Below are 57671 nucleotides of genomic sequence, written 5' to 3' on the forward strand. Positions count from 1 at the left end.
CCAGCCTTAAAAAGGGTTGAAGGAAATAATAAGGAACCCTACCCTGAACCTGTCCCGGATGTTTAATTATTATCCAGGTTCGTTGTCCGGGCGGCCCTCTCCCTGGCGGCCGATGTTCTAATGATCTTACCCGTCTTTATTCTGGCAGCCCGCTGATGACTACACAGAATAGCTCGTTTATTCAGCAGGGTAATAGGTATGGGAGAGACACCTGGGTATGAGGAAAAAGTCTTTTTAATGGAGTGGTTACATATGGCCTTTCAAACCGCAATTACCGTGATGGAGGCGGTAAAGAGAATAATTGACCGCAGCTACCTTCTGCCGGCTATTCAGAGGGAATTTGTTTGGAGTGAAGAGCAGATCGAGCGCCTTTTTGATTCCATCATGCGGGGTTACCCCATTGGCTCCTTTCTCTTCTGGAAGGTTTCGCGCGAGAACCTCAAAAACTACCAGTTTTACGAGTTCATTAAAGACTACCACCAGCTGAAGTCCCATAACCAAAAGGCCACCCTTATGGGTGATGAAAACATCACCGCTATCCTGGATGGGCAGCAGCGGTTAACCGCTTTGTACATTGGCCTCAAAGGCAGCTATGCCTCCAAAGTCCCTTATATGCATTGGGATAACCCCCAGGCATTTCCCCGGAAAAAACTGTACCTGAACCTGTTGGATGAACTCGGCGCGGAAGAGGAAATGCTCTACCGGTTCAAGTTCCTCACCCAAGAAAAAGCGCAGGAAAGAAGTAAACACAGCTACTGGTTCCCCGTGGGCAAGATCTTAGAATTTAATCCAGACAATCCCTTTGAACTGCACAAATATCTTCTGGAGAACAACCTGACGGCCGAATATGCGGGAAGGTGTTTGTTCCGGCTCAATGAGGTGATTACCAAAAACGCCATTATCAGCTACTACCTGGAGGAAGGCCAGGAGCTCGACCGGGTGCTGAACATCTTTATCCGTGTCAATAGCGGCGGCACCCAGCTCAGCTATTCCGACCTTTTACTGTCAATTGCTACGGCCCAGTGGGAGAACCGCGATGCCCGGGAGGAGATCACCAACCTGGTGGATGAGATTAACCGCCTGGGCAGCGGCTTCACTTTTGATAAAGACTTTGTGCTCAAGACCTGTTTGGTCTTGTGTGACAAGGATATCAAGTTCAAAGTAGATAACTTTAACGCCCGGAACATGCGCGATATCGAGAACCAGTGGGATAAGATCAGGGAAACCATCTTAACCACGGTGGAGCTGGTGGCCGGCTTTGGTTTCAATTACCAGACCCTCACCTCCCACAATGCCATCATCCCCATTTGCTATTATCTTTTTCAAGGGGGCAACGCCCGCGATGTTTTAGTTTCGCCCAGGTATGCCGGCGAACGGGAAACTATGCGCAAGTGGCTGCATCTAGTGCTTTTGAAGCAGACCTTCGGCGGCCAATCCGATGAGGTACTGCGGATCATTCGGGAAGTTATCAAGAACCATCACGTTAGTTTCCCGGCAGACGAGATAAAGGCGCGGCTCAAGGGAACTATAAAAGCCCTGGAGTTGACCGACGAGGAAATCGACAATCTTCTGGAGAACCAATATGGTAAAAAATATACTTTTTCGGTGCTGGCCCTATTGTATCCCAGCCTGAATTACCGCTACAGCTTCCATCAGGACCACATTCATCCCCGCAGTCTCTGTTCCAACCGCGATAAACTGAGAAGGGCCGGGATACCCGATAACGAAATAGATTTCATCCTGCAGAACTACAACAAAATACCCAACCTGCAGCTTTTAGAAGGGGCTGAGAACATTAGTAAAAAAGACCGGCCCTTTGCGGAATGGCTGGAGAAGACTTACCCGGATGCAGTCGCCCGGGAACAGTTTAAAGAGAGGCACTTCCTGACCGGTCTAGACCTTTCCTTGAATAACTTTAGAAGTTTTTACGAAAACCGTAAAAAGGCCCTCAAGAATGCCTTGAAGCAGATGGTGTTATGATGATTGAAATCCTTCCCTTGTTCCTGCGGAAATCTAATTCCAAAGCCTCATGACATCCCCCCACTTTATGGTTACGCTGGAACCAAAGACCGGCTGAGGTTGATTAACCTGGCCGGTCTTTTACATTTTCAGGCGGTGCCGTTCTATCACCGGCTCCAGCCGTACCAGGACGTAGATGACGATGACCATCGGGAAGCCGTAGTTGGCCGCCAGCTTCAGCATTTTCTCAATCGCGATCACCCCCCTCGGTTTAAAAAAGAGGGGCGAGCCCCTCTCTACGCGGCGATAATGTCCGTGACATTCCTGGTAACGATGCGGGCCCCGGCGATGGCCGTCGGTGCGGCGCTACCATCTCTCCCTGGGCTGGCGGGATGTGGGCTACAACTACATAATCGAGGGGGACGGCCGGGTGGTTGCGGGCCGGAGCCTGGACGTACCCGGCGCCCACTGCCGGGACGCCGGGATGAACTTCAAGTCCGCCGGGGTGGCCGTCATCGGCAATCTCATGGACCACCCGCCCACCCTGGAGCAGCGGCGGGCCCTCATCAGGCTGGTGCGGGACCTCTGCCGGCGCTACAACGTCCCGCCGGAGCGGGTTTTGGGCCACCGGGAGGTACCGGGCGCGGCCACAGTCTGCCCGGTGCGGTTTATGGACATGGGGCGGGTGAGGCGGGAAGTTGTAGTACCGGGTGAAACCAGTATTTCCGCTTCCGGTCAGGTAATCGCACACGAGGAAACGGTGGACTGGGGTGGCCCCGCTAATGTCACGGTCGGTGAAGCAGTCGCGCCCGGGGAAGCGATAGCCGGGGGTGTTACCGTTGATGTTGCGACTGAAGATGGGTTCGGAAGTGGGGAAGCATCCCAAGGCGGGCCCGCTGATGTCACGGGTGCCGGCGTCGGTGCCTGGACCAGGGAAGCGGCCCACGGCAGACCCGCTGACGACACGGCAGGCGCAGGGGACGAAAATAGTGATGCAGGTCCCGGCGAAGCAGGAGAAAACGCCGGGATGTAGCGCGGAGAGCAGGCAGGGAAGGAGACGGCGGCCCCGGCCGCTCCCGTAATTGTAGTAGGGCATGACGCCGTTTTTGGGCTGCGGGCGCTTACGGCCTTCCGGCTGTCAGCCGTCGGCCGGTTCCCACCACGTGCCCTGGGGCGAGGCTGAGACCACAACCCTCCAGGCACGTGGTGGGTATGGTTGCAGGTTTAAGCGACGAACGCGGTGGATAATAATTCCAGGATATAATGAAACTGTGGTATACTTAAATCAGTGGAATTGCTGGAAAGAGAATGAGGGACGAAACTGACAGCGCTATTTTAGCAGGGGGGCTAAATATGGGTACCCAACCTGACGATCTGGCTGCTTATTACGCCAGGAAATATCCTTTAACTTATACCGATGATTCTTCGCAAACCGACCCATTCCTAACCGAGCGTTATAAGGAAGCCTGGCAAGTTGCTGCCAGAGCTGCTACTATCTTAAAAGAGAGATATGGTGCCCGAAAAGTGGTAGCCTTCGGCTCCCTTGTTGACCGTTCCTGCTTTACGCGCTGGTCCGATGTTGACCTGGCGGCGTGGGGCATCCCGGACGACCGGTTTTACGCCGCAGTAGGGGCGGTGACGGGTCTAAGTGAAAAGTTTAAAGTTGACCTGGTTGATCCGGAAGCATGCCGGGAATCTTTACGCAGGGCCATCGAAAGCGAAGGGGTCGAATTGTGATTTTTATGCACTTGTTCGCGTTTTTAAAGAGCTATGACAGGTGGCTGTATTAGGAAGGAAACGTGATATATTAAACTAAAGTAACGTATCAGGGGGGAAGTACCAGTGGGCCTCGAGCAAAGGTTTAATGAGCTGGAAACAAGGGTAAATAACCTGGAAAGAAAATTTAATACCGAAATGGAAGTAGATCTCTTAAGAAAAGAATTATCTCAACCTGTAGATAGAAGTGCAGAGGATATAGAGCAGGCCTTAAAAATAATAGGTATGGGTGAAGGCCCGCGGAATATGGCGAAAAACTTGCGCCGTTATCTCTATGAGGGGAAACAATGAATAGGGCCGTTTTTGTTGATGCCTCGGCTTGGATTAGCTCCACCAGAAAAGGAAAGATGCCGCATAAGGAAGCGCATTTTTTTACCACAGGAGAATAGCGGTATAGGTTCCGGGAGGAAGGATTTTATGGTCAAGTTGCCTGAAAATCTGATCAAGGCTCGTTTCCTGATCCGGCCCAACCGCTTTACCGTGATAGCGGAAAAGGCCGGGCAACAGGTAAAGGCTTTCCTGGCCGACCCGGGGCGGCTGGCAGAATTGCTGTTGCCCGGAACCGAGCTTTACCTGGCCCCGGCGCAAGCCGGGGTAAAGCGGAAAACTGTCTACGACGTGGTCTTGTTACACCGGGACGGCACCTTTATTTCCCTGGACAGCCACCTGCCCAACCGCCTTTTTGCCGCTGCCTTCCACACCGGCGGGCTGGAGGCATTTCAGGGCTACCGGCAGCTTACGGCAGAAGTCCGCGCCGGCTCCAGCCGCCTGGATTTTTTATTGACGGTGGGAGGGGAGAAGGAGGCGGGACTACACGTAGAAGGGCTACCACCGTGTTATGTGGAGGTCAAGTCGGTGACCCTGGTAAACAGCGAAAAGGTGGCCCTTTTTCCCGATGCCCCCACCAGCCGCGGCAGCCGCCACCTGCAAGAGCTGATGGCTTTACGGTACAGGGGCTGCCGGGCGGCGGTGGTATTTATAATCCAGCGGGAAGATACCTCGAGCTTTGCCCCCAACGAAGCCACCGATCCCCTTTTTGCCTGGACTTTGCGAGAAACGGTCGCTGCCGGCGTCGAAGTTTATGCCTACCGCTGCCGCATCAGTCCGGTGGCGGCCTGCCTCAGCGACCCCGTACCTGTAAAGCTAACCTGAGCGACCTTTGCTGCAGCCTGCGCCTGGATTAATGTACGACAATGATAAGTATTTACTGGTAAAAATATCCCCGTTGAGGGCAGGAAATTTGCGGTTTACGTCGAATAACTACCACCAGGTGAAGAGAAAATGAAAATTCCTTTTATAGCCTGGCTGTTGCAGGGGTTACCTGAGGCTATTGGCATTGCCGCCGTTATGTATGCAGTGGCAGGCTATGGTCTCCCCTGGCGCTCCATCTTGCCTACCGGTTTGATTTTTGGGGTCTTTTTTTACCTGATACGGTGGCTGCCTATCGCTTTTGGCATTAATACTCTCTTTAACTTCTTGTTTACTATCCTGGTATTTAAAAAAGTTACCTCCTGCAATTTAGCCGTGGCCATAAGAAGTGGAATAACAGCACTAGTAACTGTTGTTGCAGGAGAAATTTTATTCGTGCAGTTTGTTATTTTCGCTTCGGGTTTTAAATTGGAAGACATTTATAGCCATATCTGGATGCGCGTATTGGCGGGGTGGCCGAATGTAGTACTGCTTTTGCTGGTGGCAGTAGTTTCTAACAAGATTTTTAACAGGAGAATGGGTAAAGGGGCTGGACAGGCAGGTGAGTATTAATAAGGCGTCAGGGAGCCTGGCCCGCTATCTGGTTGCTGAGCTAAAAACTACCGGGGTGCAGGAAGAAGTTCTGGCCTACGGGCTGGAGCTGCTCTTTTTAGGAGCGATCGGCTTAATAGCTGTCGCCCTGGGGGGCTTCCTGGTAGGGGCCCCTTCGGAAACCCTGTTTGCTTTGTTGTGTGCCACCCTGTTAAGGCTCCCCGGAGGAGGAATGCATTTAAGCTCGCCAGGTAAATGTTTATCTTTTACAGCGCTAATTTTTAGTATCATGGGCTTCCTGGCTCGCCGGCTGGGCGGATATTTATTTGTGCAGCAGCATATAACCTGGGTAGTTTTGGGCAGCGGCCTTTTAAGTTTGGCCATCAGCGCCTGGCTGGCCCCGGTAACAAGCCCGGCCAAACCGATAAATTCCCCTGTTTTACGGCGCAAGCTCCACCGGGTGGCCGTTGGCATTGCGGTAGTAGTGCCGGTAATTTTGTTTTTCATGCGCGGGCGGTGGCCCTCCCTGGCCCTGGCCGGGGCTGCCGGCCTGGCCTGGCAGGGTGCCATTATTTATCTTGCCAGCGTAAGCCAGAATAAGGAGGTGAAACCGGGATGAAGCGCCTGGCGGTGGTCTTCCTGGCGGCAGTTGCTTTTATGGCTACATTCCTGGCCTATGTAAATGCTGCCTCAGCTTGTTATTTTGGATTTTACGAGCCTGAAGTTCCTCAAAGTTTAAGAAAGTAAACTCGGGATTAAAAACTTAGAGAGGTGGGGTTCACCTCTCTAAAATTTATAGGGAAGGTTTAGCATGAAATGGAAGGAAGCGCGGAGCCGGAAGATAGCTGAATATGTCTTGTTTTTTTACTTGTGCGCTTTGACCGTAATGGGTATAGCTTTATTAAGTGCTATGGGCCTTCCTTTTAGTCCTATGGCGATGTATAACTATTATCAACTCGGTATTGCTTTGGGTGCGTTTGCTTTAGCAGGAATAATTTATCTTACAAAAGATTATGTAACAGTTCTTACTTCAAGCGAACCATCACGCCCCATTAGTTTGCTAATTAGCTTTCTTATCTGGGCCTTTACCATAGCTATCGTCTTTATTGCAGACTTCCATGGTAGTTCCTTTAAAGTCCTTTACTTTGTGCCGGTGATCTATGCAGCTATAAATCACGGGCAAAAATATGGCCTTATATTTTCTTGTTTATGTGTCATCCCTCTCATTATCAATGACTTGTTACATTATTCTCCTGACGGGGTCAATAAAGCTTTAGAAGCCGATCTGGTCCTCGGCCTGATTATCTTTATGGCCGCCTGGCTGATCGGGGGATTCCTGGATATAGAAAGGGATACCATAAAGAAACTGGCAGAACTGGCTAATCGAGACGACCTGACAGGCTTGTGGAATAAACGTTATTTTTATCACGCCTTGGAAGACCTGTTTGCCCGGGCTAAAAAGGAAAATTTAAACCTCTCCCTGGTTCTTGCCGATGTTGACTACTTTAAAACGTACAACGACGCTTTGGGCCATCTTGAGGGAGATAAGGTTTTAAAAAAAATTGGGGAGATTATTGGCCATGCAGTTACATCAGAGGCTGTAGCTGCCCGTTATGGAGGCGAAGAGTTTGCTGTACTGTTACCCGGGTACTCCAGCCAGCAGGCACTTACTGTTGCTGAACAGATTCGTAAAGAGGTCGAGAATTACTCTTTCTTTGGCCAAGAGTACCAACCGGCCCAGAAGATCACCCTGTCGCTGGGTATTGCTACTTACCCCGTTCATGCTAATACATCCATAGAACTTATTCGCCGGGCCGATGATGCCCTCTTCCGGGCCAAATCGGTACGTAAGAACAGGACGGAGATCTATTTTTCCGTTTTAGACGAGCTTTGCACCTCATATAACAGTCCGGGTGAGGACCTGCTCCATACGTTGAAGACCCTGCTCAGTGTCATCCAGGCCAAGGATCGCTATACCCGCGGGCATTCCGAACGGGTTACAGAGTATGCAGTAGTTGTGGGCGAATATCTCAATTTAGCCGGAGAAGAGTTAAATACCCTGAGACTCAGCGCTTTTCTCCATGATATCGGTAAGATAGAGATAGAACGTGAACTTTTAAACAACCCGCTTCCTTTAAACGAGGAAGAGCGTTTGCTTTTTCAGCAACACCCGGTCTGGGGGGCCGAAATAGTTCGTTCCGTACCCCTGCTGGGCAAATGCACTCCCATAATTCTTGCCCATCACGAGAATTTTGACGGCTCGGGTTACCCTTCTGGACTGAAAGGTGAGGCTATACCCCTTGGTGCCAGGATTTTACGAGTGGTGGACAGCTTTGATGCCATGGCAACCAATAGACCCTATCGGCGGGCTTTAACTGTCAGCCGTTGCCTGGAAGAACTCCGGCGAGGGGCCGGAACCCTATATGATCCAGAAATTGTTACGGCCTTTCTCAATGTTTCGGATCGCATTTTCCGCTTGCTGGCAAGTTAGCGGGGAGTTGCTGAGTTAGGTTCAAGGCGCGGGGAGGATTCCATGGCCCTGGGAGCGAAACTTAATTTAAACTGAAATGCGTTATATATAAAAACATTAGGAAGCAGGAACTGGTATGGCTGTTTACCGGCTGGATACATGCGGGGAAATGTGCCCGATACCGATTGTGCGCACAAAGGTCAAGCTCAAGCAGCTGGCCCGCGGCGATGTACTTATCGTTACCAGTGACCACAGTTGCACCAGCCAGTCCCTGGCCGAGACGGTACAAAAAATGGGGTACCGCGTCGAGGTCAGGGGGGTAGCCCACGGCATCTGGGAAGTTGTAATTGAGAAGGGGTAAGGTAGAGAGATAGAGGAGGGCCGCCTGCAGGCTTAACAGAAAGCCTTCTTATTAGTCAACAGGAAACGAAAAAACTTCTTTTGCAAACTTGTGGCCGGTTTGCCGGCCGGGTAAACAATATTAAAGGTGCTGCGAAAGGAAATGCCGTCCACCTGCAGGGCTTTTAAAGTGCCGGCCTGGATTTCCCGCCGGATGGCCAGGCGGGAGAGGAGGGAGACCCCGTGGCCGGCGGTAATGGCCGATTTAATGGCGTCGTTAGAATTTAACTCCAGGACAACATTCAGGTTGGCAATACTTAGACCCTGCCCGGCCAGGGCGCGGGCAATCACCCCGCGGGTACCGGAGCCCTCTTCCCGCAGGATTAAGGGTAGGCGGCAGAATTCTTCTAAAGTCACCCTTTCCTGGCCCTGCCAGCCGGGAGGTACAATTAAAAGGAGTTCATCTTCAGCTACACCCCGGGTGGCCAGGCCAGGCTGGTCGACAGGTCCTTCAATGAGGCCGATATCAATGGTTCTATCCAGCAACTTCTGGATGGTTTCTTCCCGGTTGCCGACCAGCAGCTTGATATTGGCATCGGGGTATCTTTCTTTAAAGCTATAAATGGTGCAGGGCAGGGCATAGCTGCCGATGCTGCTGCTGGCGCCGACAATAAGGCGTTCCTGGCCGCTTTTCCAGTTGTTGAGGTCGCGTTTCAGGTTCTCGGCGAGCTGGATAAAGGTCTGGCCGTATTCGTAAACGATTTCCCCCAGGGCCGTTAACTCCACCCCCCTGGTAGTGCGGGTAAAGAGTTCAACGTCCAGGTCATTTTCTAACAGCTGGATTTGATAGCTCAGGGAAGACGGTGACATGTGCAGGAGGCGGGCTGCTTCAGAAATGGATTTTACCTGAGCTACCGTGCAAAAGGCCTGCAGGTGGTGGAGGTTCATGCACCAGACCTCCCTGATGGATGGTTACGTTTTTATTATAACATATCACAACCATCTGGTGGATAAGGCGGTAAGCACCATGGCAAAGGAGCTGCAAAAGGAGTTACAATTGGCTGAACAGGTTAAGGTTAACCTCAAGTCCCAGGAACCTTATGCCCTTGGTGCAGCCCTGCTTGCTGCCGGCATCTACTGGTGGCTGCAGGGACACGGGCCGGGCCTGGGCGAAGCCTGGCTTTTTGGCCTGGCCTTTGGCTTTGTCCTCCAGCGCAGCCGGTTTTGTTTTGTGGCCGCTTTCCGCGATCCCTTTATTACCGGTAACACCTCCGTGAGCCGGGCCGTGGTCATCGCCCTGGCGGCAGCCACCCCGGGGATGGCCCTGGTGGCCTGGAGGGGGGTTACCCTGGCGGATGTTCACCCGGCAGGCTGGCATACCCTGGCCGGCGGCCTCCTCTTCGGTATGGGGATGGTCCTGGCCGGCGGCTGCGCCAGCGGCAATTTAATGCGGGTTGGCGAGGGGCACCTGCTGCAATGGCTGGTCCTGGGCGCCTTTATCGGCGGCTCCCTCTGGGGGGCCCATGATTTCGGCTGGTGGCACCAAGTAAGCATCTGCCGCTCTCCCACCCTGTTTCTACCTAAAGTGCTGGGGTGGGGGCCGGCCCTTGTTATCCAGCTCCTGGCCCTGGGGCTGATTTACCTGGGCTTAAGGTACCTGGAAAACCGGTCTTTTCCTGGTTCTACCCCCGCCTGGAGGCCGCGGCAGCCCTTTCGCCTGCGTTACCTGTGGTCCCGTCCCTGGCCTTACTGGACCGGGGGACTGGCCCTGGCGGTCCTGGATGTGGCTTTAATCTGGCGCGGCGGCCAGCCCTGGGGTATTACCACCGCCTTTAGCTACTGGGGCGCCTGGCTCTGGAAGGCTTTTACCGGGGCACCGCCGGGCTGGTACTATTATTCCCTGCCGGCCCACAGCCGGGCTTTGAGCCTGGGGTTCCTGGCCGAGCCCCGTACCCTTCTGGACCTGGGGCTCATCGGAGGGGCCTTTTTAGCCGCCCTGGCAGCTTCGGAATTTCGCCTGCACTGGCCGCGGCGCTGGCCCCTGGTACCGGCCGCCTTAACAGGCGGGCTGTTAATGGGCTACGGGGCCAGGATTGCCATGGGGTGCAATATTGGCGCCCTTTTCAACGGCATCGCTTCCTTCTCCCTCCACGGCTGGCTCTTCGGTTTGGGCCTGGCCGGCGGCGCTTACCTGGGGAGCAAGCTCCTGCTCCGTTTCCTGGTATAAATCTGCAACCTATCGAAAGGTCTGGTGGCCGTCGAAGATACCGTTAGACAATTACTGCACCAAAAGGCCGCCAGGCCGCATGATTCCTGGCCAAGGGGAGCTTTTGCAGCTCCCTTTTGGCTTTACCGGGGTATTCCAGGGGGGGCAGGAGAAAGGGAGGTTGACTGGTAAAATATATTGTGAAAGTAACATTGAGGGCAAATGACAGGAGAGGTGAATGTGTTAGCGCCAACAGGAAACATTAATCCATTTTCGGAGGTGAGGGCATGTTGGAACAAAGAATAAGCCGGCGAACCTTCCTGAAAGGCTCCCTGGTAGCCGGGGCCCTGGCCACCTTTGGCGGTAAGCTGGTGCCCCTGGAGCAGGCGGAGGCGGCAGAGGCAACATCCCCGGCAGCTTCCCAGGTCGTTCCCACTATTTGCGAAATGTGCGGGGTCAAATGCGGTATTCTGGCCCATGTCCGGGAGGGCCGGGTATGGCGCCTTACCGGTAACCCCAGGGACCCCCAGAGCAGCGGCCGTTTATGTGCCCGGGGCAATGCCGGAACCAAAACTCTTTATGATCCCGACCGCCTGAAGGGTCCCATGAAAAGGGTGGGCGATGGGAAGTTCCAGCCCATCGGCTGGGAGCAGGCCTTTAAGGAAATTGGAGCCAAGCTCCAGGAATTGAAAGGCCGTTATGGCCCCCAGACCCTGGTCTGGCTGGCGCACCCGGAGCTTATTTCTCCCTTGGAGAAGCATTTCATGGCTGCCTTCGGTTCCCCCAATTATACCGGCCATGGGCCGACCTGTTACAGTAGCCGTAACGTGGCTTTTGAGCAAATGTACGGCGGTGTCCCGGGGGTTGACTACCGCAATGTCAGGTACTACATTGCCTTTGGCCGTAACCTCACAGGAGGTATTAAAAACCCTGATATTCAAAAGATCGTTGCCGCCAGGGCAGAAGGCGCCCACCTGGTGGCCGTAGACCCGCGCCTGAGTGATTTTGCCTTCTTTGCCGATGAGTGGCTCCCCATCAGGCCGGGTACCGATCTGGCCCTGGTCCTGGCCCTGATTAACGTTATCATTAATGAAAACCTCTATGATGCCGCCTTCGTGGCCGAACGCACGGTGGGCTTTGCTGAATTAAAAGCCGGGGTGGCTACTTATACCCCTGAATGGGCGGCTAAAATCACGGGAATTGACGCGGCGACCATCACCCGCCTTGCCCGGGAACTGGCGGCGGCCAAACCGGCGGCAGCCGTCGATCCCGGCTGGCATGCCGTTACCGGTTCCCAGTATTACAACAGCGTCCAGGCGGCCCGGGCCGTAGCCGCCCTCAACGCCCTGCTGGGCAACCTGGGTGCCAGAGGCGGCCTGGCCTTCCCGCCCGGGATTAAACTGGGTGATCCATCCAGTATCATGGGCCCCAAACCGCCGGCGGCAGCAGGGCCACGCTGGGATGGGGCCGGCAGCGAGAAATGGCCCCTCAATAAGGCCCACGGCATGATCCAGGTTTTCCCTGAGAGGGTCAAGGAAGATAAACCCTACCCCCTCAAAGCGGTAGTGATCCAGCACCTGAACCCGGTACGCTCCAGTACGGATTCCGGGGCCTTTATTGAGGCGCTGAAGCAGCTGGAGCTGGTGGTGGCCATTGATATCCAGATGAACGATACGGCCTACTATGCCCATTATGTGTTGCCGGAAGCCACCTACCTGGAAAGGTACGACCCCCTGATGACGGCGGGCAACAAAGTGGTGTTGCGCCAGCCGGCAGTAGAGCCCCTTTTTGATACCAGAGGTGCGGAAGAAATCATCGCCGGCCTGGCTAAAGCCGCGGGCCTAAGCGCGTACTTTAACTTTACCCTGGAGCAATATAACGACGCCCTGCTGGCTCCCCTGGGCCTGACCCAGGCGCAGCTGGCCCGGGTAGGGGTAGCCGAAGTAGAAGCCCAGCAACCCGATTACACCAAACTCAAGACGCCTTCCGGCAAAATTGAGCTGGCCTGCCAGGCCTTTGTCAAGGCCGGCAGCACCCTGACCCCGGCCTGGGAGCCGCCCCTGGTGGAACCGGGGGAAGACGAGTTCCGCTTCATCCAGGGCCATGTACCCATGCACACCCATACCACTACCGACAACAACGCCTACCTGCACGCCATCATGCCGGAAAACGAGCTCTGGGTCCATCCCAGCCGCGCCGGCAAGCTGGGCATCAAGACGGGGGATCTGGTCGAAGTGGCTTCCCGGGTAGGCAAGGTCAAGGTGAAGGCCCGGGTGACGGAGGGCATCCATCCCGAGGCCGTTTTCCTGGCCCATGGCTTTGGCTGCGGTGTTCCTTTAAGAAAGCTGGCCTATAACAAAGGAGCCAATGATAGCGCTTTGATACCAGTTATTACGGCGCCTGTCTCCGGGGCGGCGGCCCAGTGCGAAACTCTGGTGACGGTACGGAAGGCAGGGTGAGTTTAGATGGCCAGGTTTGGTATGCTTGTAGATCTAACGCGTTGTATAGGCTGCTACGGCTGTACCGTGGCCTGCCAGGCCAGGTGGGACTTATTACCCCAGGTGCAGTTTACTAAAGTCCACCGTTATGAGGTGGGTACTTTTCCCAGGGTCAAAGGCGGGGTGGTAACCACCCAGTGCATGCACTGTGACGATCCGCCCTGTGCCCGCGTCTGTCCTACCGGAGCTACCCGGAAACGTGCCGACGGTATTGTTGTAGTTGACGAGCAGGAGTGTATCGGCTGCCGTTACTGCCAGTCGGCCTGCCCCTATGACGCCCGGAGCTTTAACCCGGAGCGGAATATCGTTCAGAAATGTTATTTCTGCTATGACTTTGTAGAGCAAGGGGAAAAACCGGCCTGTGTGGACACCTGTATGGCCGGGGCCAGGATTTTTGGCGACCTGGAAGATAAAGGGAGCGAGTTATCCCGGGCCATAACAGCTAAAAAAGCCGTCCAGATCAAAGGAACTTCTATCTTTTACGTACCGCCGCGGAACCTGGATACCTCCGTCCTGCCCGCGGATTTCCAGGAACCCGGGGCGGTACGCATCTGGCAGGACATTGTCCATCCGGCCGGGAAAACCGTGATGGGCCTGGCCGCCGGCGCCGTAGTTGCCGGTTTAGTAGTTAACACTGTTAATAAAAGCAATAACCATAAATGAAAGATTTTAAGGAGGCGGGTGACAATGCCTGAAGAAAGAGTGGAGCGCTTCAACCTGGCTGAGCGCCTGGGTCACTGGAGCCATGGCATCACTTTTGTCGTCCTGTTGCTGACGGGTTCAGCCCTGGTCTTCCGCGGTTATGCCGGCCTGATAGGGCCTGAGGGATTGCGCCTCTTTCGCAGCCTTCATCACTTGATGGCCTATCCCTTTACCTTCCTGACGGTAATTATCCTGCTGCTTGGCACGCCACGTACGGTCGGGCAATGGTTCAAGGAGTGCCTTACCTGGGGGCGGGACGACTTGCGCTTTATTGCCGCCTTCCCCAGAGAATTTTTCGGGCTGAAGGTGCAGTTACCCGAGCAGGGCAAGTTTAACGCCGGCGAAAAGCTCAATTCCCTCCTGACCATTGCCGGCTCCATCTTAATGGTTGTTACCGGCTGGATCTTGCTCCTGCGGGATAGCGTTGCCCCTGCCCTGGTGGCCTGGGCCCTGCCCCTGCACTCGGCCGGGGCCCTGGTCATGGGCGGCGTCATCCTGGGCCATATTTACCTGGCCCTGGGTCACCCCAATTCCCGGGAGTCCATCAACGGCATGCTTTCAGGTAAGGTATCCGCCAGGTTTGCCCGCGAACATCATGCCCGCTGGTACCGGGAACTACAAGCCGGAGACTTTCAGGGGAAAAAACAACAAAAAATCGCTTAAAGGTCCTGGCCGATGTTGCCCTGGAGCAATTCCAGGGCAATAATATTGTCAGGGGAAGGAAAAGTCTATTCTATGGCGAAATAACTAGCAGCTGTGATCTAGCCAAGGCAGGTACAGGGGAGAAAAATAGTGACAGGTGCAGGATTCTATGCCAGGGGCGTCAGCGCCATTATCCCGGCCTACAACGAGGCAGCTACGGTAGGTAAAGTAATTGATACTTTAAAAGAAGTGGCCAGCATCGTCGAAATCATCGTAGTCAGCGACGGTTCGCAAGATGCTACGGCCAGCGTTGCCCGCCGCCATGGTGCCCGGGTAATTGAGCTGGCTACCAATGGGGGTAAAGGGGCGGCCATGACCGTTGGTGCCCGTGCGGCCCGGGAGGAGATCCTGCTTTTCCTGGATGCCGACCTGGAGGGGTTGACGGCAGCCCATGTCGAAGCCCTGGTTGCTCCTTTACTGGCCGGCAGCGCCGATATGACGGTAGGTATTTTCAGCCGGGGACGATCGCTCACGGACCTGGCCCAGGTAGTGGCTCCCCACCTTTCCGGCCAGCGCGCCATCCGTAAAGAATTGTTCCTGGCGGTGGGAGCAGAAAAAAGCCGTTTTGAGGTCGAAGTATTGCTTACCAGTGAAGCCCGCGCCCGGGGCTGGCGGGTGCAGAAAATACCCCTGGCCAATATGACCCATATCATGAAGGAAGAAAAGCGGGGGTTATACCGGGGCGTAGTCGCCCGGATGGGGATGTATAAAGACATCCTGGGCTACATCTTGCGCTTGACCAGGAAAAAGATCAAGGCGCGGCCGGTAGCCCTGTTGCTTTTACTGCTTATCCTGGCGGGAGCCTTGAATTATGATGTCCTGGCCCTGCGGTCGGCGGCAGCGGCAGCCGGGCGGATGCCTGATCTGGAACTCCCGGCCGGAGGCCACCGGATTCTGGTCATTTCGCCCCACCCTGATGACGAAACCCTGGGAGCCGGAGGCCTCATCGCTGAGGCCAGAGACCGGGGTGATGCCGTGAAGGTAGTTTTTATGACCAACGGCGATGGTTTCCGGCGGGGAGTGGAAAAGTTCAACGGTCCTTTGCCGGCAGGGGCCAGCGACTTTTTGCAATACGGACGGGTACGGCAGCAGGAAGCTATCACTGCCCTGGGGGTCCTGGGAGTTAAATCTAGTGATATCATTTTTCTGGGTTATCCCGACGGCGGCCTGGCCCCCATCTGGCTGGGTTACTGGGGGGAAGACAGGCCCTATACCTCCATTTATACCCGCCAGGCGGCAGTACCCTATAAACTGGCCTTTGCTCCGGGTGAGCCCTATACTGCTCCGGCTTTATTGAATACTCTAGTAGCAATCCTCAAAGACTACCGGCCCACCGATATTTATGTAACTGATACCAATGACAGCCACCCTGATCACTGGGCCACGGGGGCCTTCACCCTGGCGGCTGCAGGTAAAGTCAGGGAAGAAGATCCGTCCTTCAGGCCGAATCTTTATACGTTTGTTATTCACACCGGGACCTGGCAGATATTGCCTGTAATGGAGCGGAAGGCCAAACCCCTGCTGCCCCCCGGCTATTTCCTCAGCCGGGGCACGCCCTGGTATAAATTGCCCCTCTCGCCGGAAGCCATGGACCGGAAAAAGAAGGCCATTGCCGCTTATAAAACCCAGGACCTGGTCATGCCGACTTTCCTGGCCAATTTTGAACGGCCCAACGAAGTTTTCTCTCACCTTGTAGACCAGCAGCTGGTACAGGCTGATAGCAGTGCCGGAGGAGACGGCGAGCCCGCTTACTGGCCGGAGTCAGCCCGGGTAGCTTTAGATCCGGCCGGCGATCAGCTGACCAGGAAACTGGAGAAGGGTGGCGATTTAAAGGCAGCTTACCTCCTGCAGGCTGGCAATACCACCTTTGTACGCCTGGATACCTGGGGCCGGCCCGGCTTTCCAGTAATATATACGGCCAGCATCTACCTGTTACCCGGTAAACCTGCAGGCCAGGTCCAGCGCTTCATCTTGCAGGTAGCCCCCGGTGAAAGGCAAGCCAGGTGGCTGGCCCGGCCGACCGGTTATAACCCGGGGGCTGTGCGGGTAATCTACCGGGAGCACAGTGTTGAAATAGCACTACCCGGCCTGGTGCCGCCAGGAGAGCATCACCTGATGTTTGCCGCCGCCACCTCTATCAGTAAAATACCCCTGGACCGGATACCCTGGCGCCTTTTACAGGTAAACGGGGGCGATATATAAATGGCGCCCCTCCTCTTTGGCCTGGAAGAAGAAGTTTTCATTACCGAACCGGGCCGGCCTACCCTCCAGTCGTTGTATTACCTGGCCCGCCTCCTCTGGCGGGATCCGGCCGATTATTATACCCATACCGCCTGCAACTTTACCCGGGGCAAGGATTTACGTTTTGGCCTGATGAGCGGTATAGAGATTTCTACCGGGGCCTTTGCAGAAATCCCGGACCTGCTGGCCGATCTGGAACGTCGCCGCCGGGAGCTGGCGGCCGTCTGTTCCGGCCTGATCGTCCCGGTGGGACACCTCTTCGACCAGGAGGAGCCTACCAATATCTGCGGCATGCACGTTCATATCAGCGGTTTCCCGGATCGCGACCGGGCCTACCGCAACCTGGTCTACTTTTTACCCCTGCTGGCCTTGCTGGTAATCAACTCTCCCGTTGCCGGCAACCGTTGTTACGGCCAGTCCTACCGCTGGGCCGAGGCCTTTGCCATCGGGCCTTTAAAGGAGGACAGGCGTTACCGTTTCCAGGACCTTATTGAATCCAAACGCCTGGGTACCCTGGAGATCCGGGTTTTTGACCCGGTGTGGGACCTGGCACGCATCCGGATTCTCCTGGAGTGTATCCAGGCCATCCTCCTGGCTGATGCAGATTATCCCGGTGATATAAAGGTTTATAATGGCCTGCGCCTGAAGGTAGCCAGAGAGGGTTACATAGAGGAATTACGCCCGGTTTACCGGGACTTAACCCGGCTCCTGCCGCTGCCGGAAGACCTGTTCCGCCGTACCCCTGCCGACACCGTTAAGGAAATCTGGCTCCGGGAGGGGACCCTGGCCACCTATGCTGCCCTGGATAATGCCTACCGCAATGGGGTTTTAAAGCCCCGGCCCCTGCCACCGGCAAAGGTCAGCTGGCCCTTGATGCTGGCGGGCTTCTGCGGTTATTATTTACCCAGGATGCCCTATAATATCAAGAAAGTGTGGTCGGAATGGTGACCTTTTTTGAAATCCTGGCCGCCCTTGCCGTCATCGGCGGGGGCATCTTCTGGTACCTGAGGAAGGTATGGTTTTATCGCGACCCGGTGCGGGTAGCGCCGCAAGAAGAAGGGGCCATCCTGGCCCCGGCCGACGGCAGGGTGGTCTATATCAAGCCCTTTCGTCATGGCGAAGTGGCAGCGGAAAAACTGGGCCGCTCTATTCCCATTGAAGAAATAATGAAGGCCCCGGGCCTTGGCGAGAGGGGCTGGATCGTGGGTATCTACATGTCGCCCCTGGACGTCCATTTTAACTACGCTCCCATTGATGCCCGGGTGGAGCATATGGTCCATACCCGGGCCAGGGTTAATTTGCCCATGGTCGACCTGTGGGAATATATCCGCCTCACCTATCTCCGGCGGGCGGTAGATCTCTTCAGCCATCGCTATCGCCTGGTAAATGAACGGTTGACCATTTTTTTAAGGGGCCGGGACATGCAGCTGGCCATGGTCGAGATTGCCGACAAGTTTGTCAATAAGATTAACTGTTTTATTTCTCCCGGCCAGGCCGTTACCCGGGGCCAGAAGGTTTCCTTTATCGAACGGGGTTCCCAGGTAGACCTGGTTATCTTCAGGGAGGATGTCGAGTTTGCCGTCCGGGTGGGCCAGCAGGTTTACGGCGCCCGGACGGTGGTGGCCCGTTACCGGCCGGCAGGCGGGGTAGAGCAGTGACAGCCGTTCACGTCTATGTGGTCCTCTTTGGCCTGCTGGTCATCGAAGGCACAGGTGTGCCGGGTATCCCCTTTGAACCGGCCTTCCTGGCCGCCGGTTATTTAATTGAACGCGGGGAGATGAGCTTCTGGGGGGCAGTAGTGGTTGGGACCGCCGGCAATCTCCTGGGCAACTTGCTGGGCTACTGGCTGGGGGCCAGGCCGGGGCGTGGTCTAATCGAGCGTTTTTTCCACCGGGGCCTGGGTCAGGATGGCCTGGCCTCAGCCCGTTACTGGCTGGGCCGCTATGGAGCGGCAGTGATTATTTTCGCCCGCTGGTTCGGTCCCATCAGGACGCCGACCATCCTGGCGGCGGGAGTCCTGGGGATGGAGGCCGGCATTTATACCCTTTATTCAGCCCTGGGGGCCTTTACCTGGACCCTGGCCTGGCAGTATGCCAGCTGGAAGGGGGCCCATTATCTCCTCAGGTGGTGGCACTTTTATCGCCGGTACGCCACCTGGTGGATGGATATCCTGCTGATCCTGGTACTGCTGGCCATTACCGCCGGTTCTATCTATTATTGCTGGCGATGCCGGCGTATGGGAAGAAATGGAAAAAAATAGGTTGACAAATCCCTGCGCCTTATGATAGAATGATTTAGAACAACTTAATAAAGCGGGCGCTGAATCCCTTTGGAAAGGGAACGGGGGAACCAATTTTTGGGGTGAATCCTTGTACAAGGTAGGGTTAGCTTTCGACCCGAACCCGGCAGCTAACTTCGTAAGCGTGGAAAGTGAAAGAGGTAGACTACCCCTTTATTTTGGTGTGCAGAAAACCCCGGTTCAGGCCGGGGTCTTTATATTATTTTATCCATCAGGAAAGGAGGCAGCCTGTTGTGAGTGTTTATCTAAACAAAGGGAGGCTGATGGGTAGAGAAGTCAAGCGGGAAATGGCCCTGCAAAGGGCAGCTGAGTTGAAGGCCAGGATTATTGATTACCTTGATGCTAAGGATGCCATTCCCAGTGGTTTGGAAGCAGCAGCGGAGATTGAAGCCAGCCGGCAGCGGATTATGGCTTATTTTGGTGCCAGGGAGGCCGACTGGGAAGACTGGCGCTGGCAATTGCAGCACCGGATTACCTCGGTTGACGTCCTGGAGGAATTAGTTCCCTTAACTGAAACGGAAAAGAAAGCCATCAAGAAGGTTGAGCGTACCTATCGCTGGGCTGTTTCGCCCTATTACCTTTCCCTCATGGGCAAGGATGCCGCCTGCCCCATCCGGCGCCAGGCCTTCCCCAGTGCCGCCGAGCTGGAGGATAATACCGGGGTACTTGACCCCATGGATGAAGAGTTAACGTCACCGGCACCGGCCATTACCCGCCGTTATCCCGACCGCTTGATTATTAACGTCACCAACCAGTGTGCCATGTACTGCCGGCACTGCCAGCGGCGCCGCAATATTGGGGAAGTTGACCGGGGCCGCAGCCGCCGGGAGTTAGAGCAGGCCCTGGAGTATATCCGCCGCAATGAAGAAATCCGTGATGTCCTGATTACCGGCGGTGATGCCTTGATGCTGAGTGATGCCATGATCGACTGGTTGTTAACGGAACTGGATCATATCCCTCATGTGGAAATCAAACGCCTGGGTACCCGGGTGCCGGTTACTTTACCCCAGCGTGTTACGCCGGCATTGTGCCGGGTACTGGCCAAGCACCCGCCAATTTACCTCAATACCCAGTTTAACCACCCGCGGGAGGTTACGGCGGCAGCGAAAGCGGCCTGCGACCGCCTGGTGCAGGCCGGGGTGGTCCTGGGGAACCAGGCGGTTTTATTAAAGGGCGTCAATAACCATCCCTTTATTATGAGGAAGCTCAACCAGGAACTGTTGAAAATCCGGGTACGGCCCTATTATATCTTCCACGCCAAGCCGGTTAAAGGGACGACCCACTTTATCACTTCCATTGAGGAAGGCGTGGAAATAATGGAGAAGCTGCGCGGCTATACCTCCGGGCTGGCCGTACCTACCTATATAATCAACGCTCCCCACGGCCTGGGCAAGACGCCCATCTTACCCCAGTATGTGCTGGCCCACAATGACAACCAGGTCATCCTGCGCACCTGGGAGAAGCGGACCGTTTTTTACCCCAACACCGCTAACGACGAGCAACCGGCCGGGGCTTGAGTTTTCCGCGGCAGGATTTATGGCTGCCACGGGATAAAGCCTGTACTTAAGGGGTTGGCGTATGCCAATCCCTTCCTCGTTTCCGGCCTCCCACCTCCCACTTCCCATCTCTCATTTGTGCGGCTCGGTGATATTATAGGCTTCCTTGAGGACGACAATATCGACGCGCCGGTTGCGGGCCATATCGCCTTCATTGTCATTGGGGGCCACGGGGCGATATTCACCGTAGCCCGTGGCCGACAGGCGCTCGGGATTGATGCCGGCATCGTTCATTAGAACTTTGACGACATTAATGGCCCGCGCCGTCGACAGCTCCCAGTTGGAAGGGAAGAGGGGAGTATGGATGGGTAAATTATCGGTATGGCCTTCTACCCGCAGGTAATTGGGGAGTCTGGCCAGGGCCTGGCCCACCTGCCGGATGAGGGCGTGAGCCGCTGGAGTTAGCTCGGCGGACCCCTTGGGAAAAAGGATGGCATCGGCCATGCTGACCACCAGGCCCCGCTCCTCGGTTTTTAAAGTTACCTGGTCCTGGAGGCCTTCCTGCTGGATATATTGCTGCAGTTCAACCTTGACCCTGGCCAGTTCTGTTCCTTCGACGCTCTGTCCTTCCGTACCCTGCCCGCCTGGCGCAGGAGCTACACCGGGAACGAGGGAGGGCAGGCCCCCGGCCTCAAACAGGCCCGGGGCCGGTGACCCTATGAAAGCCTGGGCCAGGGAACTGGCCAGGGCAGCCATTTTTTGAGCATTGATGTTACTGATGGAGTACATAACCACGAAAAAGATCATCAGCAAGGTAATCAAGTCAGAATAGGTTAAGAGCCAGCGCTCTTTATTATCATGACTAACCTTTTCGGCCTGGCGCCTGGGCACCGGCGGCCACCCCCTTTGCTGTCGTCTCGCCCAGGATGGCCCGCTGTTTATCCGGAGACAGGAAAGCCATCAGGGTACTGCGGATCAGGGTGGGGTTCCTGCCGGCCTGGAGGGCCAGGACACCCTCTAGGATCATCTCCTGGTAGATGCGCTCCCTGTTAGCTTTATTCTTGAGCTTGGCGGCAATAGGCAGCCACAGGAGGTTGGCGGAAGAGACGCCGTAGAGGGTGGCGATAAAGGCCATGGCTATGGAAGGCCCCAGCTTTTCCGGGGAACTGAGATTGCTGAGGACGTGGACCAGGCCCATGACGGTGCCAATAATGCCCATGGTGGGGGCATAACCGCCGGCGGCTTCAAAAATGCTGATGCCGGTGGCATGGCGCGTTTCGGCGGCGTAAATATGCTGTTCCAGGACATTGCGGGTCTGTTCGGGGTCGGTGCCGTCCACCACCAGCTGCAGGGCGGATCTTAGGAAGGCGTCATGGATGGTGTCCAGTTCCTTCTCCAGCCGGACAAAACCCTCCCTCCGGGCCATAATGGCGTAATTAACGATGGTTTCAATGGTCTGGTTTAAGTCAAAGGGCTTTTCCCGGAAGGCGATTTTCAGTAAACGCGGGACGTTAAGGATTTCTTCCCGGCTGAAGCCAATCATGGTGGCACCGATGGTGCCGCCGAAAACGATCATGGCTGCCGTAACGGCCAGCAGGGCGCCTGGCTCGCCCCCTTCCAGGATAAAGGCGGCAATCAAGGAACCAAAGCCGATAATTAAGCCCAGGATGACATTAAGATCCAAATAAACATACCACCTTTCCTCACACCGGACCATGATTTACCAGAATCTCTAGCAATATTCGGCATGAAACAACAGAATCCTTGTCCATTGACCATTAAATTTTCCTGTGGTAGGATTAAGATTAGGTTAAATATAAACCAATGTAATTATCAGGAAGGAAGAGAAAAAATGAATGATCTGTTAATCAGGCGTGCGCGGCTCATGGATGAGCCGGGGACTGTGGATGTAGCCATTAAGGACGGGTATATTGTTGCCGCCGGGGGAGGGGTGGCCGGTTCGGCCCGGCAAATGGTAGATGCGGCAGGAAGACTCCTGATACCGGCCTTTGTCGATGCCCACACCCACCTGGACAAGGCCCTGACGGCGCCCCAGGAAGGCGCAGGCTCCCTGGCAGAGGCCGTTGAGGATTTCCAGCGGCGCAGCCGGAATATGGATAAAAACGATTTTATCGATCGCGGGCGCCGGGTGCTCTTAATGGCCCTGCGCCACGGCACGACAGTCATGCGCACCCATATTACCGTTAACGAAAGCCTGGGACTGCGGGCTGTAGAAGCTGCTTTGACCCTTAAAGAAGAATTCGCCGGTAAAGTCGACCTCCAGGTATTTGCCATGGGCAGCGGTCTGGAACCGGCACCGACACCCCCTTTGCAGGAGCTTTTCGAAGAGGCCCTGCGCCTGGGGGTGGACGGCCTGGGCGGTGCCCCCCACCTGTCCGAAAGGATGCAGGAATGGGTAGATTATATCTTTGACCTGGCCGCGCGCTATAATGTCTTGATTGATTTCCACGTTGATGAGACTGACGCCCCTTCGGTTGCCTCCCTGGAGTATATAGCGGCTAAAACCATCCAGACCGGCTTCCAGGGCCGGGTAGTGGCCGGTCACTGCTGCGGCTTGGCGGCTGTGGACGAAGAGAAGGCCAGCCGGACCATTGCCGCCGTGAAAGAGGCAGGCATTAGCGTTATTACTTTACCGTCCTGCAATCTCTATCTCATGGGCCGCCGGGATAAGGGCCTGGTCCGGCGGGGGGTCACCAGGGTCCGGGAACTCCAGGCAGCGGGAGTAAATGTAGCCTATGCTTCCGACAACATCCGCGATGCCTTCCGCCCCTTTGGTAACGCCAATATGCTGGAGGAGGCCCTGATAACCGCCCAGGTACTGCAAATGGGAACGCCCCTGGAGCTCAAAAACGTCATAAAAATGGGCACCTATAACGCCGCGGCCGCCATTGGACTTAAAGCTTACGGTGTTAAAGCCGGTAACCGGGCCGACCTGGTTCTCCTGGATGCTACCAGCCCGGCTGAAGCTATCATCGGGCAGGCTGAAAAGGTCTGTGTCATTAAGGGCGGCCGGGTAGCTGTGCGCAACGACAAAAAAAGCGACATCATTATTTAGCGGTTGCGTAAGGGAAAAGCAACGGTTATACTACAAGTAGCAAGCACCATTTTTTTACTGTGGAGGAATGAACTTGTTAGTAGATCTCAACCCAATTGCCTTTCAGCTGGGACCTATAGCGGTGCGCTGGTACGGCATCTTTATGGCCCTCTCTTTCCTGGTAGGTTCCTGGTACCTGTACCGGGAGGGCCTGAGGCGGGGCCTGGAAGAAGACTTCCTCCTCAACCTGGCCATTATTGTCATTATCTCCGGCGTTATCGGGGCACGGTTGATGTTTGTCCTGGCCAATTACCCCACCTGGTTCCTGACGGACCGTATCCAGATTATTAAAATCTATGAAGGTGGCCTTTCCTGGCACGGTGGCCTTCTGGGAGGCTTCCTGGCCGGCTGGCTTTATGCCCGCTGGAAAAGAATTGATGTCAACCAGCTGGCGGACCTGGTGGTGCCGGGCCTGGCCTTCGGCTATTTCCTGGTGCGTATCGCCAACATCTTTAATCAGGAAGTATTGGGCCGGCCCACGGATTTCTGGTTTGGCCGCTGGCCGGCCCAGGTCATCGGTTCGGCCATTGGCCTGCTTCTCCTGGCCCGTTATTTTTACGTCCAGAGCAAAAATCCACCCCATGGCTACCAGTTCTGGTCCTTTATCTTCTATCACCAGGTTTTACGGGCCGTTATCGAGGAAACAGTACGGGATAACCCGCTGGATGTGTGGGGTTATATTGTTCCCCACTGGGGCCTGGGCTTCTTTACCCTGACCCAGCTTACCACCCCTCCCGTCCTGCTCCTGGCTTATTACTTCATGTGGCGCTCGCGCCGGGCCGCCAGGGTCAGGTATCGCAGTTGAAGGCAGCCGGCGGCAGGGGCTATCTTTCTTAAGGAGCAAGGCAATTTCTGGGCGGTCACTGCCGCTATATAAAGCCCCCGGTCTTGCAAACCGGGGGCTTAGTATTTTTAACCGGCAATCAGGTCTACAAAGTCAAAGCGCAGTGTGTCTACCAGGCCGCGGTTGGTGAGGCGCAATTCCGGCAGCACCGGCAGGGAGAGGAGGGCCATGGTCATAAAGGGCGATACCAGCCGGCAGCCCAGCTCCTGCCAGGCCCGCTGGACGGCAGCAACCTGCCCGGCGACTTCTTCCACCGGCCGGTCCGACATGAGGCCGGCTATGGGCAGGGGCAGGAGGGCCAGGACCCTGCCGTCCCGGACGGCTACCATACCACCGCCGCATTGGGCCAGGGTATTACCGGCCAGGGCCATGTCGGCGTCGTTCATGCCGACAATGAGGAGATTGTGACTGTCGTGGGCGACTGTCGAAGCGACGGCTCCGCCCTGAAAGCCGAAGCCCCGGACAAAGCCCAGGCCAATGCGGCCATTGCCGCCGTGACGCTCCACGACGGCTACTTTAGCCAGGTCCCCGGCGGTGGTGGCCTTCAGCTGCCCGTCAACAACCGGCATGGTGGTGATGACGTGGCGGGTAATGACATTAGCCTCAATAATTTCCATCACCCGGACCTGGACCTGGCTCCTGCCTGCCGGGGCTGCCAGGCGGAAGTGGGCAGCCGCCAGGGGTTCCTTTAAGTGGACCGAATGACGCACCCGGTCAGGATAAGTGACGGCAGGGAGGTCAATTAACATCCGGCCGTCGGCAGCGACCACCCGGCCGTCGACCATGACCTTATCCACCTCCACGCCGGCCAGGTCCTTCAGGAAGAGGATATCGGCAAAGCGGCCGGGAGCAATGGCCCCCAGGTCCTGGGCGACACCAAAGCATTCGGCGGTATTAATAGTTACTGCCTGGATGGCCCGGACAGGATCCAGCCCTTCCTCTATGGCCCGTCGCACCACATGGTTTAAGTGCCCGGCCGAAAGCAGGGTTTCCGGGTGGGTATCATCGCTGACCAGGACGGCGCGGCGGCTGTCGATCCTGGTTTCCGTCAGGCTTTTAATCGTAGCCTTAATATCATGCCAGGCCGACCCTTCCCGCATCATGGCGTACATGCCCAGGCGCAGCCGGTTCAGGGCGTCTTCCCTGCAGGTAGATTCGTGGCAGGAGGAGATGCCGGCGGCAGTATAGGCGGCCAGACGCTGGAAATCACCCGGCAGGGCGAAGTGACCGGTAACGGGTTTGCTAGCCTTTAAGGTAGCCTCCAGTTCGCCGTGCACACCGGGATCGCCGGCCAGGACGCCGGGGAAGTTCATCATTTCCCCCAGGCCACAGATCCCGGGCCACCCCATGGCGCTGGCTACTTCCGCCGGGCCGAAGACGGCACCGGCATCCTCGAAGCCCGGGGCAGCGGGGACACAGGAGGGCATGGTGGCGAAAACCTTTAAGGGGAGGTCGCGGCCTTCGTTTACCATTAACTTTACCCCTTCCAGCCCCAGGACATTGGCGATCTCATGGGGGTCCATGAATATCGCCGTTGTGCCGCCGGGAAGGACGGCCCGGGCAAACTGGGTTACCGTCACCATGCTGCTTTCCACATGAACATGGCCGTCCATAAAACCGGGACAGAGGTAGTAACCGGAGGCATCGATTATCTCCGTTGCCGGGCCGATGCTCCGGCTGACCTCACCGACGCTGGCTATCCGGCCATCCTTAATGGCAATATCCCAGGGCAGGATCTCGCCCGTAAAGACATTGACTACTTTACCGTTCTTAATGACGGTATCGGCCGGGATTTTTCCGGTAGCTGCAGCCACCAGTTCCCGGGTGACTTCAGCCAGGGGACGCCTGGAAGGGAACACTGACAGCCATCTCCTTTATTCAGGATTTACTTCCAGTATAAAACTATACTGAAATAATAGCAAGATTTATATGACAACACTTTACCGGGTCCTTTTGACCAGCATATCAATGAGGTCGGGATCATGCAGGAAATTAAGGCGGCTGGCAATCAGGTTGCCGTCACCGTTGACCCGGCCCAGGGTGGTATTACTTTTGGAACGGGCCTGCCAGCCCCGCACGGTATTTTCGCCGTAAAAGACGCCGGCATTATTTTTAACGCTGGCCAGATTAATCTTACCCAGGTATATTTCGTTTTCATACTGGGACTCCTTTCTTACTCCAACAGTTTACGCAGGGAGGGTTCAGCCAGCCATTCATAACAATGATGTCCGGGTGGAACTACAGGGAAACATTTTGCAGCTGGAAGGGGAAATTAAACCTGATCCCCAGTTGTTGCCGTCAATCATGGTGCACCAGCAGGAAAGGCGCCGGGGCAAATTCAGCGGTTCCCTTACCCTGCCGGCAGCAGTAAATATTAAAAGCGCCCGGGCTACCTACCAGCGCGGCATCCTGGAGATTCGCCTGGCTAAACTTCCCGGCCATCAGGGCGAAGCTTTAAGATTGATTTTCTTAAATAAACTTCTGGTAACTTTTTTAAGATATATCGGTTGCAACCAAATTGGTAGCAACCTTTTTGTTTTCTCAAGTACCCAATTTTAACCGTTATTTAAAAAAGATTTTAACTAACTTCAACCTCAAGTTTATCAGCTTTTAATATCTATTTGATAAACTTATTTCCGGGATATCCCGAAAAGGTTTTCGAAAACCCTATTACTTAACCTGAGGAAAGAGAGGGGAGATAATGTTTGTTCGCAAATGGCTTGGTGTTATTTTGGGCCTGACCCTGCTGGCTAGTCTCATTCCAGTTCACCCGGCTCGGGCTATCACCCATGCCGAACTGGCGGCCTATTGGGCGCCTGAGATCTATCAGGATACCAATGCGACCTATGGCTATAAGGCCGATTACATCACCAACTTTGACTTCGACGGCGACTGGCGGGGCAACAACAACTGGGATAACCTCGACGTGTATCCCACCCCTGCATACATCTACTATTCGGTAACGGAAACAGAAACCCATTATTTTATCGGTTACTACTTTTTCCATCCACGTGATGACGGGCCTACGACTCTGGACAAGCACGAGAATGACCTGGAGGGCGTTCTGGTAGCGGTACGCAAAGACGGTAGCCTTTATGGTTCATTTCAGCTCATGGAAACGATGGCCCATGGCAACTGGTACCAATATACCAATGACCCGAACATTACTACGGGCCTGGATAATGTGGACGGCGGAGTACTGTTCAGCAGCTCACATCCGAAAGTATTTGTCCAGGCTAACGGCCAGAGCCCCTGGGGTGGGCACGGCGTCTTTGCCTATGATGGTAGCGAGGCTCCTGGTGGAGATGGGATTGTTTATATCTACGGTGGTACGGCCCAGGTACCGGTCTCGGGAAGTGGCAACTACATCAACGTCTATAACTATGCCTTAAAGAGCATTGATGAGCTTTGGGACCGGCGCAACGACATCGGCGACGGACGTACTTTTGGCAGGTGGGGTGCTTTCGACGGTGATAATTACAATGCCGACGCGGCGAGTGCCCCCTGGGGCTGGGACGATGGGGACGATGGTGCCACCTTCACTGGCGACAACTTTGCCGATCCGGCCCATATGGTGGATACCCACCTGAATGGTCTAGGCAACTTCGCTCACGTCTATGCTTATAATCCGTACTATACCCACAAGGTTTCCGTGGAAAGCGTCACCAGCCGCGCCGACAGGGACCCTTTTGGCGGCAAAAGTGATATCTATGTCAAGGTAACGACCAACGGTGATAAATACACCGATGATCGGCTTTGGAAGTATAACAATACGGCTATTGGTATCAGACGGTATGTTAACTGGGGATATGATGACGCCACGGATGGCTTCCAGTACTCCAGCGCCTACCACACCCGCTTTCTGGCCAAGCCCCCGGGCAGTACCATTACGATCGAGGTCCTGGACAGCGATATTGACGGCGATGACAGCATGGGGAGCCTCAGTGTAACGCCGGCTATTGGCCAGACCCAGACATGGACCGATGCGTACACTTTCAGCGGACAGGCCCAGGTAACCGCAACAGTGAGCGCGATCCGGTAATCCTTGTACCTCACCCTCAAAAGATCCTGATATTTGCCTTATGAAGGCGGACCAACCCGCTTAACGATATAACGAGGAGGGTTTATTAAAACATGAAATGGAAACTGTTGGCAGCAGCGCTGGTTGTGGTGCTGGCTATCGTCCTGCTGGCCGGGTGCGGCGGCAATGCGGATAAGGCCAAAGCAACCCCGGGAAAGGAACAGGGCAGCCAGGCGGTACCGAAGATTACCTTAAATGTTGCTACCGCTGGCGATACCAACATGGCCGACCTGCAGAAGGAGGCCGTCGCTCCAGGCTTCAAGGTAAAGTACCCCGACGTAGAGGTAAACGTTATCGGCACGGGCCCCGGCGATGCCGGCAGTAACGCCATCCTTACCAAGCTAAAGGCCCAGAAAGACGCCGGCAGGGACAAGTGGGATATCGACGTGGCGGTGGTGCATCAGAGCGTGATGGAAAGCCTCATCAAGGAGGGACTGATTGACAAGTACGTCTCTCTTACGGAAAACGGCAAGTATGTAGTCAGCTTCGACAGCAAGAACTCCCTGGGAACCAACGTAGAAGGGTACGTCATCCCCATGTTCCATAGCCAGACGGCCATAGCCTATAATCCGGACCTGGTACCCAATCCACCCGCCACCTTTGACGAACTGGTGTCCTGGATCAAGGCTAATCCCAACAAGTTCGGCTACAACGGCGTCAAAGGCGGTATGAGCGGTGTGGCCTTCGTCACCGGCTATATTTACTGGAAGACCGGCAAATACGATAATTATGCAGTTACTGGCCCTTACGACAAGGCCCGTGAAGCAGATTGGCCGGCCATTATCAAGGAACTGAAATCCCTGCCCGTGACTATGACCCAGGGCAACAACGGCACCCTGGACATGCTCAACCGTGGCGAGATTGCCATGGGTCCGGTATGGGTGGATATGTTCATCCTCTGGAAGAACGAAGGGCGGATGGACCCAAAGATGCGGTTGAAGCTTATCCAGCCCGGCCTGCCGGGCCAGCCCATGTACCTGGTCGTACCGGCCAGGGCGGCGAATAAGGAAATGGCCATCAAGTATATTGACTACCTGGCATCCCCGGAGATACAGGCCAAGGTGATCGTGGAGCGCAACGGCTGGTACCCCGGGATTGATGCCAACAAGGTTTTACCCCTAGTTTCGCAGAAAGCAAAAGACCAGCTATTTAAAGACATTGCTCCCGACGAGCTGAATAAGTACGGACTGACCTTCCCCCTGGCACCTTATCTTAAGGACATCCAGACTGCGTACGAGGAGAACTAGCCGTGGCGGTGAAAGGGATTTCTCACCCGGACAGGGTGGAACGGTGGGCCGGAGTGGCGGTATCCGCTCCGGCCCTGGCCTTAGTTATAGCCTTATTTTGTATTCCTTTTCTCAATTCCTTTTTCATCAGTTTTCGGCGGGAGGCACAGTGGACCCTGGGCAACTATGCCACGGTGGGCAGGCTCTACCTGGGGGATATCCTCTTCACAGCAGGAGTTTCTTTGATCGCGCTGGTGGCGACCCTGCTGGTGGCTGTAGCCATCGGTGGGTATTTGCGCCTGCGGCCGAACCGGGTCGTGGAGTTCCTCTTCAAGATACCGCTTTTTATCCCCTTCGTGGTGGTGGGGCACGCCATGCGCGTTTTCCTGGCGCCCCACGGTCTCTTGAATTCTGCCCTGGCCCAGGTCGGCCTGGTAAACCTCGCCGCTCCACCCTCCATTGCTTTTTCCTGGCTGGGCATTGTTGTGGCCCTAACCTGGAAGAACATGGCCATGGCCTTGCTGCTGGTTTTGGGGGCTTTCCGTGGCGTAAGGGAAGAGTACCTGGAGTCCGCCAGAAACGTAGGGGCAGCAGAGTGGCGCCTGGTGAAGGACGTCCTCCTGCCCATGGCGGCTGGCTCTGTGGCCGTGGCGGCGGTGCTTATCTTCTCCTCCATGCTGGCCTCCTTTTCTATTCCCCTGATGATCGGTAGCGGCAAGGGAGCCCAGATGTTGATGATTGATATCTATTACCGGATTATTTACCAGCAGGACTATGGTGTAGCCAATGCCCTGGGAGTAATTTCCTACCTGGGGGCTACCGGGGCGGCTATTTATTACCTGAGGACGGTGAGAAGCGGTGAACGGTCTTAAAGTTTGGCAATTGACCGGGCGGGTTGCGGGCCTGGCCCTAGCTTTCTTTATCATCTTTGGCCCCCTGTCAGGGCTCATCATCTGGTCAGTGGCCGAGCGATGGTACTGGCCGGCGGCCCTGCCGCAAAAAGCCGGTTGGTTTTACTGGCAGCGGGTCCTGGGCGGGGACGTGTGGCAGAACTTTCTCCTGGGGGTGGAGATTGCTCTGCTGGTAACAGCCCTTGGTCTCCTGTTAACGGTTCCGCTGGCCTATGTCCTGGCCCGGTTCAAGATGCCTATGAAGCCGGTAATACTGATGCTCTTTCTCTTACCGCAGGCCTTTCCGCAACTACCTGTCTTCGCCAACACCGCGGTGCTCCTTTACCGCTGGAACCTGGCCGGAAAGGTGTCAGGGGTCGTGCTGATCCACCTGGTTGGCGCCCTGGTTTACGCCTTGTGGACCCTGGTAGCTGTCTATCAGTCCATTCCCCCGGAGCTGGAGGAAGCTGCCCGGAATCTGGGAGCTTCGCGGATAAAAACCTTTTTCACGGTGAGCCTGCCCCTGGCCCTGCCGGGCATTATCGCCGGCGGTCTCCTCGTTTTTCTCTATTCACTGGATGAGTTTACCGGCACGCTTTTGGTGGGGGCGCCTTTTGTGGTCACCCTGCCGGTACTCATGTACAATACCTCCATGGGTTACGAGTTACAAATTGCTTCTGTTACGGCCCTCCTGCTGATGCTCCCGGGACTCTTAATGCTATTGATGATGGAACGTTTCCTGAAGGCGGAATATCTTTCGGCCTTTGGCCGCATTTGAAAGGAGATAAGGTCCATGACCGCAATTCGGGTAGAAAAGTTGGAGAAATGGTTCGGCAGGGTCCGTGCCCTGGATGGGATTTCCTTGGACATCCAACCGGGGACCTTGGTGGCCATCCTTGGGCCCAGCGGCTGTGGCAAGACGACCTTGCTGCGCTGTCTGGCCGGATTCACTGCAGTGGACGGCGGGCAAGTCCTTTTTGATGGCGAGGATGTCACCCACCTCCCGCCCCACCTGCGCCAGACAGCCCTGGTATTCCAGAACTACGCCCTCTGGCCGCATATGACCATTTTTGACAACATCGCCTACGGGCTGCGGTTAAAGAAATTGCCGCGCCGGGAAGTCCAAAGCCGCGTAGAGGCTGCTTTGGCCCTGACAGAACTGAATGGGGACCCGGACCTACCGCGCCGCCGCCCCGCCGCCCTCTCCGGTGGCCAGCAGCAGCGGGTGGCCTTGGCGCGCGCCCTGGCGGTAGAGCCCAGGGTGCTCTTGCTTGATGAGCCCCTCAGCAACCTGGACGCCAGGGTACGGCAACGCCTGCGGGTGGAAATCCGCTGTCTACAGAAGAAACTGGGTATCACCACCGTGCATGTGACTCATGACCAGGAGGAGGCCTTATCTATGGCCGATACAGTAGTTATCATGAATGGCGGCCGGATAGAGCAGGTAGGCCGCCCGGCTGAAGTTTTCCAGCGTCCGGCCAGCGCCTTCGTGGCGGAGTTCCTGGGTAATAGTAATACTTTGCCCGGTCGAGTATTGCCCGGGGGAGCACTGGAGGTAGCCGGGCAGCGGCTCCCTGGCGGGCTAGCATTGCCGCCGGATGCCGCTACAGTGACGGTAGTCATCCGGGCGGGCGATATAACCCTGCGATCTCCCGGTACTTCCCCTGCCGAGGGACAGGTGGTCCTTGCGGGAGTGGTGGAAGATGTGCTGTTTCAGGGCAACTTGTACCGCCACACTGTAGTTGTGGGTAGACAAACCATCGTTGCCGATGCAACTACCCCTTCAAGGAGAGGGCCGGTCCTGGCCGTGATCCCCGCGGTAAAAGTGTTTGTCTTCCCTGTCCCTTAGCTGGAAGAGCTACACTCCTGCAAGTCGATGAAAAGCTGTTGGAGAGAACGTCCGTGCGGTTAACTTTTTAGCTGCCGGGGTACGAGAAGATAGCGAGTTAGGAGAGGGAGAGGGTATTGGAACCGACCATCAAGGCCATCGCCGCGGAATTAGGTATTTCCGTAGCCACAGTTTCTAAAGCACTGAATGGCTACAACGATGTAAGTGACGAAACCAGGGAGCGGGTGCTGGCCCTGGCCAGGAAGCAAGGGTATGTGCCCAACGCCCTGGCCAGGGGTTTGTTACGCAAGCGCTCGCAGACTATAGGGCTGATCCTTCCCGATATTCGCGACCCCTTTTTCCCGGAGGTGGCCCGTGGCGTGGAGGACGCTGCCAATGAGCGGGGCTACCGCGTCATCTACTGTAATACCGACCGGGATCAGGAAAAGGAACTCGCAGCCGTGCGGAACCTCCTGGAAAAGCGGGTGGACGGGTTCATTTTAAATGGGAATTATCTGCAGAGCGGTTACCTGGAATGGCTGCGGGCACGGGAGGTACCATTTGTCCTCCTGCGCCGGCGGCTGGCGGCAACGGAAATCTCCTTTGTGGACGTAGATAACATATCTGGTGCCTACATGGCCACCACGCACCTTATCCGCCTGGGGCATCGGCAAATTGGATTTATCAACCTGCCCGTCACTTCTTATGCCCATGCCCCGCGGGGGGAGGGGTTCCAGAAGGCTATGGCGGACTACGGCCTGGAGGTAAATGACCGGTGGGTCCGGGAAGGGGATTATACTACCCCGGGAGGCTGTCGCCTGGCGCTGGATATACTCGGCTCTATGGAGCGTCCCACAGCCATTTTCGCCGCAAATGACCGCATGGCCCTGGGGATCCTGGAAGCTGCCGGGCAGTTGGGACTAAAGGTCCCAGGGGACCTGGCAGTGATTGGCTATGACGGGCTGGAAATAGGAGAACTCTCCTTTATCGGCCTTTCAACTGTTTCCCAGCCGCGCTATGAAATGGGTTATCTCTCCCTGGAATTGCTGGCGAATATGATCGAGGGCCAGGAGACCCCAGGGCGACAGGTGATTTTACCGGTGCAAATGACTGTGCGCCGCACTTGTGGAGGCGGGGCGTCATGAATCTCGCCTGTCGCTTGCTGGTAGCCGATCTGGACGGCACTCTAACGGAAGGTGGAGAGCCGGTGGCAGAGCAAGTTGTTGCTGCCGTACGGGAGTTTTGCCGGCGGGGCGGCCTTTTCACCCTGGCTACCGGCCGGGGACCGCTGTCTGCCAGGTGTTACCTGGATCAGTTGGCCGTGACCATCCCGGCCATTTTATTTAATGGTGCCTGGCTCTACGACCCTGTATCCGGCTGCCCCATCCGGGAAAAGGTTTTGCCTCCTGATTTTGTGATCCCTTTTCTCGATTGGCTGACGTCCTTTACGGGTGATGTAGTTGTCTACCGGGGTGAGGAGGTGCTGATACCAGGCTTAAGTTCCCGCCTGGAGCGGCACTTCCAAAAAGACGGCGGCCGTTATCGATCCGTACCGGGGTGGGCGGGATTGACTTCTTTCGGTATTAATAAGATCCTGGTAATCGCCCCCTCCGGGCCATACAGATCCTTTGCGGCGCGCTTTCCGCGGGAAGCAGCTATGGTCAATTGGATCCAGTCCGAGAATGACTACTGGGAAATCATGCCGGCTGATGTTTCTAAAGGGTCGGGTTTACTGGAACTGATAGCCCATCTGGGCATTTCCTGGCAAGAAGTAATAGCTATTGGTAACCACCTCAACGACCTGGAGATGCTGGCAGTGGCTGGCCTGGGGGTAGCTGTCCGGAACGCTCACCCGGTGCTCAGGCGAACAGCGCAGTATGTCACTAGCGGCTGTTCGTGGAAAGGCGTCATGGAGATCTTGAGAAAATTAACTCTACTTTAATTTTATCTTACCTTACCGTGACTAGCTTCAAAATTAATTCCGGCGGCGGTCGCGCACGTAGATGCTGCCCGGCTGAAGTTTGGCATATTGTTTAAGTTCGGCCGCCACCGCCGCCATTTCCAGGTGATTTTTAAAAGTGCGCTGGCGGCTGTCCACAAGGGCCAGGGAGACGGTCATCAGGGGGAAACACTGCTTTTTTCCCTGGCGGTCGAAGGAGCAGATACAGCCCTGGGAGCGGTCGGCAGGGTCATAAAGATAAGGAGTGTGCCGGTCGAAGTTGGCGATTATCTCCTGGCAGACGGCGTCCGCCCGGCCGGGAACGGTAATAATGACAAAGTCATCCCCGCCGATATGGCCCGTAAAATCCCCGGGAGCTCCATGCCGGGTTACAGCCTGGGTAATAATGTCTGCCAGCAGGCGGATTGCTTGATCGCCCTTTTCGAACCCGTATTTATCATTAAAGGCCTTGAAGTTATCGATATCGACGTAGATTAAGGTAAAGTCCTCGCCGTCTTGCAGGCGGGCGTTAATTTCTTCTTCAATGCGCCTGTTTCCCGGCAGGCCGGTGAGGGGGTTGGCACCCCTGGCCAGCTCGATTTGCGTTTGCGTGATGGTATCCAGGAGCCGCTGGATGGAGATGATGCCGGCGTATTTTTTATCCTGGACCACGATGATATCGTCATAAAGGCGTTGCATGGGACGATGCATGGCGAGTTGTGAGACGTTTTCCAGGGGCAGGTCGACATCTACGATAAGAGGATTGGCATCAATGACGGCCGTGAGCGGGCGCCCCAGGTAGAGGGCGACGCCGTAATGGGAACCCAGGTGATAGTAGAGCCTGTCCCGAGTTAAAAGGCCAACAGGCCTGCCGGCGTCGACAACGACTACGCTACGCACGTGTTCATTAGTAAGGCATCAACTTCATGGGTTAAAGTCCCAGAGGTAAAGGTAATGCCGCGCTCCATAATTTGCCTGGCCACGTTTACTCCCCTGGGCAGGCGGCGAAGTTCCTTACGCTCGCGTAAAACGGCCTGGACCTTAATGTTGATTGTTGGGGCCGGATAGGACGGGCGGGCGATAAAGAAACCCTGGCCGTAGGGCACGCCGAGTTCTGCAAGGGTAGCCAGTTCGGCTTCGGTCTCGATACCCTCGGCGATAATACTGGCCCCTATTTTATTGGCAAAAATCAGGAAAGTTTCTACCAGTGCCCTTTTGATGGGGGAAAGGTGGATGTTCTTTACCAGGGAAAGATCGATTTTGATAAAATCCGGTTGTAGCTCGGCCACCGCCTGGAGGCTGGAATATCCCGCCCCGGCGTCGTCGATGGCAATGAGGTAACCCTGGCTGCGGTAATGGTCTAAGGTTTTGGCGAAGCTAGAAAAGTTTTCAATTGAGGTGCGCTCGGTGAGCTCAAAAACGATCTGCTGGGGCGATAAACCCAGGGAGGTTAAAAGTTTTATGGTCTCGCCCCGGCGGAAGAGGGGGTCGTCAATGACACTGGGATTGATATTTAAGAAAAGGCGGCCGTGGGATGGCAATATGGGGGCGTTCTGGATGGCAAGTTGCCGGGCAATCCTTTCCAAAAGGTAGAGGGAGCCATTTTTCACGGCGAAGTTAAATAAATTGAGGGGGGAAGCGAAGTAACTTCCTTCCGGGCCGCGAGTCAAGGCTTCATAGCCGAAAACTTCTCCCGTTGGTAAATAAACGACGGGTTGATATACTGTTGCCAGGCGGCCATGCTGTAAAATGGCTTGAAATTCTTCTAAAAGCTCCAGCCTCTCCAGTTCCGGCGCATCTTTAGCAAATTGCATCGCCTCCTTAATGGCTGCATAAATCCGGCTTTCAACTTCCTGGCCAGGATCTAGGGCGAGTTGAGTAGAGCCGGCGTGAAGTTTAATTTTTACCTCCCGGAATCTCAGGTTCAGTACTTCCTGGGCGTTGTCGCGAAAGGCCCGCGTTATTTGCAAAAGTTCGCGTCCCCGGGGGCTTTTATTTTCAGGTAAAGAGAAATAGAGGATAAAATCGTCGCCGCCTAAAGATTCCATCCCCAGCAGCGGGCCTATAGAGAAATTTCCGGCTGCTTCCTTCAGGACAGCAGGGAGGAGGCGTAAGATGCGGCTACAGGTCTGGGGGCCATAAATAGACTCCACTTCATTGAATTTAACGATGTCTATATAGATTAAGCAGATCCTTTCACCATTTCTCAAACGGCCGGCAATCTGGCGGAATAAAGGGTTGTCCCTTCGCCAGAGAGTTTGGCCGTCAAAATTCTTGCTGGCATGGGGGTATACTTTTTCGCCCAGCCGGTGCAGGCAGTCAGCAAAAGTACAAATTTGAGCAGCTAAATACTGGCGCCAGGACAAAGCCTTCCCTCCCACGGGAGTATTGCAACTCTATTTTAAATAGACAATTTTAGCTAGAAGTTAAGCTCAACTTATTTTAAGGTTAAAATTGGCGGTTCCAGGTTTTGATGTTTTAGCAAGAGAGGTGATATTTCAAAAATTTAACAGTAATTTAACTAGGCCTTAGCTGTAAGTTTATAAAACTATAGTAAAATAAAAGTCAGAGGAAGATAGAATTTATAAGCAACCGGTACTTTAAAAAGGGGAGTGTAGCCGTGGAAGAGGAGAATTATGTTAGCCTTTTCCGGGAAATCGACGGTATTGTTGCCCTCCTGGACATCGGCCACACTTACCTTAACGGTTGGGATATTCCCCGGGTGATATGGCAGCTGGGCGAAAAACTGGCATCTCCGTGATAACCATGGGGGGAAGGATGAGCATTTACCCATTGGTATGGGGGCATCAATTGGCGGCTTGTGCGAGAAGCCTTAGCCTTCTTACCTTCGCCGCCGGCCCTGATCCTCGAGTATAACGAGGAAATTTAAGGTAAGAAATGTGAATGACGAAAGGATGGTTTAGATGAAACACAAAAGATACCTGCTGCTTCTAGTATTGCTGGCAATCTCCCTGGTGGCCGGTCCAGCCCGGGCTGAGGAAGGTGAGAGGGTCACCTTGGGACGCGGGCAGGCGGTAAGGGATGATTTTTACGCCGCTGGCCGAATGGTGGAAGTGCTGGGGAATATAACTGGGGACCTGATGGCTGCCGGTGATAGCGTGACCAGTGAGGGCGATATCGGTGGCGACGTGCTGGTGGCGAGCCGTACCCTTAACATCAGCGGCACCGTGGGTGGTGACGTCCGGGCTGCTGGGCAGAACATTTCCTTAGACGGCCAGGTGGGCCGGGCGGTGACAGTCTTTGGCCAACAACTAGCTGTCAAGCCTGGCGCTAACGTCGGTCGCAATCTGATGTTCGGCGGGGAACGGTTGGAACTGGCGGGAGCAGTAGGCGGTAACGTACGCGCTTGGGTAGATACTGTCACCGTATCAGGACGTGTTGACGGTAACCTGGAGATTGAAGCCGATCACCTAGAGCTGCTGCCAGGGGCGCAGGTAAAAGGCGATATTATGGTGAAAGGAGCTAATCCTCCTCTGATCAGTGAGGGGGCGGAAATCAAAGGCCGGGTAAATTATATACCACTAGCTACCGAAGCAGCTAAGAGGATGTCCTGGTGGCAAATCCTAGGGCGCCAACTATTGTCCCTGGCCAAACTCTTAGGGCTGGCACTGTTAATGGCTCTCCTGGCGGCCCCGTTCCTCCGGGCTGAGGTAGAGGAATTGCGGGCCAAACCCTGGACCGGCTTGGGGGTGGGGCTGGGCTGGCTAGTCCTGGCTCCCCTTGCCATCATCCTTTTAGTGATCCTGGTGGTGGGCCAGGCAGCAGCCTGGGTGCTGGGCATTGTCTATGTAGGGCTGATTTTTGCCGCCGGCTTATTGTTCAAACCAGTCCTGGGGGCCTTCCTCGGCCAGTGGTTGTTGGCCAGGTTTGGCGACCGGGAGTTCTCGCTGGTATGGGAAACGCTGTTAGGGGCAATGCTGCTGTGGCTACTAGGACTCATTCCCGTAGTGGGCGGTATCATCACGGTAGTGGGCGTCATTATTACCCTGGGAAGCTGGCTGGTCCTGCTGGCTCGCTACGGATTGGCCTGGCCTAGGCGGATCAGGAGGGTAGAATAGGTAAGGGGAGGACCCGAGTTGAGGCATAGTTTAAAGCAAAGGTTAATATTTTTATTTTTATTGCTCTCCTTGCTGCCGCTGGGCCTGTTGGGAACCGTAGTTGTTTATATATTCAGCTCCGCCCGCGCCGCCGAAGTGCAGCAGGAGCTGCAGGGCACAGCAGTTGTTCTCCGGCGGCAATTGGAGATGGAAATTCAGTCCTGGGTGGGTGAAATCAGGGAACTCGTCGTTTCACAGAATGTACGCTCTCTGGATCCCCGGGGAGCGAAAGACGTTTTGCTATATAAAAAGTCGGTCACCCCGGTCCAGGAGGCCCTGACCCTGGTAGGGGGCGATGGTTCGATTATAGCGGCCACAGACGCTAATGATGGGGCCAGCCTGGCGGGTAGAGAAGAGGTAGAACAGGCGTTAAATGGGGAAACGGTTATCAAGGAAACGACCGTTGGCGGGACAACTTTCCTCACTATTGCCGTACCCGTTAACCCTGACGGTATGAAGATAAAGGGTGTACTTCTGGGCAACTTTGCCCTCAAGACGCTGGAAGACGTGTTGAAGAGCGCTCATACTGGTATAACTTCGGTCTACCTTTTAAACGGACAAGGGAAGTTATTGATCTCCGGCCAGGAGGAGGCAGATACCAGTTTCCAAACCCTTGCCGCTCGTGAAATTGCCGCCGGTAGAGGTGGGACGGGAAGGTACCGCGATTACAAGGGGCAGGAAGTGTTTGGCGCCTTTTTACCCCTGCAAGAAATCGGCTGGGGTGTGGTGGTAGAAAGAAAGGTAGCGGAAGCTATGGCTGCTGCCAAGGGTATAAGCATTTTTCTGGGGAGTGCGATAGGTTTAATTGCTATTTTTGCCTTCTTGCTGGCCAGGAGCCTGGCCGGCAGGCTAATGCGCCCCCTGGAAAACCTGGTGGAAGTTTCGAGCCGGATAGCCCGGGGAGAACTAAATGTCGAGGTTAAAAGCAGGGGGCAAGACGAGATCGGGAGACTCAGTTCTACTTTTGCCCTGATGGTTGGAGGTTTAAAAGAGATTGTTGGGAAAATTACCGACAGTGTCGCTGAGGTAACCGGTGTGGCACGGACACTGGCCAGCGGCGCAGCGACGGTCCAAAAGGCAAGTGGTGAAGTGAGAGCGGCTCTGTCCGAGGTTGCAGCAGGAGCAGAGAAGCAGGCTGAAGGTGTAAACGTAGTTGTAGAGACTTTAAATCAAATTGCCGCCGGCATGGAGCAGATTGCCGGCCGCGCCCTGGCCATAGCAGGGGAAGGTTCGCGGATGGGTGATATTGCTGCCTGGGGAGCAAGGAGCATGAACCAGGTAACCATCCAGATGGATGCCATCCAGGCGCAGCAGGACAACCTGGAGCAATTTATCACCAGCCTGACGGGCAGGGTGGAAGAGATCAGTCATTTAGTCGGCGTGGTTGGCAGTATTGCCGAACAGACCAATCTCCTGGCCCTGAACGCCGCCATTGAAGCAGCACGGGCAGGAGAACTGGGCCGGGGTTTCGCCGTGGTGGCCGCAGAAGTAAAGAAGCTGGCCGAGGAAGCGGGGCAGGCAGCCCAGGATATTACGCGTAAGGTCCAGGTAATCGAGGAGGAATCTGGTAATACGGTAAATGCCATGGCGGCAGTCAGGCGGCAGGTGGAAATTGGTGGCAAGGTAGTGCGGCAGGCAGAAATTGATTTTACCAACATTCGTTCCGCCCTGGGAGGAATCCTGCAGCAGGTAGAAGATATATCGGCTTCCATCCAGGAGATTTCGGCCGGCAGCCAGGAATTAAAACAGGCAGTGCAAGAAATAGCCGCCATCTCCCGGCGAACAGCCGGGTTAACTGCCGGCGTAATGGGGGCTCTGGAACATCAAGAAGAGGCTGTACGCCATTTACATACTGAAACCAGTACCCTTGAGGAAATGTCCGCCGGACTGCAACAGGCGGTAGCCTCCTTTAAAACCTAAGCTATATTTTTCCCCGGCCTGTCCTATATGAGGGTGTCAGTTTTAACCCGCAAGCTGGCTGCTAGGCTGGCAATTAACAAATATTTTACTTTATTTTAAAAACGGGATAACCGCGGCTTTACTTCATTTTAAACACTCTTTGCTATGATAGAGACATCAAATCTTAACAGGGAGGTTTTTGTCAATGCCCTTTTTCAGCTCACGGGTTACCCATAGTGGTTACCAGAGATTGTTATCCCTGGTCCTGGTAGTTACCTTGCTTGCTGCTGCTTTCCTGCCCCTGGTGCCGGCTGAAGCAGCGGCAACGGCCAAAAACGTTATTATCCTGGTTGGGGACGGCATGGGTGCCAGCCATACGACCCTGGCCCGCTGGTACAAGGGTGGTCCCCTGGCCCTTGATGAGATGGTCAGCGGTGCGGTCCGTACTTATTCAGCGGAATCTCTTATAACCGACTCCGCCCCGGCAGCCACTGCCTTTGCCACCGGCTATAAGTCAAACGACAAATTTATCGGTATTGCCGCCGCGAGTGTTACCGTCCCGGGAGCGGCCTCCTTCAACGCCGGCGACCAGTACAGGCCGCTGGCTACCGTCCTGGAGGGAGCCAAACTCCTGGGCAAAGCGACCGGTCTAATTGCCACCTCCAACCTGCAGCATGCCACACCGGCAGCTTTCTCTTCCCACTGGCACAGCCGCAGTAATTACGAGGAAATTGGGAAACAGCAGGTTTACGAACAGATAGATGTTGCTTTTGGTGGCGGTAAAAAGTACCTTTTACCTAAAGAGCAGGGCGGTACGCGCAAAGATGGTTTAAACTTGTTAGATGAGCTGAAAAATATGGGTTACACCATTGTCATCAATACCCAGGAACTACTACAAACTAAGGCCACTAAGGTGTGGGGCCTCTTTGCCGACGATGCCATGGCCTATGACTTTGACCGCGACCCGGCTAAAGAGCCCAGCCTGGCCCAGATGACCCGCAAGGCAATCGAAATTTTGTCCCAGGATCCCGAAGGTTTCTTCCTCTTTGTCGAAGGTAGTGAAATCGACTGGGCCTCCCATGCCAATGATCCTGTTGGCGTCATCAGCGAAACCCTGGCCTTTGATGCCGCCGTGAAGGAAGCCCTGGACTTTGCCAAAAAAGACGGCCAGACCCTGGTGGTGGCCTTTACCGACCACGGTAACGGCGGGATGAGTATTGGTAATAAAGCCAGCGATAATACCTATTCCAAGCTTAGCTTTGAGCAGGTCATCGAACCCCTGCGTAAAGCCCGCCTGACTGGCCAGGGAGTGGAGGCCAGGGTGAATGCTGATCGGAGCAATATTGTGGAAGTCATGGCCCGGTACTACGGGATAACTGATTTAACAGAGGAAGAGATTGCTGCCATCCGCCAGGCCAAGCCCGGTTCTTTGAACTACGTAATCGGCCCTATGATCAGCAAGAGGGCCTACATGGGGTGGACTACCAATGGCCATACCGGCGAAGATGTCTTCCTCTACTCCTACGGGCCGGGGAAATTAACCGGTACGGTTGAAAACGCAGAAATCGCCCGGAAAGTGGCCGCAGCCATGGGGCTGGATCTAACCTGGCTGAACAAGGAATTATTCATACCGGTGCGCCAGGCCTTTAAAGATGCTATCATCACCTGGGACACCAGCAACCCCAACCTGCCCAAAGTAATCGTTGAGAAGGGCGGGAAAAAGGCCGAGTTGCCGGTAGGAACGAACCTGATGCTCATTAATGGCCAGAAGCATTACCTGCCCGGGGTGATAGTTTATAGTGAGCCGCAGGGCGTTACCTATATCCCCGGGGCGGCAACGGAACTGTTAAACTAGGATTTCCTGATATAATACGGCCGGGGTTATTTTCGCCCCGGCTATTTTAATTTGAGCTTCCAGCTGGTGCCGGTCAGAAGGAGTTTTAACGAAATTTTAAGTCAAAGCTAACGTTATTTTAACCCTGAGATTGTAAAATTTTCTTAAAAGCACTGGTAGCGAGGGGATATTAATGGCTAGAATTCTAGTGGTGGATGATGAAGTGGCGATTCAGGAACTGGTACGCTATAACCTGGAACGATCGGGGTTTGAAGTACTGACGGCCCCGGATGGGCCTGCAGCCCTGGCTAAAGTTGAACAAACGCCACCGGATCTCATTATCCTGGACTTGATGCTACCGGGTATCGACGGCCTGGAAGTATGCCGCCGTCTTAAGGCCAACAAGGCGATGGCAGCAATACCAATTATTATCTTGTCAGCTAAAAAAGATGAAATGGATAAGGTCCTGGGACTGGAACTGGGGGCCGATGATTATGTTACTAAACCCTTTAGCCCCCGGGAGTTATTGGCCCGGGTTAAGGTATGCTTACGGCGGTTAACTTTACCTGGCAGCATTGACCAGCCCCGGCTGCAATTAGGACCTTTCTTAATGGAGGTTCAGGAATATCGCTTTTATATCGACAATATGGCTATCAAATTAGCACCCAAGGAATTTGAACTGATGCATTACTTTCTCCTTAATGTAGGTAAAGTCCTGCGCCGGGAGCTGTTACTGCAAAAAATTTGGGGTTACGATTACGCTGCAGATACCCGGACGGTAGATGTCCACGTCCACCATTTGCGGGAAAAAATAGAGCCGGATCCAGCCAACCCCATCTATATAGAAACCATTCGCCGGGTAGGGTATCGTTTCCGGGAAATTGTTGATTAAAAGTTTACGATTATTTTATAAATCCTTAACTAGGGATTAATTAAGGGATAATTTAGCCATAACATCAACCTTTTATAATTATATTAGCCTGGTAGTTACCTGCTGGCCATCTTAATTCAAAGGAGGAGAATACTTAGTGCTAAGTAAAAAGAGCAAGTGGGTAGTCCTGCTGGTAATGGCCCTGGTAATGGTACTGGTAGTGGCTGGTTGTAACAGCGGTAAGGGCGATGCTGGTAAGACGCAGGGAAGTGCTGACAACAAGCAGACCCAGGAAACTAAAACCATAACCTTGAATGGTGCCGGCGCGTCTTTCCCATATCCCCTTTACAGCAAGTGGATTGCCGAGTATCGCAAGGTGGCTCCCAGTGTAACCATCGACTACCAGTCCATCGGCAGCGGGGGTGGCATCAAGGGTATTACCGAGCAGACAGTTGATTTCGCCGGCAGTGATGCCCCTATGAAAGACGACCAGCTGGCCAGGGCCCCGGGGCAGATCTTCCACATTCCCACGGTTATGGGTGCCGTCGTAATTACTTACAACCTGGAAGGCGTTAAGACAGGCCTCAAGCTGACCCCGGAAGTCATCAGTGACATCTTCCTGGGTAAAATTAAGAAGTGGAACGATAAGGCCATCATTTCTCTAAACCCGGATTTAAAACTGCCTGATAAAGACATCACAGTTGTTCACCGTTCCGATGGCAGTGGCACTACCAACATTTTCACCGATTACCTGAGCAACGTCAGCAAGGAATGGAAAGAAAAAGTAGGGAAGGGTACTTCTGTCGAATGGCCTGTTGGCATTGGGGCCAAGGGTAATGAAGGCGTGGCCGGTACCGTTAAGCAGACGCCGGGCGGGATTGGCTATGTAGAGCTCGCCTATGCCGTCCAGAACCAGCTGCCTTACGCTTTCATCAAGAACCAGGCCGGTAAATTTGTTGAGCCTACCCTGGAAACCACGACGGCGGCTGCTGCCGGTGCCGCCGCCAATATGCCTGAAGATATGCGGGTATCCATTGTCAATGCCCCCGGGGAAAACTCCTATCCCATTGCCGGGTACACTTACCTGCTGGTGTATAAAGACCAGAAGGATAAGGACAAGGGTACGGAACTGGTGAAGTTCCTGTGGTGGGCCATTCACGATGGTGAAAAATATGCCAAAGACCTTCTCTATGCGCCGCTGCCCGATAACGTCGTGAAACTGGCGGAAGCCAGGATCAAGCAGATTAACTACCAGGGTCAACCTCTTTATAAGTAAATCCTCAGGCAATATTGCCGGGGATAAATTGCAGTAATTACTGGCCGGGCTGGAAGCGGAAACTTGATCCATACCAGTTGGAAAAAGCCGCGCGTGGCGCGGCTTTCATAATCCTTAACATGATATTAACCTGGGGCTAATTTAAACATAACACCAGTTTTTTATAATATCCTATGGACAGGCAGTTAGCTGCCGGCCACATTATTGTAAATGGGAGGAGAAACTTAAGTGCCCAGGAAGAAAAGCAAGTGGGTAGTCCTGCTGGTACTGGCGCTGGCGCTGGTAATGATGGTAGCCGCCTGCGGCAAGAGCAGGGAATCCAGCCAAGCGCCGGCGGGTAGTACCGACAGCAAGACTAAAACCGTAGCTTTGAATGGTGCCGGCGCGTCTTTCCCCTATCCCCTTTACAGCAAGTGGATTGCCGAGTATCGCAAGGTGGCTCCCAGTGTAACCATCGACTACCAGTCCATCGGCAGCGGGGGTGGCATCAAGGGAATTACCGAGGAAACGGTTGATTTCGCCGGCAGTGACGCCCCCATGAAAGACGACCAGCTGGCCAGGGCGCCGGAACAGATCTTCCACATTCCTACGGTTATGGGTGCCGTCGTAATTACTTACAACCTGGCAGGCGTTAAGACGGGCCTCAAGCTGACTCCGGAAGTTATAAGCGGTATCTATTTAGGCAATATTAAAAAATGGAATGACCCGGCTATAACTTCCATCAACCCGGATGTCAAGCTACCTGAGCAAGAGATCACTGTCGTCCATCGCTCGGATGGCAGCGGTACCACCAACATTTTCACCGATTACCTGAGCAACGTCAGCAAGGAGTGGAAAGAAAAAGTAGGGAAGGGTACTTCCGTCGAATGGCCTGTTGGCATTGGGGCCAAGGGTAATGAAGGCGTGGCCGGTACCGTTAAGCAGACGCCGGGCGGGATTGGTTATGTAGAACTCGCCTATGCCGTCCAGAACCAGTTGCCTTATGCTTTCCTTAAGAACCAGGCCGGTAAATTTGTTGAGCCGACCCTTGACACTACCACTGCTGCTGCGGCTGGCTCCGCTGCCAATATGCCCGAAGATATGCGGGTTTCCATCGTCAATGCCCCCGGGGAAAACTCCTATCCCATTGCCGGGTACACTTACCTGCTGGTGTATAAAGACCAGAAGGATAAGGACAAGGGTACGGAACTGGTGAAGTTCCTGTGGTGGGCCATTCACGATGGTGAAAAATATGCCAAAGACCTGCTCTATGCGCCGCTGCCCGACAACGTTGTGAAACTGGCGGAAGCCAGGATCAAGCAGATCAATTACCAGGGCGAATCCCTTTATAAGTAATTTCCTGATTGTTTTTTAAGGGGAAGGACACCCTGGAGAACAGGCAGCAGGGGAAATCATGAGCCTGGCTCATGATTTCCCCTATCTTTGCTTGCGGCAAGAATTTACCCTGGCAACATGTTTAATTTAGAGGAATTCAGACGGTAAACAGCGAATATCAACATGATTTACATGGGGTTTCCATTGGTATTATCTAGAAAGTTGGCGGAGGATTATAAATGCAAATGCCAAGCCCTCAAAGCAGGCGGTGGGGAGACAGTCTCTTTCGCGGCCTTACCTTCCTGGCGGCCCTGGGAATGATAGGCCTGATGACGGTTATTGCCGTACAATTAATCAGAGGATCCCAGCTCGCTTTTACGCGCTTTGGGCTGGGGTTCGTCACCGGTTCCAGGTGGGACCCGGTCCACGGCGCCTTCGGGTCTTTACCTCTGGTTTACGGCACAATAGTCTCCTCCTTAATTGCCCTGCTCATTGCTGTACCCTTGAGCCTGGGCATTGCCATTTACCTCGCTGAACTGGCCCCCCACCGGGTGCGCACCCCCGTTTCTTTCCTGGTCGAGCTCCTGGCAGCCATTCCCAGCGTTGTCTACGGCTTATGGGGCGTATTTGTCCTGGTACCCTGGGTACGGACAGCCTTAGAGCCATTTTTGCAAAAAACACTGGGCTGGCTGCCCTTTTTTCAAGGCACTTATTATGGTTTCGGCATGCTGGCGGCTGGCATTATCCTGGCCATCATGATTATCCCTACTATTTCTGCAGTTTCCCGGGAAGTTTTGCTGGCAGTGCCTAACTCCCAGCGGGAAGCTATGCTGGCTTTAGGTGCCACCCGCTGGGAGACGATTAAGATGGCCGTCCTTCCCTATGGCCGTTCAGGAATCCTGGGGGCCGTGATTCTCGGGCTGGGACGAGCCATCGGCGAGACCATGGCCGTGACGATGGTCATCGGCAACCGGCCGCAGATTTCCCCCTCGGTTTTCGAACTGGCCCAGACCATTGCCAGTATTATCGCCAATGAGTTCAGCGAGGCCTTTGACGAACTGCACCTGTCGGCCCTGGTGATGGCCGGGCTGGTCCTCTTTGCCGTTACCCTGCTGCTGAATATCCTGGCCCGCCTGCTGGTCTGGCGTGTGGCCAGGGTACCGGAAGGGGTGACCAGGGAATGATTGCCGGGCGCGATCAGCGGCGCAGGTTTAGCAACAAGCTGATGTTGGTGCTGGCCGCAGCTGCCACCGTACTGGCCCTCCTCCCCCTGGGCAGCATTCTGCTTTATGTAGCCACCAAAGGCCTGCTGGCCCTCAACTGGGACTTCTTTACCCAGCTTCCTAAACCTGTAGGAGAACCCGGCGGCGGCCTGGCCAATGCCATTGTCGGCACCTTAATTTTAGTTGGACTGGCCTCTGTAATGGGGATTCCCCTGGGCATCCTGACAGGTATTTACCTGGCGGAGTTCGGCAGGGGACGGCTGGCCTGGCTGGTACGGTTCACCTGTGACGTGATGACGGGTATACCTTCGATCATCGTGGGTATCGTCGTTTACGGGACCATTGTCGTGGCCATGAAACGTTTTTCCGCCATTGCCGGTGGGGTGGCCCTGGCCATAATTATGCTACCCCTGGTAACCAGGACGACGGAAGAAATGCTTAAACTGGTGCCCAACAGCCTGCGCGAGGCCTCCCTGGCCCTGGGGGCCTCCCAGTGGCGCACCACCTACAGCATTGTCCTGCGCAGCGCCATGGGGGGGATAATCACCGGTTCTCTCCTGGCGGTGGCCCGGGTTGCCGGCGAAACGGCGCCCCTGCTGTTTACGGCCTTGAGCAGCCGCTACTGGCACACCGGCCTGGACCAGCGGATTGCCTCCCTGCCGGTGTATATCTACACCTATGCCACCACTCCCTACGAGGAAATGCACCGGCTGGCCTGGGGGGCCGCCCTGGTACTGGTGGCCATGGTCCTGGTGACCAGCATCGCCGCCCGGCTGGCAGGTCGCCGGGCCGGTGGAGGGAGGTAGTTAGCATATGGATACCAGGTTACTGGTGGAGGATTTCAGCGCCTGGTATGGCCAGACCCAGGCGGTAAAAAACGTTACCCTGCCGGTATATGCCAGCCAGGTGACCGCCATTATCGGGCCCTCGGGATGCGGGAAGTCTACCTTTATTCGTTGCCTGAATCGCTTGCACGAGGTAATCCCGGGAACCCGTACCAGGGGCAGGGTACTTCTGGACGGCCAGAATATTTATGATGATAGAGTGGATGCGGCGGAAATCCGCCGGCGGGTGGGCATGGTCTTCCAGAAACCCAACCCCTTCCCGACCATGTCCATCTTTGATAATGTAGCGGCGGGGTTGCGGGTGCACGGCCTGCCTCCCGGGACTACCGCTGAGGAAGTGGTGGAAAGGTGCCTGAAAATGGTAGGGCTGTGGGACGAGGTTGCGGACCGCCTCCGGGATTCGGGCGTCAGCCTGTCCGGGGGCCAGCAGCAGCGCCTGTGCATCGCCAGGGCCCTGGCCGTGGAACCGGAAGTCCTGCTCATGGATGAACCGTGCTCGGCCCTGGACCCTGTTTCCACCCTGAAAATAGAAGAATTGATTAAAGGCCTGAAAGAAAAATATACAATTGTAATTGTAACTCATAATATGCACCAGGCTGCGCGGGTAGCCGATTATACCGCCTTTTTTCTTAACGGCCAGCTGATAGAGTACGGTGTCACTTCGGATATTTTCACCAACCCCAGGGACCAGCGAACCGAGGACTATATAACCGGCCGCTTTGGTTAAACACCCGGTCGCTCTTTAATGAACAACGGTTGCTTTCCACGTAAAAACGTGATATGCTAATTTACGTGGAGGCGGTTGTCATGGAAAATCAAAACGTTACTATATCACTGCCTAAAAATCTGCTGCGTCAGGCAAAGCACCTGGCTATTGAGCAGGGCATTTCCCTGTCCGGCCTTCTTGTACAATTATTGGAAGAAGCAACAAGGAAGGATGACGAATACAAAAAAGCCAGGGAGCGTCATCTAGCCTTGCTGGATACCCTGGACCTCGGTAGCATGGGAAAAGCGCAGTGGAGCAGGAGCGAACTGCATGAGCGTTAGCCGGGAAAAACAGTTCGTTGATACGAATATACTGGTTTACGCCCATGACATTTCCGCCGGCATCAAACATGAAAAGGCCAGGGCCTTGCTTACTGAGCTCTGGAATTGTGGTAATGGGTGCTTAAGTATCCAGGTGCTGCAGGAGTTTTATGTTACGATAACCCAGAAGGTTTCCCGGCCGCTGGCGCCGGAAACGGCCGCAAGCATCATCAGGGACCTTGCCTGCTGGCAGGTCCACACGCCTAAGCCGCCAGACGTCCTGGAAGCGATTGAAATCCAGATGCACCATAAAGTATCCTTCTGGGATGCCATGATTTTACGCAGTGCCCAGGCCCTTGACTGCAGCACCCTCTGGTCCGAAGATTTAAACCCGGGGCAGCAGTACGGTGCGACACGGGTGTTGAATCCCTTTTTAGAGCAATAGTGTAGCCCGGGTTTTTAACCCGGCCGCCAAAATTGTAATAGGCCGCCTATCGGGCGGCTTTTTTGCTACGCGCATCTCAACGTGCCGTTTTTGCAGGAATTCCAGCCCTGGCGGCGAAAAGGGATATAGCGTATTGGGGTGCAAAAGCCATTTCGCATTTAAATGGAGGTGGCGCTGTTGTTCAGGGTGTTGCACCTGGCGGACCTGCACCTGGGATACCGGCCTGACCTGCCGGCACCGGTCCAGGAGGAGGTTTACCGGGAGCGCAACGGGGTTTTGCAGGCGGCCGTGGACCTGGCCCTGGATCCCCGCCGGGGAATCAACCTTGTCCTCATCGCCGGCGATCTCTTTGATAACCACCGGCCGCAGGCTTCCCTGGTGGAGGAAACCATCCGCGAACTGGGCCGGCTGGAAGCCGCCGGCATCCAGGTGATAACGGTGCCGGGGAATCATGACGAGATTACATATAACGATTCGGTTTACCGCCGCGAGGCCAGCCGCTGGCCGGGCCTCCTGGTTACTGAGCCCATGCCGGCGAAAGTGGCTACCTTAAAGATCAATGGTGATGCCTGTCACCTGGTGGCCATGGCCTACACGGGCGGCGTCAGCCGGGTCGACGGCCCGTTAAAGAATTTCCCCCCAGCTGAGGGGGGAGGGGTGAACCTGGCGGTATTCCACGGCTCCCTTGACTGGGACGGCGGGGAAAGGAGCCTGCCCCTCGATGGAGAAGCCCTGTCTGCCGCCGGCTACGACTATATAGCCCTGGGCCACATTCACCGCAGGGGACAAAGGCAGCTGGGCAGGGGCCTGGCCTGCTATGCCGGTATGGTGGCCGGCAAAGGTTTTGCCGATCCCGGCACCGGCTCCTGGACCATAGTTACCCTGGGGGACGGCCCGGCGCGGGTGGAGCAGGTACCGGCAGCGGTGCGGCCCTGGCGGGTAGTTGACGTCGATGTTACGGCTTTTCATGCTCCGGAGGAACTCGAGGCGGCAATCAGGGAATTAATCGACCCCGGTGCCCTGGTGCAGGTGCGCCTGGCAGGTACTATCGCCTTTGATCTGGACCTGGAAGGTTTGCAGGCCCGCCTGGATCATCTCTGTTCTTACCTGGACCTGGTGAACGATACGGAAGGGTGGGCACAGGAACTCCTGGAGAGTTTTGCCGCCGAACCAACCATCAGGGGTCTTTTTGTCCGCCGCCTGCAAGCAAAGCTTGCCGGCGCTGCGGGACCTGGGGAAGCAGCAGTGATCCGCCGTGCCCTCTGGCGCGGGCTCCTGGCCCTGAAGGGAGGTTGTGGGCCATGCCGGCTGTAACCTGGCAGCGCCTGAGCCTGGTCGGTTTTGGCTGCTACCGGGAGCGGGTAACTGTTACTTTCCAGGAAGGCCTCAATGTCCTGGTGGCCCCCAATGAAAAGGGTAAGTCAACCCTGATTGCCGGCCTGGAGGCCGTCCTTTTCGGACTCCCCAACACCAGCAACCCGGAAGCCTTTGGCAGCGCCCGTTTTGCCAACCGGGAAGAGCCGGACCAGTTTGAAGGGGAAGTAGAATTCCGGGTTGACGGCCGGGCCTACGCCTTAAGGCGCCAATTTAATACTAACCGGGTGACCATCAGGACCAGGGGTGATCACGGTTGGGAAGAGGTCTGGCGGGGCAGCCACAACCCCGGCGCCCACAAGAAAATCCCAGCTTATCTCGAACACCTTACTGCCTTTCTGGGCATAACCTCCCGGGAACTCTTTGAAGCCACCTTCTGCCTGGGCCAGCCCCTGCCGGAAGGGAGGGCTTTAAGCAATGAGGTACAAAAGCTCCTTTCCGGTAGCGGTGGCCACTACCAGGAAGCCCTAAAAATGCTGGCTGACGACCTGAGAGCCCTGACCCGTTATTGCGGTGACCGGGGCGTGGGCAATAACGGCCGCAAGGACGCCCGGCTGGAAGAGCTGCAAGCGGAAATTGCGATTTTGCGGCAACAGCAGCAGGCCACCAGCACCACCATTGACCAGCTGACCACCGTGCGCTCCCGGCTCCAGGAACTGGCGGTAGAGATTAAGTCGGTCCGGGCGCAACTGAAAAAAAAGCAGGACCTCCGGGCAGCCTGGGATGGCTGGCGCGCCCTGCAGGTAAGATACAACAGCGCCCTGCACGAACAGCAGCAGGCCGGGGCGGTCCAGGAAAGGGCCCGGGAGCTAGAGCAGAAGATCCGCCTGCACCAGGAGCAGGCGACCCGGTCGTATCCCGAGTGGGCCAGCGCTCCGGCAGGTACCGCCCGCAAACTCGACCGCCTGGTGGAGCTGGAGCAGGAAATGGCCCGCTTAAAGGGCGAGATGGCAAACTGGGAGGCGCACCTCCGGGATTTAAATAAGGAGCAGGAAGCATTAACGGCCAGGCTGCAGGGAGAACTGGCAGCGGTGGCCAATCACCCGGATATCCTGCGGGACCTGGAGGACCTGCGTAGCCTGGTGGCTGCGCGGCAGGAGCTGGCCAGGGAGGTGAAGGACCTGGCGGCGCGGGCGGCAGAAACGGCTGCTGAACTGGCCGCCCTGCCTGATTTCAGCGTGCTGGGAAACAGCCCGGCCACGGCCCTGGAGGGTTTACAGGTAGCGGCGCGCCAGCTCCTGGAGGACTGGGGCCGCTTTCAAGAGCAGCAAAACCGCTGTAAGGAACTGGAAGCGGAACTGGCGGGGGATCTGAGCTGCTTTGCCGGGCTGCCGCCGGAAAAGGAAGCCCTGGTGGCCAGTTACGCGACCACCAGGCTCACCCTGGCAAGGGAAGAAGAGGCGGCCCGGGAAGCCTGCCGGCGCCTGGAGGAACAAAAGGCCACCTACCGGCGCCGTGAGGAAGATTTCCAGCGAGAATTTGGCGACCTGGCCTCTTTAGGGGAGGAAGCCTTCCAGGCGGCGACAGATAAACCTCGCTTGCTGGCGGACCTGCAGGCAAAGGAAGCAGCCCGAAAGGCGGCCCTGGAGGCCGGCAGGCGCAAGAGGCTGGGTATAGTTCTCGCCCTGACCGGCGCCGGCCTGGTTACGGGCCTGGTAGCCGGCCTGGCCACCGGCAACTGGCTTGTCGCCCTGGTGGTAGCCCTGGTCCTGGCCGGCCTGGGCTATGGCGCCGGATCTTACCTGGGCCGAGAGGGGAAAGACAGCCTCGAGCTGGCCGGCGAGATTGCCACCCTGCGGGAGCACCTGGAGCAGCTGGATGCCGTGCTGGGCCCCTGGGCGGGGGCCACGGCGGCGGAACTGGGCGAACTCCGCCAGCGCCTGCGGGAGCGGGAGCGGGCGCGGGTGGAGCTGGCAACCCTGGCCGCTTCTTTGCCCGGCACGGCAGAGGAAGAAGCGGCCCGGCTGGCCCTGGAGGCAGCAACCAGGGCCAGCCAGGATTTCCTTGCTGCCACGGCAGAAATCAGCGCCCGGTTTACCGATGTAACGGCAGCCTACCGCCGTTACCTGGCCACCAGGGAAGAGTGGGAGCGCCTGGCAGCCGAGATAGAAGCCTTTACCATGAAGGCCGTGGGAGCACCGCCGCTAACGGCTTTAACGATACCCCTCGCCGGCCTGGCCGCTCCCTGGCCGGGCCTTACCTCCCTGGCGCGGCTGGCCGGGCAGGCCCCGGCCACAGTGGGCGAGCTTTTAACCTGGTTAAAGGAACTAGATCAAGCCGCCTGGGAAGATTTCCTGGCCCGGGCCCGGCGGTGGGAAGAATTGACGGCCCTTAACCGGCAGGTGCAAGAAAAACAGGAACAGCTCTTGCAGCCGGACGAAGAGGGGCAGACGGCCCTGGAACGCCTGGCGGCCAGGATCGCTGCCCTGGAAGGGCACGTGGCCCCCTTCACGGCGGCTACCGAAGCCGGGGAGATTGCTCCCCTGCTGGAGGAGGCGGCGAGGATAAAAGAACGCCTGGGCCAGGTGGCCGGCCGGCAGCAGGCTGCCGGGAGCCGGGTTAAGGATTTACGGGGGCAAATCCAGGAGCTGGAGCCTGAGGCAGCAAAGCTGCGGGAAGATCTGGCCGTCATCCTGGCGCCAGCCGGCGGGGAGGCCGGTAAAGCCCTGGAGCGCTGGCAAGCCTATGAGCAGCTGGCCCGGGAGTGGCAGGGCTGGCAGAAGCAGATGGCCGGCCTCCTGGGTGAAGGCGACCTGGACGACCTGGCCGCCGCCTGCCTGGATGCCGCCAACCGGGCCGCGGCTATCCTGAAGGAATGGCAGGACCTGGTCCGGGAGCACCCGGGGCTGCCTGAACCCGGGCGGGAAACAAAAGGGGAGGAGTTGGAAGAACAGTACAGGGCCCTCCGGGCAGGGATAAGGGAGCTAGAAAACCGCCTGGAAGGGCTGGAGGGTGAAGAGCGAGAGCTATTGCGCCGCCAGTCCCAGCTAGAAGGCTACCAGGCCGTCAACATGGCCATTGTTGCCGAGACCCTGGTGGCCAGGGAAAAGGAACTGGAGCGCCTGGAACTAGAGGCCGGTGCCCTGGCCCTGGCCTACCGGGAGCTTGTGGCCGCAGCACGGGATTACAGCCAGAACTACCGCCGCGAACTGGCCCTGGCTGCCAGCCGCTATTTTAACCTTTTTACGGGCCGGCAGGAGCGCCAGGTAGATATCACTGAAGATTTCCAGGTGGAGGTGAGGGAAGGCGGGGCAGCTATTGCTCTGGCCCAGCTCAGCCGCGGTGCCCAGGACCAGCTGTACCTGGCCTTGCGCCTGGCTATTGGCGACCTCCTGAGCGCTGATCTTACTTTACCCTTTATCTTTGACGACTGCTTTGTCAACTGTGACGGCGAGCGCCGCGAGCGCATCCGGGAGAGCCTGGCGGCCCTGGCCCCGCGGCGGCAGTTAATTCTGTTATCCCATGACCCGGATTTTGCCGCCTGGGGGACCCTGGTGAAGATCGAAAGGTAAGGGCAACCTGTTAAGTTCTACTTTATGATCCTTTTGTTCATAAAACGGAGTGGGTACGGCGATGGTAGGGAGTGAAGGCGGCGATGCCCTTTAATAAGATTTAAACAGGTATTTTGGGTACAGGCAGGTGTTGACCCTTGGCTTTACGTCTGGTCCTCGGCCGCGCCGGGTCGGGCAAGACGCGCCTTTGTCTCGAAGAAATCAAGGCTGCCCTTGCTGAGGGGCCGGCAGGCCCGGCCCTCATTATCCTCACCCCGGAGCAGGCCACCCTGCAGATGGAACTGGATTTACATAGAGCCGTCCCCTGCCCGGGCTTCAGCCGTGCCCAGGTCTTGAGTTTTCGCCGCCTGGGCTGGCGGGTTTTCCAGGAGGCCGGCGGTGCGGCCCGGCCGCACCTGGGGGAGATGGGCAAGCGCATGGCCTTGCGGGCCATTGTCAATGCCCGCCAGGGTGATTTGACCCTTTTTGCCTCCCTGGCCGGTCGCACCGGGTTTATTGAACAGCTTGCCCATACCATCGCTGAACTGAAGCTTTACCGGGTGGAGCCCGGCGACCTCCGGCGGGTAGCAGAGCATTACCGGGAGACCGGCCGGGGGGAAACCATTCTGGGCCGCAAGCTCCACGACCTGGCCCTGATTTACAGCGACCTGGAGACTTACCTGGCCGGGCGCTACCTGGATCCCGACGATTACCTGGCCTTACTCGCCCGGCGGCTGCCGGAAACGAGCTTTGTTAAAGGAGCTTGCGTCTGGGTCGATGGCTTCAACGGTTTCACCCCCCAGGAAGAGGCCGTTCTCCAGGCTTTGATGGCTGCGGCCGCCCGGGTAACGGTCACCCTCTGCCTGGACCCGGCCTTAAGGCACCGGCAGCTGGGCGAGACGGAACTCTTCCACCCCACCGGCGACACCTACCACCGCCTGCAGCGCCTGGCCCGGGCCGCCGGGGTTAATATCGAGGCCGACGTTTTACTTACGGGCACCCCGCCCCGTTTCCAGGCAGCCCCGGCCCTGGCCCACCTGGAGGCCCATTTTGGCCGCTGGCCCCTGAAACCTTTTAAAGGCTCGCCGGACGGTATCAGGTTGGTGGCAGCAGCCAGCCGCCGCCTGGAAGTCGAGGCGGCAGCCAGGGAGATTTTGCGCCTGGCCCGGGAAGAGAACTTGCGCTTCCGGGAAATGGCTGTCCTGGTGCGCGACCTGGAGCCCTATCACGACCTCATTGTCAATACCTTCCGCGACTATAACATCCCCTTTTTTATCGACCGCCGCCGGCCGGTAGGTCACCACCCCCTCATCGAGCTGGTGCGGGCGGCCCTGGAAACCGTCCTGGAAAACTGGGCCTACGATCCCGTCTTCCGCTACCTGAAGAGCGACCTGGTGCCCGTCTCCCGTAAAGAAGTCGACCTGCTGGAGAATTACGTCCTGGCCCACGGTATCCGCGGCCGCCAGTGGCTGGAGGACCGTCCCTGGCAGTTTAAAAACCGCCGCGACCTGGAGGACCCCCCGGATGCAGGAAGCGATGCTGCCGCCGTGGCAGCCGTCAACATGGCCCGGGAACAAGCCAGCCGGCACCTGCGGCGCTTTTACCAGGTCGTCCAGGGCCGTACCCTGACGATACAAGAGATCACGGCCGCCATCTTTGACTTGCTGCAGGAACTCCAGGTCAACCGGCAACTGGAAGCGTGGCACCGGCAGGCCCTGGCCGCCGGGGACCTCGACGCCGCCCAGGAACACGAGCAGGTCTGGGAAGGCCTCATGGACCTCCTGGACGAGCTGGTCACGGCCCTGGGGGATACTCCCATGGAGCTGGCGGAGTATGCCGCCATCCTGGATACCGGTATGGAAAGCCTGAAGCTCAGGCTCATCCCCCCGGCCCTGGACCAGGTGGTGGTGGGTACCCTGGACCGTTCCCGCCAGCCGGAACTCCAGGCCGCCCTGGTCCTGGGAGTGGGGGAAGGGGTGCTGCCGGCGCGGCTGCCGGAAGACGCCACCTTCAGCGACCGGGAAAGGGAGGAGCTGCAGGCGGCCGGGATTGAGCTGGCACCGGCCGGTTCTTTAAGGCTTTTCCACGAAGAATACCTGGCCTACCTGGCCCTGACCCGCTCCCGGCGTTTCCTCTGGCTCAGTTACCCCCTGGCCGACGCCGAGGGCAGGGCCCTGGCGCCTTCCCCACTGATCCGGCGGCTGCGCCAGCTGCTGCCGGGACTCCAGGAAGAGAACGCCGGCCCGGATCTCCCGGAGGGCGAAGCCGGCCTCGACTACCTGACGGCACCGCGCCAGGCGGCCGGCCACCTGGCCCGTATTTTAAGCCAGAAACGTTCCCTGCCCCCCCTGTGGCAGGAGGTTTACCTCTGGCTGGAGCAGGACCGGGACAGGGAGAGGTGGCTGGCCCTCCTGGGCGGTATCAATTACCGCAACCAGGTCGAGCCCCTGGAGGCGCCACTTGTTGACAAACTTTACCCCGGGCCTTTACGCAGCAGCATCTCCCGCCTGGAAACCTTTGCTGCCTGCCCCTTCCGCTACTTCCTGGCCTATGGGCTTAAACTCCAGGAAAGGCAGCTGTACCAGGTGGACCCGGCGGGCATGGGCCAGTTTTACCACGCCGCTTTGAAGCTCTTTGTGGAGGAATTAAAGCGCAGCGGCCGCGACTGGAGTGAGGTGAGCGACGAGGAGGCGGCGGCCATCCTCAGCCGGGTAGTGGAAGAGCTGGCCCCGGCCCTCCAGCATGAGATTTTAAGCAGCAGCGCCCGCTACAGTTACCTCCGCAAAAAGCTCGAGCAGACCCTGCAGCGGGTCCTGGAGGTCCTTAACGAACACGCCCGGCGGGGAGAGTTTCGCCCCTTTATGGTAGAAGCCTCTTTTAGCCGGCGGGGGGACCTGCCGCCCCTGGTACTGGAAGCCGGTCCCGGCCGGCAGGTCATCCTGGAAGGCAGGGTGGACCGCATCGATGTCGCCCGTTACCAGGGCCGGGCCTACCTGCGGGTCATCGACTACAAGAGCAGCCAGACCGGCCTGGAACTGGACAGGGTCTACCACGGTCTTTCCCTGCAGCTACCCCTCTACCTGCAGGCGGCCCTGGCAGCGGCGCCGCAGGTTTTAGGTGAACCTGCCGAACCGGCCGGTATCCTCTATTTTGCCGTCAGGAATCCTACTCTAAGGCAGAGGGCGCCGGTCCGGGAGGCCGCTGAGGTGGCCAGACTACGCCGCCAGGCCCTGAAAATGCGCGGCCTGCTCCTGGCAGAGCCGGAGATTATCAAGCTCATGGATAAGGCAGTGGAATCGACGCCGGACCTGCTGCCGGTACGGTTGAATAAAGACGGCAGCCTGCGCCGGGGCGCGCCGGCAGCCACCCGCGAGCAAATGGCTCTCCTCCTGGCCCTGGCCCGGGTTAGGGCTGCCGGCCTGGCAGGGGACATCCTGTCCGGCCGGGTGGAGATCAGCCCCTACCGCCTGGATAAGGCTACCGGTTGCGATTCCTGCCCCTACCGGCCCGTATGTGGCTTTGACCTCCAGGTACCCGGCACCGCCTACCGCCGCCTGCCCCGCATCGATAGCCATAATTTCTGGGAGGTAGCAGCCCGGCAATG

General features: G+C 56.3%; 53 protein-coding genes and 1 riboswitch (2 of these 54 running past the window's edge). Of the genes, 45 read left to right on the forward strand and 8 right to left on the reverse strand.

Annotated features, from left to right (window positions below; translation table 11 throughout):
• Window positions 1-10 carry the end of an ADP-ribosylglycohydrolase family protein gene (locus MGLY_RS08330; protein ID WP_156276307.1) on the forward strand. 926 nt of this gene lie to the left of the window's left edge, so 10 of the gene's 936 nt are visible here — the last part of the coding sequence; its start codon lies off the left edge, out of view; the stop codon is at window positions 8-10.
• A 188-nt stretch (window positions 11-198) separates the two neighbouring features.
• Complete coding sequence (locus tag MGLY_RS08335) at window positions 199-1980, forward strand: DUF262 domain-containing protein (RefSeq protein ID WP_246187453.1); 1782 nt, start codon at window positions 199-201, stop codon at window positions 1978-1980.
• Window positions 1981-2100: 120 nt separating this feature from the next.
• On the opposite strand, the gene MGLY_RS08340 is transcribed toward MGLY_RS08335, so the two are convergent.
• Window positions 2101-2220: a YvrJ family protein gene (locus MGLY_RS08340; protein WP_211662111.1), complete on the reverse strand. Its 120-nt coding sequence runs from the start codon at window positions 2218-2220 to the stop codon at window positions 2101-2103.
• 97 nt (window positions 2221-2317) lie between these two features.
• Here MGLY_RS08340 and MGLY_RS08345 point away from each other — a divergent pair, with 97 nt between their 5' ends.
• The 9 genes from MGLY_RS08345 (at window position 2318) to MGLY_RS08385 (ending at window position 8306) form a co-directional block, all read left to right on the forward strand.
• Window positions 2318-2992: a peptidoglycan recognition protein family protein gene (locus MGLY_RS08345; protein WP_156272979.1), complete on the forward strand. Its 675-nt coding sequence runs from the start codon at window positions 2318-2320 to the stop codon at window positions 2990-2992.
• Window positions 2993-3312: 320 nt separating this feature from the next.
• Window positions 3313-3696 (forward strand): nucleotidyltransferase family protein, encoded by a 384-nt coding sequence (locus tag MGLY_RS08350; protein WP_156272981.1) that lies wholly within the window; start codon window positions 3313-3315, stop codon window positions 3694-3696.
• 105 nt (window positions 3697-3801) lie between these two features.
• Complete coding sequence (locus MGLY_RS08355; protein ID WP_156272983.1) at window positions 3802-4026, forward strand: hypothetical protein; 225 nt, start codon at window positions 3802-3804, stop codon at window positions 4024-4026.
• 126 nt (window positions 4027-4152) lie between these two features.
• The gene (gene sfsA / locus MGLY_RS08360; protein WP_156272985.1) at window positions 4153-4887 is read left to right on the forward strand and encodes a DNA/RNA nuclease SfsA; all 735 of its coding nucleotides are present in this window, start codon (window positions 4153-4155) and stop codon (window positions 4885-4887) included.
• 129 nt (window positions 4888-5016) lie between these two features.
• Window positions 5017-5496: a hypothetical protein gene (locus MGLY_RS08365; RefSeq protein ID WP_156272987.1), complete on the forward strand. Its 480-nt coding sequence runs from the start codon at window positions 5017-5019 to the stop codon at window positions 5494-5496.
• Window positions 5486-6094, forward strand: a complete 609-nt coding sequence (locus tag MGLY_RS08370; RefSeq protein WP_170290979.1) for an accessory gene regulator ArgB-like protein — start codon at window positions 5486-5488, stop codon at window positions 6092-6094. The genes MGLY_RS08365 and MGLY_RS08370 overlap by 11 nt, the downstream gene beginning before the upstream one ends.
• Window positions 6091-6222, forward strand: coding sequence for a cyclic lactone autoinducer peptide (locus MGLY_RS08375; protein WP_156272990.1), 132 nt, complete (start codon window positions 6091-6093; stop codon window positions 6220-6222). The genes MGLY_RS08370 and MGLY_RS08375 overlap by 4 nt, the downstream gene beginning before the upstream one ends.
• Window positions 6223-6385: 163 nt before the next feature.
• The gene (locus tag MGLY_RS08380) at window positions 6386-7966 is read left to right on the forward strand and encodes a bifunctional diguanylate cyclase/phosphohydrolase (protein WP_170290980.1); all 1581 of its coding nucleotides are present in this window, start codon (window positions 6386-6388) and stop codon (window positions 7964-7966) included.
• 115 nt (window positions 7967-8081) lie between these two features.
• Entirely contained in the window at window positions 8082-8306 is a 225-nt protein-coding gene (locus tag MGLY_RS08385; RefSeq protein ID WP_156272994.1) for a sulfurtransferase TusA family protein, read from the forward strand.
• Between the two features lie 32 nt (window positions 8307-8338).
• Here MGLY_RS08385 and MGLY_RS08390 read toward each other — a convergent pair whose 3' ends face one another.
• Window positions 8339-9232, reverse strand: coding sequence for a LysR family transcriptional regulator (locus MGLY_RS08390; protein ID WP_156272996.1), 894 nt, complete (start codon window positions 9230-9232; stop codon window positions 8339-8341).
• Between MGLY_RS08390 and MGLY_RS08395 the strand changes: the two genes are divergently transcribed.
• The 9 genes from MGLY_RS08395 (at window position 9231) to eam (ending at window position 20449) form a co-directional block, all read left to right on the forward strand.
• Window positions 9231-10511 (forward strand): YeeE/YedE family protein, encoded by a 1281-nt coding sequence (locus tag MGLY_RS08395; RefSeq protein ID WP_170290981.1) that lies wholly within the window; start codon window positions 9231-9233, stop codon window positions 10509-10511. The genes MGLY_RS08390 and MGLY_RS08395 overlap by 2 nt on opposite strands.
• A gap of 266 nt (window positions 10512-10777) precedes the next feature.
• A complete protein-coding gene (locus MGLY_RS08400) occupies window positions 10778-12949 on the forward strand; it encodes a molybdopterin-containing oxidoreductase family protein (protein WP_156272998.1) in 2172 nt (723 codons plus the stop codon).
• Between the two features lie 6 nt (window positions 12950-12955).
• Window positions 12956-13651: a 4Fe-4S dicluster domain-containing protein gene (locus MGLY_RS08405; protein WP_156273000.1), complete on the forward strand. Its 696-nt coding sequence runs from the start codon at window positions 12956-12958 to the stop codon at window positions 13649-13651.
• Between the two features lie 24 nt (window positions 13652-13675).
• Window positions 13676-14353 carry a formate dehydrogenase subunit gamma gene (locus tag MGLY_RS08410; protein WP_156273002.1) on the forward strand — a complete coding sequence of 226 codons (678 nt, stop codon included), beginning with the start codon at window positions 13676-13678 and terminating at the stop codon, window positions 14351-14353.
• 129 nt (window positions 14354-14482) lie between these two features.
• On the forward strand, window positions 14483-16594 hold the full coding sequence (locus MGLY_RS08415) for a PIG-L family deacetylase (RefSeq protein ID WP_156273004.1): 2112 nt from the start codon (window positions 14483-14485) through the stop codon (window positions 16592-16594).
• Window positions 16595-17581 (forward strand): glutamate--cysteine ligase family protein, encoded by a 987-nt coding sequence (locus MGLY_RS08420; RefSeq protein WP_156273006.1) that lies wholly within the window; start codon window positions 16595-16597, stop codon window positions 17579-17581.
• Complete coding sequence (locus MGLY_RS08425) at window positions 17575-18291, forward strand: phosphatidylserine decarboxylase (protein ID WP_156273008.1); 717 nt, start codon at window positions 17575-17577, stop codon at window positions 18289-18291. Before MGLY_RS08420 ends, MGLY_RS08425 begins: the two co-directional genes overlap by 7 nt.
• Window positions 18288-18893, forward strand: coding sequence for a DedA family protein (locus MGLY_RS08430; RefSeq protein ID WP_156273010.1), 606 nt, complete (start codon window positions 18288-18290; stop codon window positions 18891-18893). Before MGLY_RS08425 ends, MGLY_RS08430 begins: the two co-directional genes overlap by 4 nt.
• Window positions 18894-18940: 47 nt before the next feature.
• Window positions 18941-19071: riboswitch (cyclic di-AMP (ydaO/yuaA leader) on the forward strand.
• Window positions 19072-19195: 124 nt separating this feature from the next.
• Window positions 19196-20449, forward strand: a complete 1254-nt coding sequence (gene eam, locus MGLY_RS08435) for a glutamate 2,3-aminomutase (protein WP_156276315.1) — start codon at window positions 19196-19198, stop codon at window positions 20447-20449.
• Between the two features lie 111 nt (window positions 20450-20560).
• Here the strand turns inward: eam and MGLY_RS08440 are convergent, their stop codons facing one another.
• Window positions 20561-21319 carry an OmpA/MotB family protein gene (locus MGLY_RS08440; RefSeq protein ID WP_156273012.1) on the reverse strand — a complete coding sequence of 253 codons (759 nt, stop codon included), beginning with the start codon at window positions 21317-21319 and terminating at the stop codon, window positions 20561-20563.
• The gene (locus tag MGLY_RS08445; RefSeq protein ID WP_246187455.1) at window positions 21291-22112 is read right to left on the reverse strand and encodes a flagellar motor protein; all 822 of its coding nucleotides are present in this window, start codon (window positions 22110-22112) and stop codon (window positions 21291-21293) included. Before MGLY_RS08445 ends, MGLY_RS08440 begins: the two co-directional genes overlap by 29 nt.
• 168 nt (window positions 22113-22280) lie before the next feature.
• Between MGLY_RS08445 and MGLY_RS08450 the strand changes: the two genes are divergently transcribed.
• Window positions 22281-23504 (forward strand): amidohydrolase family protein, encoded by a 1224-nt coding sequence (locus tag MGLY_RS08450; RefSeq protein ID WP_156273016.1) that lies wholly within the window; start codon window positions 22281-22283, stop codon window positions 23502-23504.
• A gap of 73 nt (window positions 23505-23577) precedes the next feature.
• Window positions 23578-24348, forward strand: coding sequence for a prolipoprotein diacylglyceryl transferase (locus MGLY_RS08455; protein WP_156273018.1), 771 nt, complete (start codon window positions 23578-23580; stop codon window positions 24346-24348).
• Between the two features lie 107 nt (window positions 24349-24455).
• Here the strand turns inward: MGLY_RS08455 and ade are convergent, their stop codons facing one another.
• Both ade and MGLY_RS08465 read right to left on the reverse strand, forming a co-directional pair.
• Entirely contained in the window at window positions 24456-26246 is a 1791-nt protein-coding gene (gene ade, locus MGLY_RS08460; RefSeq protein WP_156273020.1) for an adenine deaminase, read from the reverse strand.
• 81 nt (window positions 26247-26327) lie between these two features.
• A complete protein-coding gene (locus tag MGLY_RS08465) occupies window positions 26328-26465 on the reverse strand; it encodes a hypothetical protein (protein WP_211662112.1) in 138 nt (45 codons plus the stop codon).
• A 133-nt stretch (window positions 26466-26598) separates the two neighbouring features.
• Here MGLY_RS08465 and MGLY_RS08470 point away from each other — a divergent pair, with 133 nt between their 5' ends.
• The 8 genes from MGLY_RS08470 (at window position 26599) to MGLY_RS08505 (ending at window position 34354) form a co-directional block, all read left to right on the forward strand.
• The gene (locus tag MGLY_RS08470; protein WP_277997926.1) at window positions 26599-26946 is read left to right on the forward strand and encodes an Hsp20/alpha crystallin family protein; all 348 of its coding nucleotides are present in this window, start codon (window positions 26599-26601) and stop codon (window positions 26944-26946) included.
• A gap of 142 nt (window positions 26947-27088) precedes the next feature.
• Complete coding sequence (locus MGLY_RS08475) at window positions 27089-28429, forward strand: hypothetical protein (protein ID WP_156273026.1); 1341 nt, start codon at window positions 27089-27091, stop codon at window positions 28427-28429.
• Window positions 28430-28521: 92 nt separating this feature from the next.
• Complete coding sequence (locus MGLY_RS08480) at window positions 28522-29715, forward strand: extracellular solute-binding protein (RefSeq protein WP_156273028.1); 1194 nt, start codon at window positions 28522-28524, stop codon at window positions 29713-29715.
• 2 nt (window positions 29716-29717) lie between these two features.
• The gene (locus MGLY_RS08485; RefSeq protein ID WP_156273030.1) at window positions 29718-30566 is read left to right on the forward strand and encodes an ABC transporter permease; all 849 of its coding nucleotides are present in this window, start codon (window positions 29718-29720) and stop codon (window positions 30564-30566) included.
• A gap of 10 nt (window positions 30567-30576) precedes the next feature.
• Entirely contained in the window at window positions 30577-31362 is a 786-nt protein-coding gene (locus tag MGLY_RS08490) for an ABC transporter permease (protein WP_156273032.1), read from the forward strand.
• Window positions 31363-31377: 15 nt separating this feature from the next.
• Window positions 31378-32433: an ABC transporter ATP-binding protein gene (locus MGLY_RS08495; RefSeq protein ID WP_156273034.1), complete on the forward strand. Its 1056-nt coding sequence runs from the start codon at window positions 31378-31380 to the stop codon at window positions 32431-32433.
• 116 nt (window positions 32434-32549) lie between these two features.
• Entirely contained in the window at window positions 32550-33557 is a 1008-nt protein-coding gene (locus MGLY_RS08500) for a LacI family DNA-binding transcriptional regulator (protein WP_156273036.1), read from the forward strand.
• On the forward strand, window positions 33554-34354 hold the full coding sequence (locus MGLY_RS08505) for an HAD family hydrolase (RefSeq protein WP_156273038.1): 801 nt from the start codon (window positions 33554-33556) through the stop codon (window positions 34352-34354). Before MGLY_RS08500 ends, MGLY_RS08505 begins: the two co-directional genes overlap by 4 nt.
• Before the next feature lie 33 nt (window positions 34355-34387).
• On the opposite strand, the gene MGLY_RS08510 is transcribed toward MGLY_RS08505, so the two are convergent.
• Window positions 34388-35251 (reverse strand): GGDEF domain-containing protein, encoded by an 864-nt coding sequence (locus MGLY_RS08510; RefSeq protein ID WP_156273040.1) that lies wholly within the window; start codon window positions 35249-35251, stop codon window positions 34388-34390.
• Window positions 35239-36717 carry an EAL domain-containing protein gene (locus MGLY_RS08515; protein WP_170290984.1) on the reverse strand — a complete coding sequence of 493 codons (1479 nt, stop codon included), beginning with the start codon at window positions 36715-36717 and terminating at the stop codon, window positions 35239-35241. The genes MGLY_RS08510 and MGLY_RS08515 overlap by 13 nt, the downstream gene beginning before the upstream one ends.
• Before the next feature lie 254 nt (window positions 36718-36971).
• Here MGLY_RS08515 and MGLY_RS17785 point away from each other — a divergent pair, with 254 nt between their 5' ends.
• The 15 genes from MGLY_RS17785 to addB all read left to right on the forward strand — a co-directional run.
• Window positions 36972-37112 carry a hypothetical protein gene (locus MGLY_RS17785; protein ID WP_170290985.1) on the forward strand — a complete coding sequence of 47 codons (141 nt, stop codon included), beginning with the start codon at window positions 36972-36974 and terminating at the stop codon, window positions 37110-37112.
• A 163-nt stretch (window positions 37113-37275) separates the two neighbouring features.
• Window positions 37276-38430 carry a bactofilin family protein gene (locus MGLY_RS08525; protein ID WP_156273044.1) on the forward strand — a complete coding sequence of 385 codons (1155 nt, stop codon included), beginning with the start codon at window positions 37276-37278 and terminating at the stop codon, window positions 38428-38430.
• A gap of 18 nt (window positions 38431-38448) precedes the next feature.
• Complete coding sequence (locus MGLY_RS08530; protein ID WP_156273046.1) at window positions 38449-40389, forward strand: methyl-accepting chemotaxis protein; 1941 nt, start codon at window positions 38449-38451, stop codon at window positions 40387-40389.
• Between the two features lie 184 nt (window positions 40390-40573).
• Window positions 40574-42223 (forward strand): alkaline phosphatase, encoded by a 1650-nt coding sequence (locus tag MGLY_RS08535; RefSeq protein WP_156273048.1) that lies wholly within the window; start codon window positions 40574-40576, stop codon window positions 42221-42223.
• Window positions 42224-42395: 172 nt separating this feature from the next.
• Window positions 42396-43094 (forward strand): response regulator transcription factor, encoded by a 699-nt coding sequence (locus tag MGLY_RS08540; protein WP_156273050.1) that lies wholly within the window; start codon window positions 42396-42398, stop codon window positions 43092-43094.
• A gap of 136 nt (window positions 43095-43230) precedes the next feature.
• Window positions 43231-44349, forward strand: a complete 1119-nt coding sequence (gene pstS / locus MGLY_RS08545) for a phosphate ABC transporter substrate-binding protein PstS (protein WP_211662113.1) — start codon at window positions 43231-43233, stop codon at window positions 44347-44349.
• A 285-nt stretch (window positions 44350-44634) separates the two neighbouring features.
• A complete protein-coding gene (pstS, locus tag MGLY_RS08550) occupies window positions 44635-45684 on the forward strand; it encodes a phosphate ABC transporter substrate-binding protein PstS (RefSeq protein WP_156276319.1) in 1050 nt (349 codons plus the stop codon).
• Between the two features lie 218 nt (window positions 45685-45902).
• Complete coding sequence (gene pstC, locus MGLY_RS08555; protein ID WP_156273052.1) at window positions 45903-46847, forward strand: phosphate ABC transporter permease subunit PstC; 945 nt, start codon at window positions 45903-45905, stop codon at window positions 46845-46847.
• Window positions 46844-47692: a phosphate ABC transporter permease PstA gene (pstA, locus tag MGLY_RS08560; RefSeq protein ID WP_156273054.1), complete on the forward strand. Its 849-nt coding sequence runs from the start codon at window positions 46844-46846 to the stop codon at window positions 47690-47692. The genes pstC and pstA overlap by 4 nt, the downstream gene beginning before the upstream one ends.
• Window positions 47693-47699: 7 nt before the next feature.
• On the forward strand, window positions 47700-48458 hold the full coding sequence (pstB, locus tag MGLY_RS08565; RefSeq protein ID WP_156273056.1) for a phosphate ABC transporter ATP-binding protein PstB: 759 nt from the start codon (window positions 47700-47702) through the stop codon (window positions 48456-48458).
• Window positions 48459-48538: 80 nt separating this feature from the next.
• A complete protein-coding gene (locus MGLY_RS08570; RefSeq protein WP_156273058.1) occupies window positions 48539-48778 on the forward strand; it encodes a CopG family transcriptional regulator in 240 nt (79 codons plus the stop codon).
• Window positions 48768-49202, forward strand: a complete 435-nt coding sequence (locus MGLY_RS08575; RefSeq protein ID WP_156273060.1) for a PIN domain-containing protein — start codon at window positions 48768-48770, stop codon at window positions 49200-49202. Before MGLY_RS08570 ends, MGLY_RS08575 begins: the two co-directional genes overlap by 11 nt.
• A gap of 186 nt (window positions 49203-49388) precedes the next feature.
• Window positions 49389-50516, forward strand: a complete 1128-nt coding sequence (locus MGLY_RS08580; RefSeq protein ID WP_246187480.1) for a metallophosphoesterase family protein — start codon at window positions 49389-49391, stop codon at window positions 50514-50516.
• Window positions 50504-54088 (forward strand): AAA family ATPase, encoded by a 3585-nt coding sequence (locus MGLY_RS08585; protein ID WP_156273064.1) that lies wholly within the window; start codon window positions 50504-50506, stop codon window positions 54086-54088. Before MGLY_RS08580 ends, MGLY_RS08585 begins: the two co-directional genes overlap by 13 nt.
• 137 nt (window positions 54089-54225) lie before the next feature.
• Window positions 54226-57671, forward strand: partial view of a helicase-exonuclease AddAB subunit AddB gene (addB, locus tag MGLY_RS08590; protein WP_156273066.1) — the 5' portion only. The gene runs 16 nt beyond the window's last position; only the first 3446 of its 3462 coding nucleotides appear in the window; the start codon lies at window positions 54226-54228; the stop codon falls past the right edge of the window.

It is taken from the genome of Moorella glycerini, assembly GCF_009735625.1.
GTDB lineage: Bacteria > Bacillota > DSM-521 > Neomoorellales > Neomoorellaceae > Neomoorella > Neomoorella glycerini.

Bases quoted from the DNA above. Each gene is read 5' to 3' on its own strand.
- MGLY_RS08335 (WP_246187453.1), top strand. From the start codon at position 199: ATGGGAGAGACACCTGGGTATGAGGAAAAAGTCTTTTTAATGGAGTGG.
- MGLY_RS08350 (WP_156272981.1), top strand. From the start codon at position 3,313: ATGGGTACCCAACCTGACGATCTGGCTGCTTATTACGCCAGGAAATAT.
- sfsA (WP_156272985.1), top strand. From the start codon at position 4,153: ATGGTCAAGTTGCCTGAAAATCTGATCAAGGCTCGTTTCCTGATCCGG.
- MGLY_RS08365 (WP_156272987.1), top strand. From the start codon at position 5,017: ATGAAAATTCCTTTTATAGCCTGGCTGTTGCAGGGGTTACCTGAGGCT.
- MGLY_RS08375 (WP_156272990.1), top strand. From the start codon at position 6,091: ATGAAGCGCCTGGCGGTGGTCTTCCTGGCGGCAGTTGCTTTTATGGCT.
- MGLY_RS08380 (WP_170290980.1), top strand. From the start codon at position 6,386: ATGGGCCTTCCTTTTAGTCCTATGGCGATGTATAACTATTATCAACTC.
- MGLY_RS08385 (WP_156272994.1), top strand. From the start codon at position 8,082: ATGGCTGTTTACCGGCTGGATACATGCGGGGAAATGTGCCCGATACCG.
- MGLY_RS08395 (WP_170290981.1), top strand. From the start codon at position 9,231: ATGCACCAGACCTCCCTGATGGATGGTTACGTTTTTATTATAACATAT.
- MGLY_RS08390 (WP_156272996.1), bottom strand. From the start codon at position 9,232: ATGAACCTCCACCACCTGCAGGCCTTTTGCACGGTAGCTCAGGTAAAA.
- MGLY_RS08400 (WP_156272998.1), top strand. From the start codon at position 10,778: ATGTTGGAACAAAGAATAAGCCGGCGAACCTTCCTGAAAGGCTCCCTG.
- MGLY_RS08405 (WP_156273000.1), top strand. From the start codon at position 12,956: ATGGCCAGGTTTGGTATGCTTGTAGATCTAACGCGTTGTATAGGCTGC.
- MGLY_RS08410 (WP_156273002.1), top strand. From the start codon at position 13,676: ATGCCTGAAGAAAGAGTGGAGCGCTTCAACCTGGCTGAGCGCCTGGGT.
- MGLY_RS08420 (WP_156273006.1), top strand. From the start codon at position 16,595: ATGGCGCCCCTCCTCTTTGGCCTGGAAGAAGAAGTTTTCATTACCGAA.
- MGLY_RS08425 (WP_156273008.1), top strand. From the start codon at position 17,575: ATGGTGACCTTTTTTGAAATCCTGGCCGCCCTTGCCGTCATCGGCGGG.
- eam (WP_156276315.1), top strand. From the start codon at position 19,196: ATGGGTAGAGAAGTCAAGCGGGAAATGGCCCTGCAAAGGGCAGCTGAG.
- MGLY_RS08450 (WP_156273016.1), top strand. From the start codon at position 22,281: ATGAATGATCTGTTAATCAGGCGTGCGCGGCTCATGGATGAGCCGGGG.
- MGLY_RS08475 (WP_156273026.1), top strand. From the start codon at position 27,089: ATGTTTGTTCGCAAATGGCTTGGTGTTATTTTGGGCCTGACCCTGCTG.
- MGLY_RS08480 (WP_156273028.1), top strand. From the start codon at position 28,522: ATGAAATGGAAACTGTTGGCAGCAGCGCTGGTTGTGGTGCTGGCTATC.
- MGLY_RS08495 (WP_156273034.1), top strand. From the start codon at position 31,378: ATGACCGCAATTCGGGTAGAAAAGTTGGAGAAATGGTTCGGCAGGGTC.
- MGLY_RS08505 (WP_156273038.1), top strand. From the start codon at position 33,554: ATGAATCTCGCCTGTCGCTTGCTGGTAGCCGATCTGGACGGCACTCTA.
- MGLY_RS08525 (WP_156273044.1), top strand. From the start codon at position 37,276: ATGAAACACAAAAGATACCTGCTGCTTCTAGTATTGCTGGCAATCTCC.
- MGLY_RS08535 (WP_156273048.1), top strand. From the start codon at position 40,574: ATGCCCTTTTTCAGCTCACGGGTTACCCATAGTGGTTACCAGAGATTG.
- MGLY_RS08540 (WP_156273050.1), top strand. From the start codon at position 42,396: ATGGCTAGAATTCTAGTGGTGGATGATGAAGTGGCGATTCAGGAACTG.
- pstS (WP_156276319.1), top strand. From the start codon at position 44,635: ATGATGGTAGCCGCCTGCGGCAAGAGCAGGGAATCCAGCCAAGCGCCG.
- pstC (WP_156273052.1), top strand. From the start codon at position 45,903: ATGCAAATGCCAAGCCCTCAAAGCAGGCGGTGGGGAGACAGTCTCTTT.
- pstA (WP_156273054.1), top strand. From the start codon at position 46,844: ATGATTGCCGGGCGCGATCAGCGGCGCAGGTTTAGCAACAAGCTGATG.
- pstB (WP_156273056.1), top strand. From the start codon at position 47,700: ATGGATACCAGGTTACTGGTGGAGGATTTCAGCGCCTGGTATGGCCAG.
- MGLY_RS08570 (WP_156273058.1), top strand. From the start codon at position 48,539: ATGGAAAATCAAAACGTTACTATATCACTGCCTAAAAATCTGCTGCGT.
- MGLY_RS08575 (WP_156273060.1), top strand. From the start codon at position 48,768: ATGAGCGTTAGCCGGGAAAAACAGTTCGTTGATACGAATATACTGGTT.
- MGLY_RS08585 (WP_156273064.1), top strand. From the start codon at position 50,504: ATGCCGGCTGTAACCTGGCAGCGCCTGAGCCTGGTCGGTTTTGGCTGC.